Source organism: Hymenobacter sp. (genome assembly GCF_036388155.1).
Taxonomy (GTDB): Bacteria; Bacteroidota; Bacteroidia; order Cytophagales; family Hymenobacteraceae; genus Hymenobacter.
The window spans coordinates 1-43,644 of sequence record NZ_DASVSI010000008.1; the positions used below are offsets into that span (position 1 = coordinate 1).

Below are 43,644 nucleotides of genomic sequence, written 5' to 3' on the forward strand. Positions count from 1 at the left end.
CGCTTATTGGCGGGCTTTTTTTATGATTCAGCTTGGCGACGGCAATGTTGGAACCAGCCTTTATACGGTGCTTCAATATAGAAGCAAAAATTGATGATGTCAGGCAACCGCTGCTCAATCATCTTTGGTCCCTCATTAGTAGATGATGAAGACAGCAGCTTGTGCGTGCCCACTCAATGAGTATGCTCACCGCCGACTGATTAAAACAATACCAACCGACTCGTTTGGCGCGGTATGCACCACTATGCAATAAGTAACTCGACGGCTATTTGCCCCGGTCGCGGCGCAAGAAAACGGGCTGCTCCACTGGTGGAGCAGCCCGTTTTGCAACAAATCAAACGGCGTAAAGCTTACAGCGAATTCACGAAAGCGACCAGCGCGTCGCGGTCCGCTTGCGAGAGGTGCTCCACGTACTGCCGCGAAGCTTCGCCTTCACCGCCGTGCCACATGATGGCTTCCATCACGTTGCGGGCGCGGCCGTCGTGCAGATAATTGGTGTGGTTGCTGGTGGTGGCGCTTAGGCCCGTGCCCCACAGCGGGGGGGTGCGCCATTCGCTGCCGCTAGCCAAAAAGTCAGGGCGGCCATCGGCCAGGCCAGGGCCCATGTCGTGTAGCAGCAAGTCGGTGTAAGGGTGAATGGTCTGGCTAGCCAGGCCGTACGGGGCGTTGCTCACGGTTTTCAACACCGGCGTGTGGCAGGCGGCGCACTTGGCCGACACAAACAGCGCTTGGCCGGCCTTTATCTGCGGGCTGCTGCTGTTGCGGGCAGCCGGCACGCCCAGCGTGCCGGTGTAGAAGGCGGTGGCCAACAACCCTTGGGCGTCAATGTCGGTCCCCGTTGGCGCGTCTTTGCTTTCAAGCATGGCCTTGGCTGCGGATAAGCTCGACAGCCCCGAAGTCGTCATGGCGATGCCAGGGCCCTTTTTGTTGCGGCCACCGCCGGGTTCGTTCGACTCCAGCGGGAAGAACGGACTGGTAATGCCCAGGTCGCCGTTGTAGGCGGCCGCGGCTTGCTGCAGCAAGTTGGGCTGGTTGGCTTTCCAGCCGAAGCGGCCCAGCACCACCCGTTGCAAGGCCACGTCCCACACGCGGTTGGGGCGGCCCGAAATCCCGTCCCGGTTGTCGTCGGTCGGGTCGGCCAGCGCCACAATGTCCTTTTCTTCCACGGCTTCGAGCAAGCCCAGGCCCGCCACTTGCCCGCCAATGCGGGGCGAAATCATCACGTCGGAAGGCAGGCTCGCCGTGGGCGTGTAAGTGGGCGTGCGCAGGCTGTACGACTGCCCGTCGATGAAGGCCTTAAGTTGCTCCACGTAAGTGGTGCTCACGTTGCCTTCCGGGCCCACCACGCGAACCCCGTTGCCTACAATGAAGGGCTGAATCTGGTCGCCGATGCCCGGCACCGGGTTCGGACCCCCGTCTTGGTTGGTTCCGGGAATGCTGACACGGAACAAAAGCTGCGGCGTGGCCCTGAGTGGGCTTCGGCCCCCGTTGACGTGGCAGCCGCTGCACTTCTCGTTGTTCCAGAGGGGCGCCAGTTGTTCCAGTGTCCACACTTCTTCGAAGCGCGTGCGGCCCGTGGCGTGAAATTGGAGCTCCTCGGCGGAGAGCCTTGGCGAAGGTGTGCCAAAGGCCATGGCATCGAACACATTGATGGTGTTGTTGCCAGCAGCGGGCCCAGCAAAGTCGGCCTCCTCGTAGACGCCGGTTCGGTTGTCGTCGTCTCCCTTGCCGTCTTGGCCGACGCTTGCTGCCAGCGGCGCGGCGCTTTCCTGAGGACTTTCACAAGCGCCAATCGCGGCTGTGCATAAAATAGCCAGGACCCCCTGGCGAAGGGTAAATGAATTCGTCATAAAAACGAAAAGGGTAATGTTTTGAAATAGAAAAATGGACTGGAATGAGGCCAAGATACGAGGGTTTCTATTGTCAGTTTCTGGGAGTTACAACTTCCTATACCCCCTTCACCTCAAAAATTATAAATGCTATGTTATTATTTCTGGAAATGGGATTTCACGTAATCTTTTTCTCTGCTACCTCACAGTATTTTATTCATCAATAATGTGGAGCTAACAGGTGAAGCGGTTTGAATAAAATTTTTTACAAAAATTCAAAATTTGCTGACATGAACCCCTTTTTTCTTAGAAGGTAAATCATAGAAATAAATACCATAAATTGGTAATATGTAATAGAGTTATGTAAATAGTGATATGACGGCTTCTCAATGCTGCAGTCTTACCCCGGCTCTTGCAGTTGCTAGCGTCCCAGCATTTGCCACCGACTGGAAGCTGCCCTGCTGAGTTGCTACGTTCGTCCGCGTTGACGCGTGCGGAAAGTGGTAGTGCTGCTCACCCAACCGGGGCTTACAGCACTTTTTCCAGCACGGCCAAGGCCAAAGGCTGCCTGGGGATGCCGTAGCGCGGGTCGGTCGGGAACGGCTCGGTAGCGCCGGTTAGGCGGTAGCCCAGCCGCTCATAGAAAGCAATGAGTTCGGCCCGAACGGAAATAACCGTCATTTTGCTCACGGTGCAGCCGTGCTCAACGCCATATTGCTCCGCGGCCCGAATCAGGAATTTGCCCACGCCTTGCCCTTGGTGCGCGGGCGACACCGCCAACATGCCCAGGTACACTTGGCGGCCGGTGGGGTGGGCATAGAAACTGCCCAGCAATTCGTCGTTTTCGTCCAGGCATAGCAGCATGGCCGCTTCGGGCACGGCCAGCATCTCGCACAGGCCTTCTTCGTCAATGCGTTGCCCGTCGAGCAGATGCGCTTCGGTGGTCCAGCCCTGGCGAGAGGTGTCGCCGCGGTAGGCGCTGTTCACGAGCCGAGCTAGGCGCGGGGTGTCGTCAAGGGTAGCAAAGGCGAGGCGGAACGGCATGGGCATGGCGCGAAAATAGCCACTGGCCGGCCCCTTTGAAACAGCCGCTAACGCACCTCCGTCGCCGCCATCGTAGAGAACAGCAGGCCCCCTCCTGATGCCAACCATTAAGCCAGGCCCCCAATCAAAATGCCAATGGGCGTAGTCGCCTATCAGCATTTTGTCGTTTTTCCAGCTTCCAAAAGGAACCAGCCGGCAACCTTGTGGCTCGTACTTTATCTTCTGGGTGGTCCTGTTGCCGGTGCCTTTGAGCCTGTGCAACAGGGAATCCTACAGCGTTCGGCCACGCTGATGCAACCTCAAAACCCGCTCTAGCGCCGCAGGTATTCGCTCAGGTCTGACACCGAAGCAATGCCCAGCTGTCGCGCTTGTTGCTGCCGCATCAGCAGCGCGTAGGTATTGTTGAAACCCAGCGGCGCCAGCCACTCCAGCTGGTAGCGGCGCCGGAACTCCTGCCGCACGTAGTTGAGCACCGCCGCGGGCCGCCCGCCCAGCGAGTCGACCACGGCGGGCGTGGGCTGCAGCAGCACCAGCAGGCCCGTGCCGGTGTATTCCGGGTACAAATCGATGGCGCCATCCCGGAGCGCATCGAAGCAAATGGTAGTGCCGCCCAGGCCGGTTTTGGTTGCCACGGCCAGGTCGGTATTGCCCCGGATGAGAGCGGCATACATCTCCACCAGGATGTATTGCTCCGCAAAGATTTTGGAGCCCAGGCGCACCACCGGTGCACCCTCCACGGTAGGGCGAGGGGCGCGCCACAGGCCGCGGCGGCGCAGGAAGGATTCGGCAATGGCTTGCGGCGACTGGTGCAGGTAGTCGGCCCGGTAGTTCAGATTGGTCATCGCCGTATCCGAAATCTGCCCGTCTAGTTGGGCCAGCACGGCGGCCAGCTCGGGGTGCTCGCGCAGCAGGGCAGGGCGCACCACGGGCACGGCGTAGTAGGGCGGAAACACGCGGCGGTCGTCGTGCAGCACGCGCAGGTTGTAGGCGCGAATGCGTCCGTCCGTGGAGTAGCCGTCGATAAGGTCAACGTCGGCGTTGCGGGCGGCTTCGTACACCAGGGCGGGGGCCAGCACCACGCTGGGCAGGTGCGTCAGCCCGTAGGTTTTGGTGAGGCTGGGCAAGCCGTCGGCGCGGCCTACAAACTCGGGGCTGAAGCCGGCCAACATCTTGCCGCGAGCGCGTGGCAGTAGGTAGAGCGCGCCCAGCAGTGGCAGCAGCACCAGCAAGGTTTTTCCCACTTGGGCCAGGCGGCGGGCGCTCAGCTTCTGCACCCGGCCCAGCACCGCATCGAAGGCCAGCGCGAGCCCGGCGGCTGGCAGGGCCCCTGCTAAAATCATGGCCGGATTATTTAGCGCGATGCCACCGAAAATGAACTCGCCCAGTCCGCCAGCTGCCACGTAAGCCGCCAGCGTGGCCACCCCTACGTTGATGACCGTGGCCGTGCGAATGCCCGCCATCAGCACGGGCAGCGCCAGCGGCAATTCCACCTGGCGCAGCACTTGCGCATCGGTCAGGCCCAGGCCGCGGGCGGCTTCCACCACGGCCGGCGGCACGCCCTGAATGCCCGCCAGCGTGTTGCGAATAATGGGCAGCAGCGAGTACAAGAACAGCGCGAAAATGGCCGGCTTCGGCCCAATGCCCATCAGCGGAATCAGGAAGCCGAGCAGGGCAATGCTGGGCACTGTTTGGAGCACGCCCGCCAGGCCCAGCACCGCCGGTGCCCAGCGCGGTCTGCGCGACAGCCACAGCCCGGCGGGCACGCCCAGCAACACCCCCAGCAGCAGCGAAGCGGCCGTGAGCCCGATGTGCTGCAAGGTTTGCTCGCCCAACTTGCCGGCCTGCTCGCCCCAGAAAGTGAACAGGGCGCTCAGCGTTTCCATGCGTCCTCCTCGCGTTGCAGGGCCTGGCCAAAAGCAGCCATGAGGTCAGCCACGGTGAAGCGCCCGCCGTTGGGCGGGGGCCCCGCGCCGGTCAGGGCTTCCAAGGCGTCGTGCACGGTGGTAGCACCGGTTAAATCGGGGGTCGGACCCCCGATTTCGGTCCTCTCTTGCTCGAAATTGGGGGTCCGACCCCCAAATTTGGTCTTGTTTTGCTCGAAATCGGGGGTCGGGCGCTCGATTTCGACCTTGTTTTGCTCAAAATCGGGGGTCCGACCCTCGAAATCGGCCTTCGTTGGCCCGAAATCGGTCCTCCGCGGCTCAATTTCGGCCTGTGCTGGTTCGATTTCGGGGCGCGGAGGACCGATTTCGTTCTGTTGACTCCCAAAAGGAGGCTTCGGAGGACCGATTTCGAGGCCGGCGGCTTCGAAATTGGGGAAAACGTCGCCCAGCGTAAGGGTGCGCAGCTGCAACGCCAGCCGCTCCGCCACGAAAAAGCGGCGCACGAAGTCATTGGCGGGCCGGAACAGCAGCTCGCGCGGCGTGCCCAGCTGCTGCACCTGGCCGGCGTCGAGCAGCAGGATGCGGTCGGCCAGCTCGAAGGCTTCGGTCACGTCGTGCGTCACCAGCACCACCGTTTTGCTGCGCAGCTCCTCCAGCTCCCGAAACTCGCGCCGGATGCTGGCCCGGGTCAGCGGGTCGAGGGCGCCGAACGGTTCGTCGAGCAGCACAATGGGCGGGTCGGCGGCCAGGGCGCGGGCCAGGCCCACGCGCTGCTGCTGCCCGCCCGAGAGCTGGTGCGGCAGCTGCCCGGCGTAGCGGTCGGGCGGCAGGTGCAGCCGCGTGAGCAGGGCCGTGGTACGCTCCGCAATGGCGGCCGGCGCGTGGCCCAGCAGCCGCGGCACCACGGCCACGTTTTCGGCCACGGTGTAGTGCGGCAGCAGCCCCACCTGCTGAATAACGTAGCCCATGCCGCGCCGCAGCTCCTCGGGGCGCTGCGATTGCACGTCGCGCCCGTTGATTTCCACCGTGCCGCCGTCGGGCTCAATCAGCCGGTTGAGCATCTTGAGCAAGGTGGTTTTGCCGCAGCCGCTGGGGCCCAGCAGCACAAGGGTTTCACCGCTGGCCAGCTCAAACGACACGTCTTGCACCACGGCGTGGCCACCAAAGCCCTTGCTGAGGTGGGTGGCGCGAATGACGGGTGCGGGAGCGTCGGGCATGGCGAGGCAAGGTAAACCCAACCGATGCGTCGGTGTTCGTCGGCCCACAAAAAGGCCCAACGCGGGCGGCGGTGGGCTCATTAGATGTTGGCAGGAAGTTTACCAGAGGCGAATGTCGGTGATGCCGGCCGGGATGGGCGGCAAGTCGCTAAAGCCCAACACGCACCAGTTGTCTTGCACGCCGAAGGCGCCGCCTTGCAGCACGTAGCTCACCCAGCGGGTGATGGACCGGCCGGTGTACTGCTCGCCTTCGGGCTCGAACTCGCGGAGGATGAGCTGGTCGCCCACCTGGAAGTTGCGGTCGTTTTCGCGGACGTCGAAGGGCTTGTTGCCGGCTTTCACGGCGGCAAAGCAGGAGGGCCAGGTTTTCAGTTCGTGGGTCTGCCGTTGGGCCGACGGCGGTATCTGGAACTGAGGAACAAACTGCTCGGAAAAAATTATATTGCTAGTCATGGTAAGGGTCGGTTAGGGAAGGAGCGCGGGCCAAGGCGAGGGAGCAGGGAAATAAGCTGCGCCGTTTTCGCGGGCTAGGGGCTCAGTTTGATGCACAAACTATTTTCTCAAGGTAGGAAAAAAGCGAGTGATGATTTGGTCCAAGATTCTTTAACGCGAAGCAAATCAGACTAGTTCACCCCAAAAACAAGACCGAAATTCAACGTAGCTCAACGTTTTCAAGCCTGAAAAACAGCCTGCCACAAACGATTTTCCAAGCTGCTGATAGGCTTTCGGCCCCCGCCTAGCGTTGCGTTAACTGGTCCCAAAAACCGCTCGCCCTACTCTGCGAAAAAGATAAATTAATTCAGCCCCACTTTCCCCTTCATCGACTCAAACAGCTTGACGGAGTCGAACCCCACGCCGTTTTTGAACACAATCTCCATCTGCCGCACCTGCTGGATGTCCTTCTCGGGGTCGCCATTAATGAGCACCAGGTCGCCCTGCTTCCCAGCCTCGATGGTCCCGATTTCCTTCTCGCGGCCTAAGTAGGTGGCCCCGTTCAGCGTGCTGACTTTGATGGCCTGCACCGGCGTGAAGCCGGCCTCGACCAGCAGCTCAATCTGGCGGCGGTTGGAGTAGCCGGCAATGGTGCGGCCCGCGCCGGTAGGGTCGGTGCCGGCCACAAGCAGGCCGCCCGCGTCGTAGAACTGCTTTTCCCAGGCCATGTTCTTTTTGAACAGGCGCACGCTGGCGGTGTCGCGTTGCTGGTTCTGCTTCCAGGTGGCGGTTTCGCGTTCTTGCATTTGCGGAATGAGGGCCTCCAGCCCGCCGCCCAGCACCACCTCGCGACCGGTATAGGGCTCAAACACCGTGAGGGTGGAGGTGAGGGCCACCTTCTTGCCCACCAAAAACTTGATGAGACTGGTCATTTCGGGGCTGTTCACGGGCAGGCGCAGCAGGCTTTGGCGCACATTGTTGTCGCACACGTCGGGCGCTTTGTTGGGCACGAAGTCCGAGCTGGCCATGAAGCCGTGCTCCAGGTTGTCGATGCCGATTTCGGCGGCCTCGCGGTAAGTGAGGGCGCAGAGGTGACCCGTTATTTTGAGGTTGCGGGCATGGGCCTCGCGCACCACGGCGGCCAGGTCGGCACGGGTGGCGTGCATGTACATCTTGAAGGACGTGCAGCCTCGGTCGGCCCAGTACTTGGTGGTGGCGGCGGCATCCTCGGGGCCTTTCACGGTGTTCAGGGCCGGGATGTCCATACTGGGTTCTTCGATGTATGGTGCCGTCACGTCCATGTCGGGCCCGATGAGCTTGCCCTCGCCAATCATGCGCTTAATGGCCAAATCGGTTTGCGGCTCGATGCTGCCGGCCGTGCGAATGGTGGTGGCGCCCCCAGCCAGGTAGAGGCGCGGGAAGGAGTAAGGCATCTGCGCAATGTTGAAGTAGCCGCCCACCGGCATGGTGTAATACAGGTGCTCGTGCAGCATTACCAGGCCCGGAATCAGCGTTTTGCCCGCGCAGTTGATGACTTGCGCCCCGGCTGGCACCTTCACCTTCTTTATGGCGCCCACCTGGGTGATGCGGCCATTTTGCAGCAGTACCGTTTGGTGCAGCAGGGCCGGCCGCCCAGTGCCGTCTATCACCTTGGCGTCGGTGAGGGCCACCACGGGCGCGCTCACTTTGATAAACTCCTGCACCTGTGGGGTAAACTGCTGGGCGTAAGCAGCGGCAGTAACGCTTCCTAGCAAACACGTGGTGAGCGTCAGACGGCGGGCAAAATTTTTCATAGGCGGGGATGGATGGCTAGCTGTAAGCGAACAGGCAAAGGGCTGCAAATGAACTCTCGCGGCAGCGACAAACCTTTACAGCTATATGTTTTTACTAAAAATAATTGCCCTGCCTTTAAATATTATCAACGGGAAGCTCACTTTGTTGCCAGGTCTCTAACGTCAGGCTTCTCGCTTACTTTGGGGCCTCGTTCCATTCTCTGGCCTCAATTCCGCCTACCCAATGCTCCAAAAGTACCTGCTGTCGTTGCTGTTGCTCCTGTTGTTGCGTCTGCCGCTGGCAGCGCAGATGTATTCTACCACCGACCCATTTGCCCACACCTTCAGCATTGTGGCGCGCGACCCAGCAACCGGCGAGATGGCCGTGGCCGTGCAAAGCCACTGGTTTTCGGTGGGCACGTCGGTGAGTTGGGGCGAGGCGGGCGTGGGCGTGGTGGCCACGCAGTCGTTCACCAACAAATCCTTTGGCTTGCGCGGGTTGGCATTGCTGAAAAGCGGCAAAACCGCCCAGCAGGCGCTGGATGAATTATTGTCCAACGACGAAGGCCGCGACGTGCGCCAAGTCGCCATTCTCGATAACCAGGGCCGCGTGGCCACGCACACCGGCAAAAAGTGCGTCGAAATGGCCGGGCACCAGCAGGGCAACCAGTTTTCGGTGCAAGCCAACATGATGCTCAACGCTACCGTGTGGCCCGCCATGGCCAAAGCCTACGAGCAAAACGCCAAACTGCCCCTGGCCGAGCGCGTGCTGGCGGCCCTCGACGCGGCCGAAGCCGTGGGTGGCGACATCCGCGGCCGGCAGTCGGCAGCCCTACTCGTGGTGCGCGGCACCACCACCGAAGGCCCCTGGGCCGACCGGCTGGTGGACCTGCGCGTGGATGACCACGCCGCCCCGCTGCCCGAACTGCGCCGCTTGCTCAGCCTGCATCGCGCCTACGAACACATGAACGCCGGCGACCTCGCCGTGGAGAAAAACGACATGCCCACCGCCATTCGCGAGTATGAGGCCGCCGAAAAGATGTTCCCCAAAAACCTGGAGATGAAGTACTGGCACGCCATCACGCTGGCCAACAAGCAGCAGGTGCCCGCCGCCCTAGCCCTGCTCCGTCCCATTTTCAAGCAGGAGCCCAACTGGCGCACCCTCACCCAGCGCCTGCCCAAAGTGGGCCTGCTGACGGTAACGGACGCGGAGCTAAAGCAGATTTTGGCACTGTAATAGCCAGCTGCCGGTGTCATGTCGAGCGCAGCCGAGACATCTCGCGTGTGGTAGTGAATTAATCGTAAGGACGAAGCGAGCGAGATGTCTCGGCTGCGCTCGACATGACGTTCTTTGGGTTCTAATTCCAGTCTTATTATGAAAACTACTTTTCTAAAAACAGCCTTTGCTAGCCTGCTCATCACCAGCACGGCCCACGCCCAGGCGCCCCTCACGGTGACCGCTCCCGTCAAGCAGGTGCTCGACCAGGTGCAGCCCGAAGCCATCAAAGCCCACATTGCTTACCTGGCCGACGACAAGCTGCAAGGCCGCCAAGCCGGTACGCCCGGCTACCAAATGGCCGTCGACTACGTCACTAAGCAACTGAAAACTTTGGGCGTGCAGCCCGCGGGCCAGGGCGGCACCTATGTGCAAAAGGTGATGCTACGCAAAGCCTTCATCAAGCCGGGTGCCACGTTCGCGGCCCGCGACGCGCAGGGCGTGGCCCCGCTCACGGCCGGGCAGGATTACGTCATTTACCCCAGCCCCGAATTGCCGGCCACGGCTGTTACGGATGCGCCGCTGGCCTTTGCGGGCTATGGCATTAGCGCGCCCGACCTGGGCTACGACGACTTCGCTGGTCTTGATGTGAAGGGCAAAGTGGTGATAATTGTGCGCGGGGCGCCCAGCACGTTTGCCTCCACAGTAGCTGCTGCCAGCCAGGATTTGTCGGTCATTCTGCAAAACGCCGTACGCCGCGGCGCCGTGGGCCTGATTGTGGCCTCGCCGCGTGCCCGCACCCTACCCGACGTAAAGCGCGGCACCTACAGTGTGCTCGGCCCCAATGGCAAAGTGGCGTCGTCGCGCTCCTTCGCGGTGGGCAGCAAGCAGCAACTCTACGCCACCATCAACGGCGCCACGCTCCAGCGCTTCATGCAAACCGCGGCTTTGGACACGGCCACCGTATTTGCGTCGCTAAAAAGTGGCAAACCCGCTTCGGCCGTGTTGAAAGCTACGGTTTCGGCTAGCGCGCAATCCACGTATCAGGACATCGAGAGCTACAACGTGGTGGGCAAAGTCACGGGCTCCGATGCCAAGCTGAAGAACGAGTACGTGGTGCATTCGGCTCACCTCGACCACCTGGGCATCACCGCGCCGGTGCAAGGAGACTCCATCAACAACGGCGCTCACGACAATGCCTCGGGCGTGTCCTGCGTGCTGGAAATTGCCAAAATCTACTCCAAACTGAAGGAGAAGCCCAAGCGCAGCATGCTCTTCGTGTTCATGACTAGTGAAGAACTGGGCCTGCTCGGCTCGGCTGCCTTCGCTGCCAATCCCACCGTGCCCAAGTCCAGCATCGTGGCCGACGTGAACATGGACATGCCCACCATCATTGCCCCGCTGCTGTCAGTGGTGGCGCTGGGCGGGCAGCATTCCACCCTCATCGAGCCCGTAAACAAGGCCACGGCCTACATGGGCATCACCTTGGAGCAGGACCCCGAGCCTGAGCAAAACCGCTTCATCCGCAGCGACCAGTACAACTTCGTAACGGCCGGCATCCCCGCCCTGCACATCAAATACGGCAACAAAACCGCCGACGGCAAAAACAACCTCAACGAGACCGTGCAGAAGTGGCGCGCCGTCACCTACCACAAGCCCCAGGACGACATCAACGGCACTTTCGACTTCGAAGCCGGCAAAAAGTATGTCCAACTCTGCTTCCTAATCGGCTACCAAGTAGCGCAAAACCCCACGCGCCCCACTTGGAACAAAGGCGACTTTTTCGGCCAGCGCTACGCCCAGAAGACCGGGCTGTAAGGAGCAAGCCAAGCACGCATAAAAAGCGTCATGCTGAGCGCAGCCGAAGCATCTCTGCCGCGCAACTAATCCACTTAAAAGGATTTACTGCTGCGGTAGAGATGCTTCGGCTGCGCTCAGCATGACTGTTTGGTTTTTGGGCGTCAGGCGGCCTCTGCTTTACTTATTCGTCGTCCTCAAACTTGCCCATTGCGCCGCTCTCAAAGTCAGCAATGGCCTGCATCAGTTCCTTGTTGGTGTTCATCACAAACGGCCCGTAAGTAGCTAGCGGCTCTTCGATGGGCTCGCCGGCTAGCACCAGCACGATGCTGTCCTCGGTGGCGGTGAGGTGCGCTTCCGGCGAATCCCAGCCCAGCACCACGAGCTGTTTGGTGGCGGCGGGGAGGTTGCCGTGAAGCTGCACGTCGCCCTTTACGATGTAAAGGCCCACGTTATAGTCAGCGGGCAAATCCAAGGTCAGTTCGGCGCCTTTGGGGAGGTGCACGTCGAGCATCGTCATGGGCGAGAAGGTGGTGGCGGGGCCGCTCACGCCTTCGTAAGTGCCCGCAATCACGCGGATGGTGCCTTTGCCGTCGGGCGTGGGCAGGGTGTTGATGGCCGAGGAAGGAATGTCCTGATAGTTCGGCGGGGCCATTTTGTCCTTCTTGGGCATGTTCACCCACAGCTGCACCACTTCCAGGGTACCGCCTTGGCGGGTGAACTCCTTCTCGTACAGTTCCTCGTGCATGAGGCCCGCGCCGGCCGTCATCCACTGCACGTCGCCGGGGCCGATGTTGCCGGCGTGGCCCGCGGTGTCGCGGTGAGCCAGTACGCCCTGGTACATGATGGTGACGGTTTCGAAGCCGCGGTGGGGGTGGGGCGGCGAGCCCAGGGGCGTCTCGCTCGGCACCACCGTCATGGGCCCGATGTGGTCGATGAGCAGAAAGGGGCTGAGCTGGCGAATGCGCGGCCCGGGCATGGGGCTGGTTACCAGGAAGCCGTCGCCCACGGCTTTCTTGTTGCCGTCGATGACCTGAAATACTCTGCGGAAAGAAGTAGCGACGGAGGTGTCCATGAATAGCGAGGAAAAGTGGGGGGTGGCGGCCAGGGCCTAGCAGCCGTTTACTAAAAGCAGTTGGGGGCAAAATAGTTATCTATTCCGCCTCCCCTAAACGGGCTTTTACCGAGCAGGTTTTGGCCAACCTATCACAATCGGTTTCGGTAGTTTTGGGTTAAAAAGCATTATCAATCAATCGGTTGCACGGATAATCGGCGCGTCTATATTTACGCGCTGTTTCGAATCAACTTCGTCCTCGCAGAGCGGAAAACCCGCTTTTGCATCCATTGAAAACCGCCTTTATATTCTAAAATTCCCCCATGCGAATTACCCCCACCATGAAACTGACTGCCCCGGTGCTGGCCGCCTCCCTGGCGTTGCTCGGCGCCTGCCAAAGCAACAACTCAACCTCCGAAACCGCCACCAACGTCGCGGTGCCGCAAGCCGATACCACGGGTGCCAAAAAGCCGCTCTCGGAGCCACTGGTGCGCGACATCTACACCGCCGACCCGTCGGCTCACGTGTTCGAAGGCAAGATTTACATCTACCCCTCGCACGACATTGAGGCCGGCATCCCGGAGAACGACAAAGGCGACCATTTCGCCATGAACGACTACCGCATTCTGTCGATGGACAGCATTGGTGGCAAGGTGACCGACCACGGCGTGGGCCTGGCCGTGAAAGACATTCCCTGGGCCGGCCGCCAGCTGTGGGCGCCGGATGCGGCCTTCAAAAACGGCACCTACTACCTCTACTTCCCGGTGAAGGACAAGCAGGACGTCTTCCGCATGGGCGTGGCCACTAGCAAAACCCCCGCCGGGCCGTTCAAAGCCGAGCCCACGCCCATTGCCGGCAGCTTCAGCATCGACCCCGCCGTGTTTACCGACACCGACGGCACTTCCTATATGTACTTCGGTGGCCTCTGGGGCGGCCAGCTCCAGCGTTGGCAGGGAGGCAAGTACAACCCCAACGCTGCTGAAAAAGAACCGAGTGGCAACGTGCCGGCCCTCAACGCCCGCATGGCCAAGATGAGCGCCGACATGAAGCAATTCGACGGACCCGTGAAGGAGTTAGTCATTGTGGACGAAGCCGGCAAACCCCTGTTGGCCAGTGACAACAAGCGCCGTTTCTTCGAAGGTGGCTGGATGCACAAGTACAACGGCAAGTACTACTTCTCGTACTCCACCGGCGACACGCACTTGCTGGTGTACGCCACTAGCGACACGCCCACCGGCCCCTTCACCTACAAAGGCGTGATTATGGAACCCGTGCAGGGCTGGACCACACACCACTCTATCCTGCCCATCAAAAACAAGTGGTACATCTTCTACCACGACACCCAGCTATCTGGCAAAACCTGGCTGCGCAACATCAAAGTCACCGAGCTGAAGCGCAACGCCGACGGCAGCATCCAGACGATTGTGCCGTAAACTTTCTCCCTCTTTAAAGAGAAGACGGAAAATTGTAGCGCGGACTTTTAGTCCGCGAGTGCGCTAATTGTTCACTCGCGGACTAAAAGTCCGCGCTACTTCTGTTCTACCTGTTTCACAAGATAGCAGGCCAGGGGTGAAGCTCTGCGCACCGAAACTTTCCGAAGCCGCTGATGCTTTAGGCATTCGTACTTTTGTGCCGCACGCGGCCCCGCCGCTTTTAACATTACTTACGACAATGGCAGTTTATCCCGAATACATGGTGGCGCCCATCCGCCAAGACCTCACCGAGGTTGGTTTTGAGCAGTTGATGACCCCCGAAGAAGTAGATTCCGCACTCGCTTCGAACGAAGGCACCGTGCTGGTGGCCGTGAACTCGGTGTGCGGTTGCGCCGCCGCCAAGGCCCGCCCCGCCCTGAAAATGGCCCTGGCCAGCGCCGACAAAAAGCCCAGCAAGCTCGTGACCGTGTTTGCCGGCATGGAGACCGAAGCCGTGGCCAAGATGCGCGAGCACCTGCTGCCCTATCCTCCCTCGTCGCCCTGCATCGCCCTGTTCAAAGACGGCGAGCTGGTGCACATGATTGAGCGCTACCACATCGAAGGTTCCGACGCCATGCGCATCGTGAACAACCTGCAAGGCGCGTTCGAAGAGTATTGCTAAGCCTAAACCCGAGCCGTTGGCTTGGCTTTGTGAATGGTCGCTCCGGTTTCGGGGCGACCATTTTCTTTGGGGGCCTCAGCCTTCGCCGAAGGTTTGGCCGTGGCAATCAAAATAGCGCCGCCCGCCATTAGCACCGCGCCGGCCACCACTTGCCAGCTGAGCTTTTCCTTGAGAAAAATGGCAGCCAGCGTCACCGAAAAAACCAGCGCTACGTTGGTGAGCGGCGACACCCGCGAGGCATCGCCAATGGACAACGCCCGGAACGAGAGCAGCGAGGATGCCGCCGTCAAGATGCCCGCAATAATGAGAAATACCCAGCTGCGGCGCTCAATCCGGCTGATATCAGGCAGCAGGTTTTGCCAAAGCACCGTGCCCCACGAAACTATCAGAATCAGCACGGCTTGCACCGCAAAAGCCAGGCTCGGCGGCACGCCCCGGATGCCCGCCTTCGAGAGCGTGACCACCGTGGCAGAGACCAAAGCCGCCATTAACGCAAAAGCTATCCACATATAGGACCTGGGAAATACCTGCTAAGCAGCGGCTAAGCACGTCTGCCAATACGCTGCGCGCGCGGCAGAGTTGGAGCCAGCCGCCTCGAAGCTTGACAACCAACAAAAAGGCCGCTTCATTCAAAGCGGCCTTTTTGCACTATGTAGTTTTTGCGAGTCTCAATGCCTAAGTCATTGAGCTCGATGGAGTAACGTTAGTTGGCTACTTCGCTAATGAACTTGATGCGCACCAACCGCAGCTCTTCTTCGCTGAATTCATCACCGAGTTCCTTCATGGCCACGGCAATGTTGTCGGTGGTAGCCGACATAAAGTAGTCGTAGATTTCCTCCTGGCGCTCTTCTTCCACCATTTCGTTGAGGTAGTAGTCGATGTTGAGGCGGGTGCCGGAGTAGCAGATGTGCTCGATTTCCTCCATCAACTCGGCCATCGAGATGCCTTTCGAGGAGGCCACGTCTTCCAGCATCATCTTCTTATCGATTTGCTGGATGATGTAAATCTTGATTTTCGAGCGGTTGACGGCCGACTTTACTACCACGTCCTCGGCGGTAATGATGTCGTTGTCTTCCACGTACTTCTTGATGGCGGCCACGAACGGCGCACCAAACTTCTGAGCCTTGCCCTGGCCCACGCCCGACACATGCGTAAGGTCGTGCAGCGTGGTGGGGTAGGTAGTAGCCATTTCCTTCAGGCTCGGGTCCTGGAAGAGGACGTAGGGCGGCAGGTTCTTCTGCTTGGCCACCTGCTTGCGCAACTCCTTGAGCTGGCTAAACAGCGCCTCGTCGTGGCCGGCGGCGTGCTGCACTTCTTCCTTCTCCTCGTCCGCCTTCTGCTCGGCGTCGAAGTTGTGGTCCTTGGTGAGCGTGATGGAGTGAGGATTCTCAATGAAATCTATGCCCTTGTCGGTGATGCGCACCAAGCCCAGGCTGTCAATGTCCTTCTCCAAAAAGCCGTTGAGCAAGCACTGGCGCAGCACCGAATGCCAGAACTGCGCGTCGCCCAGCTCCTTGCCCTGGCCGTACACCGGCAGCGCATTATGGGCGTAGCTCTCGATGTGCGGGTTGCTCAAGCCCAGCAGCACTTGGCCGATGTGCGTGAGGTTGAAGCGGGCTTCGGTCTGCACCACGGCGCGCAGGGCCAGGCCCACGGCCTCTTTGCCCTCAAACCGCTCCTTGGGGTGCTTGCAGTTGTCGCAGAAGCCGCAGTCCTGGGTCAGCACCTCGCCGAAGTAATGCAGCAGCTGCCGCCGCCGGCACACCGACGACTCGGCGTAGTTGGTCATCTCAGCCAGCAGCTGGTGGGCGTTGTCGCGCTCGGTCACCGGCTTGTCTTTGCTGAACTTCTCCAGCTTCAGAATGTCGTCGTAGCTGTAGAACATCAGGCAGTTGCCTTCCAGGCCGTCGCGGCCGCCGCGGCCGGTTTCCTGGTAGTAGCCCTCGATGGATTTGGGCGCGTCGTAGTGCACCACAAAGCGCACGTCGGGCTTGTCGATGCCCATGCCGAAGGCAATAGTGGCCACAATCACGTCGCACTCCTCGTTGAGGAAAGCGTCCTGGTTGTCGATGCGCACTTGCTGGTCGAGGCCGGCGTGGTAGGGGCGGGCGCGCACGTCGTTTACGCGCAGCAGCTCGGCTATTTCCTCCACCTTCTTGCGGCTCAGGCAGTAAATGATGCCGGCCTTGCCCTTGTGCTGCTTCACGTACTGAATCAGCTGCTTCTTGGTGTTGTGCTTGGCGCGCACCTCGTAGTAAAGGTTGGTGCGGTTGAAGCTGGTCTTGAAGACACTGGCGTCGTCCATCTGCAGGTTCTTCTGGATATCCAGCTGCACTTTGGGCGTGGCCGTGGCCGTGAGGGCAATAATGGGCACGTTGCCGCCCAGGTTATCAATGATGCCGCGAATCTTGCGGTATTCAGGGCGGAAGTCGTGGCCCCACTCCGAAATGCAGTGAGCCTCGTCGATGGCCACGAAGCTGATGGTGCTTTTCAGCAGGAATTCAATAGTGTCGTCTTTGGTAAGACTTTCCGGGGCCACGTAGAGCAGGCGAACGTCACCGTTCATCACGTCCTTCTTCACCCGGTTCATCTCCGTCTTGGTCAGGGTCGAATTGTACACCTGAGCATTAACTCCGAAAGCCCCAAGTTGGTCTACCTGGTTCTTCATCAGGGCAATAAGCGGCGAGATGACGATGGCCGTGCCCGGCACCACCAAGGCGGGCAGCTGGTAGCACAGGCTTTTGCCCGCGCCCGTGGGCATGATGACGAACGTGTTGTTGCCGGCTAGTACATTCTGAATAACAGCTTCTTGTGTGCCCCGAAACTGGCCGTAGCCGAATACCTCTTTAAGTGTATGTTTCAAATCGGCGACGAGCGCCGAGGATTCTTGCAGGGCAACAGATGGCATAAGACGTAAACTACTAGTGGGAAACGGATAGAAGCACGGTTCTTAACGAAGATAAGCACGCCAATTGCTTTTTATCGTGAAAAATGGTGTTTTTCTTGAATTGTGGAAAACAATTTCTTCACATAAAAAATCCGTCATTCGGGTTGTCTATAAGCAAATGTCAGACCAACAGCGAGTTTAGCTTGACCGGCGCGAAATGGATTTTTGGCGAATTTCGAGCAGAACATTCCGCCCATTTTTCCCGGGAATTTTTGAGTGAGGGTGAAGGCACGGGTGGCTTAGCTTCTTTCAGCGAATTTTGCATTCTCATCACCCCCTTTGCCATGTCCGCTTCCGCCAACTTTGCTGAACCATCTGTGCCCGGCCCGGCGCCGGCAGCCACCGACGTGCTGGCCATTGCCCGCCAAGTACTGCACGCCGAGGCGGCGGCTCTGCACGACGTGGCCGCCGCCATCGCGGCTACGCCCGACTTTGAAAACTGCGTGCAGGCCATCCTGCGCCTCAAAGGCCGGGTGGTGGTGACGGGCATCGGCAAAAGCGCCCACGTTGCCGGCAAAATCGTGGCCACGCTCAACAGCACCGGCACGCCGGCCCTGTTCATGCACGCCGCCGACGCCATTCACGGCGACCTGGGCATGATTCAGCCCGAAGACTTTGTGGTGGCCATCAGCAAGAGCGGCGACACGCCCGAAATCAAAGTGCTGGTGCCGCTGCTGCGCCGCAAAGGCGTGCCGCTGGCTGCCTTAGTCAGCAACGCCGACTCCTACCTGGGCCAGCAGGCCACCTACATTCTCCACGCCCCGGCCAAGAAAGAAGCCTGCCCACACAACCTGGCGCCCACCACCAGCACCACCGCCGCTATGGCCCTGGGCGACGCCTTGGCCGTGTGCTTGCTGGAAAGCCGCCAGTTCACTGCCGCCGATTTTGCCCGCCTGCACCCCGGCGGCACCCTTGGCAAGCGGCTGTATTTAAAAGTAGGTGACCTGAGCCGCCAAAATCAGCGCCCCCACGTAGCCGAAACCGCCCCGCTGCGCGAGGTGCTCCTGGAAATATCGGGCAAGCGCCTGGGTGCCACGGCCGTGCTTAACCCTGCAGGCCAGCTGGCCGGCATCATCACCGACGGCGATTTGCGGCGCATGCTGGGCAGCTTCTCCGACCTGGAAAAATTGCAAGCCCGCGACATTTTGACCCCCCACCCGGCCACCATCGACGTCGAAGATTTTGCGGCTGAGGCCTTGGCTCGGATGCAGCAGCGCAACATCACCCAACTGGTAGTAACGGAAAATGGCGAGTTTGCTGGGTTTATCCATCTGCACGATTTACTACGCGAAGGCTTGGTGTAGCCCGCCTGCCGCGCCACACGGGCCGCGTGCCTAACTTTGCCCCAATGAATTCTACGTACCTCATCGTAATGGCTGGTGGCATCGGCAGCCGCTTTTGGCCCTTTAGCCGCACCAATCACCCCAAGCAGTTCCATGACGTACTGGGCGTTGGCAAGTCCATGCTTCAGCTTACCGTCGACCGGTTTGAAGGCGTTTGCCCGCCGCAAAACGTGTTTGTGGTGACCAACCGCGACTACACCGAGTTGGTGCAGCAACACCTGCCCCACCTGCCGGCCGACCAGATTCTGGGGGAGCCCATTGGTCGCAACACCGCGCCCTGCATTGCCTACGCCAGCTACCGAATTGCTCAGCGCGACCCGCAGGCCACCATCATCGTGACTCCGGCCGACCACGCGGTGTTGCGCGAGGATGAATTCCGCCGCCTCATCAGTACGGCGGTAGCCGCCGCCCGTGCCAACGACGTGCTTATCACGCTTGGCATCCAGCCCTCGCGGCCGGATACCGGTTACGGCTACATCCAGTATATGGACGAGCAGTCGTTGCCCGGCGGCGAGCTGCACAAGGTGAAAACCTTTACCGAGAAGCCCAATCTGGAACTGGCCCGCATGTTTGTGGAGAGCGGCGATTTCCTGTGGAACTCCGGCCTCTTTGTGTGGCGCGCCGACGTGATTCTGTCCGCTTTCCGCCAGTACCTGAGCGACATCTCTGATGTATTTGACGAGGGTGCTGACCAGCTGGGCACACCCCAAGAGGAGGACTTTATCAGCGAAGCTTATTCGCGCTGCCGCAACATCAGCATCGACTACGGGGTGATGGAAAAGGCTGACAACGTGTACGTACTGCCCGCCGACTTTGGCTGGAGCGACGTGGGTACCTGGGACTCGCTGCACCGCATTGGCAAGCACGACGACAACGGCAACATGATAAACGGCGACGTGCTGCTGTACGACACTACCGGCTGCGTCATCAAAACACCATCGGAACGCCTCGTGGTAGTGCAGGGCCTGGAGGACTACATCGTGGCTGAATACGACAACGTACTGCTCATCTGCAAGCGCAGTGAAGAGCAGCGCGTGAAGGAGTTTGTGGCCGACGTGAAAGCCAAGAAGGGCGCGGGGTATAATTAGGTCGACTAAACCTCACCCTCGGCTCCTCTCCAAAAAAGAGCAAAGTCTGACAATAAACCACAATAAAAAAGCCCGCTTGTAAGTGGGCTTTTTTATTGTGGTTTACCAACGAATCCAACGCAAAAACTGGTCAAATTTTTCTATCCCAACATCGGGTAGGTAATGCCTATGAAATTCAGGCTGTTCTTGGCCATAATTACTTACGCTCGAAGCGAAGTATTCGAAATGAAAAAGTTGCTTTTGACGGTCAAAATCAACACAGAGTATCTCAGAATCCTCTAACGGCTCATGGTTGCTTATAATCAGCTTATCCAGTGAAGTGTAAGCGAAAAGACGTTGCGACGCGCCCGATGAAAGAATGTACTGCACTAGTGCCAACATTCTTTCGTGCCCCCAGCCATGATTATTCAGGTCTTGGTAAAAGGCAGCGATGTATTCCCAGCTTTTTGGTTGCGTCTTTATCGCCATTGGACCTATTAAACGCTTACGCGTTGCCGGGCCACTTCAAACAGCATGATGCCGGCGGCTACGCCCACATTGAGCGACTGAATCTGGCCGGTCATGGGCACTTTTAGCTTCACGTCGGCTAGGTTCAGTAGGTCGGGCGAGATGCCGTCTTCCTCCGAGCCCATGAGCACGGCCACCGGGCCGCTGAAATCAACTGCGGCGGAGCCCACGGCTTCATCGGCTTTCTCGGTACAGGCCACTACGGTGATGCCCGATTGCTGAAGGAAGCGGATGGTTTCGTGCAGGCTCACTTCGCGGCACACTGGCAGGATGTTGAGCGCACCGGCCGAGGTTTTCAGCGCGTCCCCGTTAATTTGAGCGGCGCCGCGGCTGGGTACCACAATGGCCTGCACGCCCAGGCACTCAGCCGTGCGGGCAATGGCGCCAAAGTTGCGCACGTCGGTGATGCGGTCGAGCAGCAGCAGGAAGGGCACTTTGCCTTCCTCAAACAGCCCGGATACGATGTTGTCGAGCGGAGCGTAGTCGATGGGCGACACGAAAGCCACCGCACCCTGGTGGTTTTTGCGGGTCAGGTTGTCGAGCTTTTCCACGGGCACCATCTGCACCTGAATGCCGGCAGCGCGAGCGGCCGTCGAGATGTCCGTTACTAGGCTGTTTTTGGTGCCGCGCAGCAGGAAAATTTTCTCCAGCGTGCGGCCCGCGTTCAGAGCTTCTAGGATTGGACGCAGGCCAAATAGCATGTCAATGCTAGACGCCTGAGCAGGACGGTTTTCGTAGCGAGGCCGGTCGTTGCCGCCTTCATTGCGCTCGCGGTAAGGCGGGCGGCTGTCGCTCCGCTCGGGGCGGGGAGCGCGGCCTTCGGTGGCGTCGTCGCGGTTGTCGGAGCCGCCGCGGCCACGGGGGCGGGCGGGGCGGTCATCAAACTCGCTGCCGCCACGGTCGGGGCGAAACTGTTTGGGGGTGACGGGGCGGTTGGCGCCGTCGTAAAAGCGGCGGCCGGCTACCGGTCTTGCGGGTCGGTTCGGACGTTCGGGCCGGTCAGGGCGGTCGGTGGGGTTCTCCATTTTTCAACGGCGGCATACCAGAGCAATTCGTACTCAGGCCGGCGCACCAATTCGTAGTAATCAGGCGCAAAGGTACTCGGCCGCGGGCGGAAGGTGTACGTAATGGGCCCGCCGCCCAAGCTGCCTTCTGGATAAAACCACCGCTCCTCGCCGTTGTAAAGGCGGCGCACGCTGGGCGGGGCACCCATTACCACGTACAGCAAGCCCCGGTCGGTGAGCCAGCCGGCCTTGTGCGCGGCGAAGAGGCGGTTGGCCGCCGTCACGCGGCCATAGTACCGTCGTATCAGGTCTTTACCCAGGTTTTGGTTGCCTTGGGCGATGTCGAGCCAAAACTTATCCACGGCCCGCTTGGGGTCGGGCGCATCGGTGAGGCGCTGGCGTTCCTGGCTAGTGGTGAGGTAGCGTAGGGGCTCGATAAGCTCGGACGCGGTGGTTAGGTCTGGGTAAGAATTGGCCGCTACCATCACGGCCAGCGGTGGGGAAGTATTGCCGGAGCCCACGCGCAGCGCATACAGGCCCGCCTCGGCAAAGCGCAGCCGCTCGCCGGGTTGGGTTTCGGCTGAGTCGAGCACAGGCAGCACGCGGGGGCCAGCCGGCAGCGCCGCGCGGTTGCTCATGGGCGGCAAGGCGGGCACGGGGTTCACGGCGTAGCGTTTCCAGCGCACGGGCTGGAAAATGCCGTAGCTGTCGACACCGAAGGTCTCGCCGGCTTGCACGTAGCGCCGAAATAGCGGCAAGCCCGCCGAGTCCGTGAGCACAAACGGCCGGGCGAGCTGAGCGGCGGTTAGTTGCAGCCAGGCGGTGGTAGCGGGGTCTTGGTAGTTGTCTTTGGCGTCGGGAATGTTCGTTTGTAGCTGAAGCACGGCTCCGGCTGGCACGCGCGCCGCCGCCACGCAAAAGCTGACGTGCACGCTTACTTCAGTACCGGGCCGTGGGCGTTGCTGGCGGCGCGGAATGCTGTCCTGCCACAGCGGCTGCTTGGCTTCGTAGCTGGGCCACGCCACCAACAGCAGCGGGTGGCCCGGGCCCAAGCGGGCCGGGGCGGGCAGGCGCAGGTAGAAGCGCAAGCTGTCGCCTTCGCGGCGCGTGTCCACGTCCAGGTGGGGGGCGTCGCGGTAGAGGCCGGCGTAGTCGGGGCGCGTGGCCAGGGGCGCGAAGGCCATCATGCCCGCCAAGGCAAGCCCAGCTAGTGCCGCATAACTCGCAGTTTGCATCACCTTATCGATAGGAGCCATGGATGATTCGACAAAGGGTGGTAGCGCGTTAACGAAAAAGGCGCCGATTTGTATGACAAACCGGCGCCTTCCCTAAAGTTACTTACTGCGGCTGTTTACCGCGGGTAATACTGGTTCATGAGGCCGATGGCCTTTTCGCTGCGGGCTTTGTCGCCGCTGAGCTCGGCGGCGCGGTACACGCTTTGCAGGCCCAGCAGGTAGCCGCGCTGGTCGTCCTCGAAGAGGCTGGCGTCGGGTTTGGTGGCGTAGTAGGCCAGCATCTGCTCCGAGCGGCGCGTCATGGTGTCCATCAGCTCGTTGGCTCGTTGCTTCTCACCGCCGGCTATCAAGGCGGGCACGAGCTGGGGCGAATAGTAGTCGTAGGGAATGGCCTGGTTAGGCATCAACTCCAGACACTTCATGGCTACTTCCTTGGCCTTGGCCACATTGCCTTCTGACATGTAGGCGTTGGCCAAGCGCGCGAACTTGTCGCGGTAATTGGCCGGGAAGCGCAGGTTGTTCTCGTCGTAGAAGATGTTCGGGTTCTGCAGGCCGCGGTACTGGAAATCCTTCAGCAGGTGCTGGTAGGTGATGTCCTTGGCCACAAAACCCTCTTCGCCGCTGCGGGGGTCGTAGTTTGGGTCTTTCAGCGGGAGCAGGCGGTAGGCCATGCCCTCCATCTGGAAGTAGGGCTGCAGGTTCATGTAGTCGCTCGGGTTTACCGTGCTGCTGAAGTAGATGGGCCGCTTCCAGTTGTTGGTGGCAATCATGTCGAGAATCACCAGGTTTTTCTTCTCGATGGCGCGCTTGCCCATGCTCCAGTCCATGCGGGCCACGAGCTGCTTCTCCCGGTCTTTGGGGATGATGCCCAGTTTCTTCACCGCCGCCGTGTCGACGGGCAGGTAGAAGTTGGGCGTTGGGAACGACATCATGCCAGGGCCGTTCTCCTGGTACTGCACTTGCAGCAGCGGGTTGTTGTCCTGAACCAATTGGATGAACTCCTTCAGGTTTACGCTTTGCACGGCTGGGTTGGCGGCGTAGGGCAGCATGTCGTTGGTGCCTTGGGCGTACCGGTCCTCGCCCATGCTGATGGGGAAGGGTTCCGACAGGTAGGAGCGGCGCTTCATCTGGGCAATGTACCAGTCGGTGTTCAGGTAGCTGAGCACGGCCACGCGCACGTCGGTGCGCACTCCTTCCACCTCCTGAGCGTACCAGAGCGGGAAGGTATCGTTGTCGCCGTTGGTGAACAGAATGGCGTTTTTCTCGCAGCTATTCAGCAGGTTTTTGGCCGAGTCCACCGAGTTGTAGCGGTCGGAGCGGTTGTGGTCGTCCCAGCCCTGAGCCACCATGATGCCCGGAATCAGCAGGCCCGCTGCCAAAGCCAAGCCGGCCCGCAGGCCTTCGGCGCGTACCACTTTGCTTAGCAACTCGGCCACGCCTAGCACGCCGAGGCCTATCCAGATGGAGAAGGCAAATGTGGCGCCGGTGAAGGTGTAGTCGCGTTCGCGCGGTTCGCGCGGCGGCTGGTTGAGGTAGAACACGATGGCCAAGCCGGTCATCAGGAATAACAGGCCGGTCACCCAGGCATCTTTGCTGTCGCGGCGGCTCTGGAAAAACAGGCCGATGAGGCCCAAAATGAGGGGCAGGGCCAGGAAGTTGTTGTGCGCCGGGCTTTCGCCAATGCGCGGCGGCAGGGCCTGGGCGCTGGGGCTAAACGGCGTAACCACGCCCGCCTGCTGAATGTCGGACTCGCGGCCCACGAAGTTCCACATGAAGTAGCGCCAGAACATGTGGCCCATCTGGTAGCGGAACAGGAAGCCCAGGTTCTGGCCCATGGTGGGCTTCACGCCGTCCTGAATGTCCACCCACTTCTTGTAGTTGGCAATTTGGTCGGGCTCGTAGCTGTAGATGCGTGGGATGAGCGACTTGTCCTCATCGCGGTACACGGGCTCCTGCTGGCGGGGCAGAATTTCCTTGTAGGTGTTGGTTTGCGGGTCGCGGGCGTAGCGCGGCGCACCTTCAGCGTAGTCGACGGGCTGGGCCTGGAACTGCGGGCCGTAGAGCAGGGGCCGCGAGCCGTACTGCTCCCGCTTGAGGTAGCTCACGAAGCTGAGCACGTCCTCGGGGTCGTTCTCGTTGATGGTCGGCTTGAACGAGCTGCGGATGGGCACAATCAGGTAAGACGAGTACCCAATCAGAATGAACACGAAGCACAGCATGCCCGTGTTCAGCAGCTGGCTGCGGTACTGCTTCGAGAGGCGGAAGCCGAGGTAAATGAGCCCGGCAAACAGCAGCAGGAAGATAATCAGGCCCGAGTTGAAGGGCAGGCCGATGGTGTTGATGAAGAACACCTCGAAAGCGCCCGCCAGCGTGGGCAGGCCCGGGATGATGCCCACCATGATGGCGCCCACGATAATCATGGTGACGACCAGCACGATGATGCCGCCCCGGGTGGTGGGGTTGGCGGTGCGGCGGTAGTAATAGATGAAGCCCAGCGCCGGCAGCGTGAGCAGGTTGAGCAAGTGAACCCCGATGCTGAGGCCAATGACGTAGGCAATGAGAATGAGCCACTTGTCGGAGTCAGGCTCGTCGGCGTGCGCTTCCCACTTCAGCATTATCCACACCACGGCGGCCGTGCACAGCGCCGACATGGCGTACACCTCGCCCTCCACGGCGTTGAACCAGAACGAGTCAGAGAACGCAAACGCCAGGGCACCCACCACGCCCGCGCTCAGAATGAGCAAACGCTGGTAGCCGTTGGGCTCGATGGCTTCGGCGTTGAGGCTGCTGTTGCCCACGGCTTCGCGCAACACCAGCTTGCGGGCCATGCGGGTGATAATCCAGAACAGAAACAGGACCGTGAAGGCGCTGCTCAGGGCCGAGAGGCCGTTGATGAGCACGGCCACTTTGGTCACGTCGCCGAAGGAGAACAGCGACATCAACCGGCCCAGCAGCAGGAAGGTGGGCGCGCCCGGGGGGTGCGGCACCAGAAGCTTGTACGAGCAGGCAATGAATTCGCCGCAGTCCCAGAACGAAGCCGTAGGCTCCAGCGTGAGGAAGTAGGTGACGGCAGCGACGGCAAAAACGAGCCAGCCGAGGAGGTTATTCAGGCTTTTGAAGGAACGCATAGAAACGAAAGAAGCACACGGAGCCAGCTAGTGCTTGGCAAGAAGCAAGGCCGGAAATAGAAGCGAGGTAATCAGTTAAAGGGCAAAAGTAGGCAATGTGCCGCTGCACTTGCACGCAAGCCAGGCCGAATTGCCCTAGAAACACAAAAAGCAGCACAAGGCTGCTTTTTGGTTTCACACCATGAAAAAAAATACTCAGTTCTGCAAAACCAGGCGCTTTGTGGCCACCACTTTGCCCTCGACCAGCAGGCTGTAGAAATACACGCCTGAACGGAGGTCGTTCAGGTCCACGGGCAAGCCGGCGGCGGTGAGTTCCGGCTTCAGGGCGATGGTGCGGATTTCCTGGCCAATGATGTTGCTCAACCGCAACTTGTAGTCCTGGCCGGGCCTTTGGTTCAACTGCACGATTACCTGGCCGCGGCTGGGGTTGGGGTACACGCTCAGGCTGATGCCCGCCGTGCGTGCATCCAGCGTGGCCGTGGGCGTGGCCGCGGTGACAATTAATGTTCCTGTCATGCCTCCATGTGAAGTGCAGAGGAAGGGGTAGGTGCCTGCCGTAAATCTCCCTGAGGCAAAAGTTTCGGTTGGCCTAGTGGGGCTAATGATGAACGTTATCCATTGAGCGGAGGCCGTTGGGTGGGTGCCCGAACCGACGTTTTGAAAAACCAACTCGTCGTTGACCGTCATGCGAATGGTAGGGGTACCATCTGGGCCACGGTAAAAATTGTCGCCTACTTCCACGGTAATGGTTGCCGCCAGGGCCGGCGCCAACGTTGCGGCCGTTAAAGCAAGAATGGCAACAAGACGAGTAGAGAGTTTCATGAGACGAAGCAGAAAAGTGAAGGTGAAAATAGGTGTCGGGTATAGCCAGTAAAAACAAGCACCGTGCCGAGTTGCAAAGTCTTGACTTAAACAACCCAAGCACAGCGGTTTCGGTTTTATAGACCGCGAAAACAACCGAAAGTTGTACGGCCTGCCAAAAACAACTCGGACAACCACTCAATACGGTTGCCTGACAGATGAGCAGATGGCAGAATTACAAAGGCCTGATGCCAAAAAAGCCCGTGGGGTTGCTACACGTGCCGAATTTCTTGCATGCCGAACCGCCGAAGCTCGTTCCCAATGGCCACAGCCAAACGTCCGTCATCTTCTACCCCGACAATCTGGCCGCTTACCCGCTGGCCCTCGATGAGAAAAGAATGCGTCTCCTGATAGCGGTAAAGCGCCTGCAAATAAGCCCGGCGCAACTGGCCCACCTGCCCGGCCCGTAGCTGCAGGTAGCGCCGCTCCAGGCACTCGAGGAGCCGGGCGGCCAGTGCCTCGCGGGCGTAGGCGCGGCCCGTGAGCAGGCCCAATGAAGTAGCGGTGGGCTGGGCAAAACGCTGCTGATTGACATTCAGTCCGATACCCACCACGCTATATTGAATTTTTGGGCCGCTTAAGGTGTTCTCAATAAGAATTCCGCCCAGTTTTTGGTCGCCGTAGTACAGGTCGTTCGGCCATTTTAGTTTCAATTTGGCATCGGCCCCCAGCAGCGTTGCGGCCCAGTCGTGCACCCCCAAGGCCACGGCTTGGCTGAGCTGAAACTGCTGGGCCGCGGCCAAAAACGTGGGCTGCCACACCACCGAAAGCATGAGGTTTTCGGCGGGAGCGGCTTCCCACTGGTTCCCGCGCTGGCCCCGGCCGGCCGTCTGAAAGTCCGTAATTATGGTGCAGCCTTCGCTGGCCCGGTTTTGGACAATCAAGGCTTGCGCCTCCGTATTGGTGGAGGCGCACTCCGGCAACCATAGCAGTTGCTGGCCCGTGAACAAGGTTTGAGGGGTGACAACCACGGCCTTCTTTCGCGTATCGTTAACTTCGTAGACTTTTGGCTGCAAAGCTCAAACCTAATAACACAATATGAAAAGCACGTTGGTCCGTCAGGATTCAGACACATTGGCAGATTTGGTCGTTCGCGGCATGCAAGACAAGAAAGCGTCTGACATCGTGGTGCTGAATTTGAAGGAATTAAAAAACGCTGTCGCCGATTATTTCATCATCTGCTCGGCCAATTCGGACACGCAGTTGGAGGCGGTAGCGCGCTCGGTTGAAGAAGAAATTGAGAAAGTAACGGGCGAAAGCCCCTGGCAAACGGAAGGCCGCACCAACCGCGAATGGGTGCTGCTCGACTACGTTGACGTGGTAGTGCACGTGTTTCTGCGCGACCGCCGCAAGTTCTACGCCTTGGAAGAGCTGTGGGGCGATGCCGACATCAGCTACATCGAGGCTGAGCCGGCGTAGTTCAGATAAAATAATTTCCCGGTTTGTGCGTCTTGGTACGTGTTCTAACACACCACGCCGAAGCACGGAAGCTGGTAACTGCCAGGTTTCATCGATGCGTCTAAAATGACGGTCGACGAAGCTTCATTTTACCGAACATTTGTTTTCGACGCGGTGTTTTGCCCGTAGTTATCCCTGATTTAACTCGCTATTTACATGTCGGATAAAAATCCCAACAACAATAAAAAGAAGAAGGCCATGGTGCCCGCGCCCAACCCCCGTCCGGGGATGCAGCTGTGGGTGCTGGCAGGCCTGCTTGTGTTCCTGTTTGGGGTGATGTGGGTCAACAACCTCAACTCGCCCGCCAAAATCAATCAGCAACGCTTCGAACAAATCCTGGCTGCCGGTGACGTGCGCGAAATCACCATCATCAGCAACCAAAAAGTAGTTGAAGTGGCGCTCAAGCCCGAAGCCCTGCGCAAGCCGGAGTACCGGCAGGAGCTGACGCGCCGCACGCCATTTGGCGCCACCGGCTCGGGTTCGCAATTCTATTTCCCGGTAGTCGACGCCAAGCTGTTCCAGGAAAACCTGGACAACCTGCAAAAAGACGTACCGGTGGCCCAGCGCCTGCCCCTCAACATCGAGGACCGGCAGAGCCCCGGCGATTACATCGGCACTTACGGCTTCATTATCCTGATGATTGTCGGTTTCTGGTTCCTGATGCGCCGCATGGGCAGCGCCGGTGGTCCCGGCGGCCAGATTTTCAGCATTGGCAAGAGCAAAGCTGCCCTGTTTGAAGGCGGCGACAAGGTGAAAATCACCTTCAAAGACGTAGCTGGCCTCGAAGAAGCCAAAGAGGAAGTACAGGAGATTGTGGAGTTCTTGAAGAACCCCAGCAAATTCACCATCCTCGGCGGTAAGATTCCGAAAGGTGCGCTGCTGGTAGGCCCTCCCGGTACCGGTAAGACCTTGCTGGCGAAAGCCGTAGCTGGCGAAGCCGACGTGCCGTTCTTCTCGCTTTCGGGCTCCGACTTCGTTGAGATGTTCGTGGGCGTGGGTGCGGCCCGCGTGCGTGACTTGTTTAAGCAAGCCAAAGCCAAGGCACCTTGCATCATCTTTATCGACGAGATTGACGCCGTGGGCCGGAGCCGTTCGCGCGGTTCGGTGCCCGGTGGCAACGACGAGCGTGAAAACACTCTAAATTCGCTGCTGGTGGAAATGGACGGCTTCGGCACCGACTCCGGTGTTATCATCCTGGCCGCCACCAACCGCCCCGATACCCTTGACTCTGCGTTGCTGCGCCCCGGTCGTTTCGACCGCCAAATCAGCATCGACAAGCCGGACATCAACGGCCGTACCGAAATCTTCAACGTGCACTTGAAGCCCCTGACGCTGGGCCCCGACGTGGACGCCCGTCGCCTCTCGGCTCAGACCCCGGGCTTTGCCGGTGCTGAAATTGCCAACGTCTGCAACGAGGCCGCCCTCATTGCCGCTCGCCGCGACAAGAAGTTCATCACCGACCAGGACTTCACCGACGCCATCGACCGCGTGATTGGTGGTTTGGAGAAGAAAAACAAAATCATTTCGCCCGGCGAGAAGCGCATTGTGGCTTACCACGAAGCTGGACACGCCATTGCCGGCTGGTTCCTGGAACACGTCGACCCCTTGGTGAAGGTGAGCATCGTGCCTCGCGGCGTGGCCGCGCTGGGCTACGCGCAGTACCTGCCCAAAGAGCAGTTCCTCTACAACACCGAGCAGCTGACCGATGAGATGTGCATGGCCCTGGGTGGCCGCGCCGCCGAAGAGCTGGTGTTTGGTAAAATCTCCACCGGCGCCCTCAGCGACTTGGAGCGCATCACCAAGATGGCCTACTCCATCGTGACGATGTATGGCATGAACGCCAAGCTCGGCAACGTGTCGTTTTACGACTCCAAGGGCCAGAGCGAGTACGGTTTCTCGAAGCCTTACTCGGAAGCCACGTCGCAGATGATTGACGAGGAAGTGCGCAACATCATCGAAAACGCCTACATCCGCACCAAGGATCTGCTCACCGAGCGGCGCCACGAGCTGGAAGTAGTGGCCAAAGAACTCCTCGAAAAAGAGGTGCTTCAGCAAGAGGACCTGACCCGCTTAGTGGGCCCGCGTCCCTTCGAAACCCAGACCAACTACCAGGCCCACATGGCCGGCACCGACCGCAGCGAAACCGCCAGCGAGGTGAAAGGCGAGCAAGCCGCTGGCGGCAACCTCAGCCACGACCTGCCCGACCTGCACCTGCCCGGTCTCGACTCGGGCAGTAACAATAACGAAGCAGCTGCCCCCAGCGGCAGTGCAGTGGCCGGAGCCTAACCGCCCGCGACCTAGATTATCGAAAAGCCAGTCCGTGAGGGCTGGCTTTTTTTGTGGCTCCCAACGGTACTTTTGTCCCATGTCCGATACTTCCCGCGAAGCAGTGCTGGCGCGCATTCGTCAAGGCTTGGCGGCTGGGGCGGCCCCGCTGCCGCCCCGGCCCGACTTCGCCCAACCCGTGCACCCGCCGCTGAGCAACAGCGACGCCGTGGTGGCGTTTGCCGAAAGCTTCCAGCGCGTGGGCGGTGAGTTTTACTACTGCGAGTCGCTGCCCCACCTGGCCCTGCAAATTGCGGGCTTCCAGCAGCGGCAGCAGGTGGGCGCGCCCTACGTGTGGGAGCCCGAGATGCAACACTTGCTGTACCGGGCCGGGGTAGCGTTTCGGGCCGATGAAAGTGAGTTTATCGCCCAAGCCGACCTGAGCTTGACCTCCTGTGAGGCGCTGGTGGCCCGCACAGGCAGCGTGCTAGTGTCGGCGGCCACAGCCAGCGGGCGTCGGCTCAGCATCTATCCCGACCAACACCTCGTGCTGGCTCGCCCCAGCCAAGTGGTGGCCGAAATAGGGGAGGCCTTGCGAGTGCTCCAGGCGCGGTACGGAGCCGCTACGCCCTCCATGGTTTCGCTCACCACCGGCCCCAGCCGCACCGCCGACATCGAGAAAACCCTGGTGCTGGGCGCGCACGGCCCGCGCCGGCTGGCCCTGTTCTTGTTGGAAGACGAGGAATAACTCGTCATTGCGAGCACAGCGAAGCAATCCGTCCTGCTCTCAGCGACCAACTTTCATTTGTGACAAGCTTATTTTGCCGCAAGCGTTTAACCTCATCACGTTTTAGGGTTGAGCGCTGAGAACAGGACGGATTGCTTCGCTGTGCTCGCAATGACAAAACCACTACATGAAGCAACCCCTTACCCTGCCTGACCTGGCCCTGCCGCCCGGCCGCCGGGTGTATTTCGCTTCCGATTTTCATTTGGGAGCGCCTGATGCGGCGGCGTCATTGGCCCGCGAGCGGCGCATTGTGCGCTGGCTCGACGAGGCGGCCAAGGACGCCGCTGCTATTTACCTGTTGGGCGACATCTTCGATTTCTGGTTTGAATACAAGCACGCCATTCCGCGGGGCTTTAGCCGCTTGCAGGGCAAGCTGGCCGAGCTGACTGACGGCGGCCTGCCCATCACCATCTTCACCGGCAACCACGACATGTGGATGTTTGGGTACTTCACCCAGGAAATGGGCATTCCGGTGCTGCGGCGTGAGGTGTCGCAGCGCATCGGCGAGCGGCTGTTTCACATCGGCCACGGCGACGGGTTGGGGCCGAAGGACTACAGCTACAAAGCCCTCAAGCAAGTCTTTACCTCCAGCCTTGCCCAATGGCTGTTTGCGCGGCTGCACCCCAACTTTGGCATTGGCCTGGCCAACAAGTGGAGCCGCCACAGCCGCCTGCAAAACGGCGAGGCCGACGCCAAATACTTCGGCGAAGAAGAGTGGCTGTTGCAGTATTGCCGCGAGGTGGAAGCCCGTGCCCACCACGACTATTACGTGTTTGGGCACCGGCACTTGCCGCTCGACGTGGCCGTGGGCCCGGGCAGCCGCTACGTCAACCTGGGCGAATGGGTCAATTATTGCTCTTACGGTGTGTATGATGGCAATGAACTGGCCCTGCGGCATTTTGAGAAGTAGCGGCGCCAGCGTTGGCGGTTCGCCTGCTGGGGTAGAGACGCAACATCTTGCGTCTCCGGGACCGCGCCGGTGGAATGATGACCAAATGGCGCAGCCCTGGAGACGCAAGATGTTGCGTCTCTACGTCGTTCTGGCTTCTTTATTTCTCGCTGGCACTGCCCATGCCCAGGTCACCGTGCCTTCCGCGGCGTCGTCGGCGCCTGCTTCCACGCAGGTGGTGGCCCCGGTGCAGCCCGCCCCAGCGCCTGAGGCGGCCGCCACCCCGACCGCGCCCTGGAAATTGCTGCGCCTCATCAAACTGCCCAATCCCGGGGTGGCTTCGCTGGACCGCCGCGGCGCGCTCTACGTGGCCGATGCCGACAACAACCTGCGGCAATACGGTCCCGAAGGACTGCCCCTGAACACGTTCGCGCCCACCCAGCCCGGCCACGTGGCCCAGGTGGAAGCCTGGAACGTGACGACCACCTTGGTGTTCAATGACGACCGGCAGCAGTTGGTGCTGCTCGACCGGTTCCTGGCCCCCATCACCGAGGTGCGGCTGGCCGACTACGTCGATGGCACGGTGCGGGCCGCCACCCTGGCCCCCGACAACCGCATCTGGCTGCTCGACGAGAGCAACCTGGTGTTGCGCGAGTTTGACCCCGGCACGCTGCGCCTCACGCGCAATACCCCGCTCGACCTCATCATCGGCCGCTCGCGACCCGACTTCCGCTTCCTGCGCCAGTACCAAAACAACATGTACCTGGTGGACCGCACCACCGGAATATTTGTGTTTGACAACCTCGGCAACTACAAAAAGAAGCTGCCCTTCACTGGCCTTGCCACTGTCGGCTTCCGCGGCGATGAGCTGTATTATGTGGACAATGGAGCCGTTCACTTTTTCCATCTCTACAGCCTCGCCGAGCGCCGCGTGGCCCTGCCAGCAGGGGTAGAAGCGGGCGCGGTGCGGCAGGTGCTGCTGGGCGAGAGGTTCGCGTATATTTTCACCCCAGTGGGAGTGTCAGTCTATCAGTTATAAACCTTGCCGGTACGGCCGAGGCTACAAGGGGCGGAAGTGTTACGCCAGCAACCTGCGTGAAAACGGGACCGTTAGGATAGCAAGTTCTTCCTTTCCACTTCCAACTCCTTTTCATGAAAGCTCTTCGAATTCACGGCATGCGAGATGTCCGCGTCGATAACGTGGACGACCCCGAAATTCAGGACTCCCGCGACGCCATCATCCGCGTCACCAGCACGGCAATTTGCGGGTCGGACTTGCACATCTACAACGGCAGCATCCCGCAACCCCGGCCCATGACCCTGGGCCACGAATTCATGGGCATCGTGGAGGAGGTGGGCCGCGGCGTGAAAAACCTGAAGCGCGGCGACCGCGTGGTGGTGCCCTTTCCCATTGCCTGCGGCCACTGCTTGTTTTGCAACCACGACCTGCCCGGCCACTGCGAGAACTCCAACCCCGAGCACTACGGCCCCGAAGGCGGCCTGATTACCGAAAAAGGTGGCGCCCTGTTTGGTTACACCGACCTCTACGGCGGTTACGACGGCGGCCAGGCCGAATACGCCCGCGTGCCCTACGCCGACTACGGCCCCCGCAAAGTGCCCGACAACCTGACCGACGAACAAGTCCTGTTCCTCACCGACATCTTCCCCACGGGCTACTCCGGCATCGACTGGGCCAACGTGAAGGGCGGCGAAGTGGTGGCCATTTTCGGGGCCGGCCCGGTGGGCATCATGGCCGCCAAGTCGGCGTGGCTGCGCGGCGCCAGCCGGGTCATCATCGTCGACACCCAGCAGTACCGCCTCGACCTGGCGGCCAAAGCCGCCCACGCCGAGGGCGTGCTCTGGGAAGACCACAAGCAAGTAGTGGACGAAATCCGCAGCATGAGCCGCGGCTACGGCGCCGACGTGGTGGTCGAAGCCGTCGGCTTCGAGCCCGACCGCAGCCTGGTGGACCGGGCCAAGGCCGTCGTCAACCTGGAAAAAGGCTCCGACAAAGTGCTGACGGCCTGTATGAGCGCCGTGCGCCGGGGCGGTTTTGTGTCGGTGCTGGGCGTGTACTCTTCGCCCTTCGACAACTTCCCCATCCACCAGTTCTTCGACAAAGGCATCATCATGCAAGGCGGCCAGGCCCCCGCGCACAAGCACATCGACCGCCTGCTGAAACACGTGTCCGACGGCGACGTGCGCCTCGACGACATCATCTCGCACCGCCTGCCCCTGAGCCAAGCCCCGCATGGCTACGATATCTTCCGCAACAAGAAGGACAACTGCACCAAAGTGGTGCTGAAGCCGGGCGCTTAAGCACGCCTGTTTTTCCGGTTAACGTCCAAGAAACCTGCGCTTCGCAGGTTTCTTTTTGCGCGCTCTTTTCGAACCCAAAAACCGCATTACGGCTTATCTTTGAAAGAAGCAGCCTGAACTGTTTATCTACCCCACCCAGTGAAGTGCATGAGGCAAAAAATCTATACACACATCCTCTCGATTGAACGACTAAAGCAGCCCATAAAGTCCTGGAAATGGCTGCTGGTTGTGCTGCTGGCTGTGCCACAGGCGCTGCTGGCCCAAAGCCAGGACAAGCGCGCCGTGCAGGCCAAACTAGCCCCCGCCTTGCAAGTAGCTTCCGCCCGAACCGCTCGAACGGTGCGCGTGAGCGTGGCCGACAAAGAAGCGTTTGAAGCGTGGGCGCGCGAGGCACTGCCCGCCGCGCAAGTGTCGCAGCCCACTGCTTCTACCCACACCCTCACGGTGACCGGGCTCGACGCCGCCGCGCTGGCCAAGCTGGCCGCCAGCCCACTCGTTGATTTTGTGGATGTTCCCGACCGGCGGGCCCGCGAAGAGCGCCGGCTGAGCAACTCCGACTTGTCGGTGAATGCCATTGCGGCGCTGCACGCCCGGTTTCCCCAGTTGGCGGGCCAGGGCCTGACCGTTTCGGTGAAAGAGCAGCCCTTTGACCCGGCCGACATAGATTTTAAGGGACGAGTGGCTACGGTAGGCCCCTTCCCCAGTCCGGCCTCCGACCACGCCACGGCCATGACCACGCTCATCGGCGGGGCCGGCAACTCCGACCCGCTCGGCCGTGGCGTGGCCCGGGAAGTGAAGCTGACCACCTCCGACTTTGCCCGCCTGCTGCCCGACGATGGCACCCAGCTCAGCCAAGCCGGGGTGTCGGTGCAAAACCATTCCTACGGCGTGGCCATTGAAAATTATTACGGCGTGGAAGCCGTGGAGTACGACCGGCAATGCCGGCAGTTTCCCGCGTTGGTGCACGTGTTTTCCTCGGGCAACTCGGGCGCGCTGGCCAGCCCGACCGGCCCGTACCAAGGCATTCCGGCGGTGGCCAACAACACCGGGCAGTTCAAGATGGCGAAGAACACGCTGAGCGTGGGCGCCACCGACCCCAGCGGGCAGGTGAGCCGCCTCAGCTCCCGGGGCCCGGCCTACGACGGCCGCGTCAAGCCCGAGTTGGTGGCATACGGCGAAGGAGGCTCCTCGGAATCGGCGGCGCTGGTTTCAGGAGTTAGCGTGCTGCTGCAGCAAGTGTACCGCGACCAGCACAACGGCGCACTGCCACCCGCGTCGTTGGTAAAAGCCGTGCTGCTGAACAGCGCCGATGACTACGGCCGTCCCGAAGTCGATTTCGTGAGCGGCTTCGGCCAGGTCGATGCGCTGGGCGCCATCAACACCATGCGCAGCGGGCAGTTTTTTACCGGCCCCGCAACGCAGGGAGTTGAGCGGGTTTTTACGATTACGGTGCCGAACGGCCAGCAACAGCTGAAAGCCACCCTGGCCTGGACCGACGCCGAAGCAGCTGCCAACGCCCCTCAAGCCCTCGTCAACGACCTTGACATGGAGTTGGTGTCCATCAGCACCGGCCAGCGGTGGCGTCCCTGGGTGCTCAGTACCTACCCGCGGGCTGACTCGCTGGCGTTGCCGGCCCGCCGCCGCGCCGACCATCTAAATAACGTGGAGCAGATTACGCTGACTGCGCCAGCAGCGGGCACCTATCAGCTGCGGGTGCGTGGCTTTGCCGTGCCCCAAGGCCCCCAGGCCTTTAGCGTGGCCTATGAAGTCAACGCTCTGGGCCTGGAGTGGACCAGCCCGGCCCGCCTGGCCAACGTGCGGCCAGGTGCTGCCACTACGCTGCGCTGGCAGTGGGCCGGCCCGGCTACCAGCGCCCGCCTGGAATACCGTCCCGCCGGCCGCACGCAGTGGCGCGTGGTCAACGCCAGCGTGAGCCTGGCTCAAAACCAGTTTTCCTGGACCGTGCCCGACACGACCACCCTGGCGCAGGTGCGTTTGGTGGCCGGCACCCGTCTTTTTCCGTCCGATACGTTCGCCATTGTGCGGCCGCCTGCCGTGCAGGTCGGCTACACCTGCACCGACGAGACGCTGCTGCAATGGCCGCGCGTGCCGGGCGCGTCGGGCTACCAGATTTACCAGTTGGGCAGTTCTCGCCTCGTGCCGTTGGCGCAAACCACCGACACCACCGCCTTGCTCAACGGCGGCCAGCTGCAAACCCGGTTTTATGCCGTGGCCCCGCTGCTACGCGGCAAAGCGACCGAGCCCGGTGCCACCATCGACTTCGCCACGCAGGGCACCACGTGTTACTTCCGCTCGTTCTTGCCGCAGCAGTTAGTGAGCGACGTCATTCGGTTCGACGTGGTGCTGGGCAGCACGTTCCGCCTCAAGGCGGCCACTTTGGAGCGCGAAGGCCCGGCGGGCTACGACGCCGTGCAGACCATTGCGCCGGTGCGGGAAACCGCCTTCGAGCTTATCGACTTGCCCGCCGCCGATGGCCGCTACGTCTACCGGGTTCGGTTGGAAAACGTGGCCGGACAAGTGTTCTACAGCAAGCCCGAGGAAGCTTTCCTGTTGCGGTTGGGTGCCGCCCAGGCGTACCCCAACCCGGTGCGCGCCGGGGAGCCCTTGTCGCTGGTGGCCAATACCAGCACGCCGGTTTCCATCCGGCTCTACGACATGCTGGGCCGGTTCCAGCGCGCAGTTGAAGTCGAAGGTGTCATCAATCAGCTGGAGACTACGGGCTTGCGGCCGGGCATGTACCTGCTGCGCATTCGCATGGAAGGCCGCGCGGAGCAAACCCTGCGGGTCGTCATCCAATAGCTAAGCTCTGCCTGAAGCCAACAAACAAAAAGCCCCGGCTCGCACGGGCCGGGGCTTTTTCAATAAGTAAAGGACAACCTGGCTACTGCCTAGTAGATGGCGCCCAAGGCAGTTTTGTCGTTGGCATTGAAGGGACGGTTCACGCCGCTGCCGATGCATGCCAGCATCCACGAATTGGGGTCGGCCGCGGCGGGCGTGCCGGGGATGAGGATGGCGCCCATCGTGCTGGCGCCTTCGTTGCTCACCGAGCCGCCGCAGCTGTAGCTCCGGTCCATGTAGTCGGTGTGGCGGAAGCCGATGCAGTGGCCCACCTCGTGCGCCAAAATGGTGGCGATGTAGGTGCTGGCATTGGCCGTGCCAATTGCCCTGGAATTCACGCGCACCGAATTGAAGGGGTTGCCGTTGGAGGGGAAGCCGGCCGAGGCCAGGTACCGGGCGCTTTTCGGCGCCTGAGACAGGGTAATTTCCGCGCCCGAAGTCACGTAGGCGAGTTTCAGCGACAGGTTCTCGGCGTTGTACCGGCGCACCACTTCTTGCGTGGCCGTGACATACGCCGCCGGCAGCTCACTCGAAGCCGTTATCGTGATGGTCCGGCCGGTGCCCGTGTTCACGGTGTTGGTGGTGCGGTACTGCTCTTCGGCGCCCACGCGCATCAACTGAGCGGGCTGGGGGTTGGCCAGGTTTTCGGGCGTGAGGAAAATGTCGCCCTCTACCACGTAGCCGCCGTCAACTTTGGTCGCGCCCTGGGCCGTGAAGCCGAGCTGCTTGATTTGGGCGAGGGCCTCCGGCGACACTTCGTCGGTGGTGGTGACGTTTTCCGTTTCTTTCGAGCACGACGAAAAGGCGAGCATCGAAGCGAGGCATAAGCCGGTTGCGAATAAGCTTTTGGTTTTCATGTGAATGGATTGTGGTGGGAGATGTGAAGACTGTGAAAAACGAGCAAACAAGCAAGGCTATGTACGCCAAGGCTTTAACTCATAGCAATGCAGTTAGCCTCTGTGTTAAATAGAAAAAGACCCCGCTTCACCCAAGCCGGGGTCTTTTTCATTAAGTAGTACCCGAAGGTGTTTCGGCTAGTACACGAAGCGGAGGGCCGTTACGTCGTTGGCGTTGAACGGACGGTTGCCGCCGCTGCCAATGCAGGCCAGCATCCACGAGTTCGGGTCGGGGCCGCTGGGCGTGCCGGGGATGAGAACAGCGCCCACCGTGCTGGCGCCTTCGTTCACGGCTGCACCGCCGCAGCTATACTGGCGGCTCATGTAGTCGGTATGGCGGAAGCCAATGCAGTGGCCCACTTCGTGTGCCAGGATGGTGGCGATGTAAGTGGTGGCGTTGGCCGTGCCAATGGCGCCGGAGTTCACGCGCACCGAATTGAAGGGGTTGCCGTTGGACGGGAAACCGGCCGAAGCCAAGTAAGAAGAGCCGGAAGGAGCGGCGGTCAGCACGATTTCGCCGCCCGAAGTAACGCGGGTGAAGCGAATGAGCAGGCCCTGCGCGTTGTAGCGACGGATGAGCTCGTCGGTCGCCGTCACGTAAGCCGAGGGCAGCGAGGTCGAAACCCGAATGCTAACCGTGCGGCCCGAGCCCACGCTTACGCGGTTGGTGGTGCGGTACTGCTCCTCGTCGCCGACGCGCAGCATCTGGTACTCCGGCTTGCTGGCCAGGTTGGCTTCGGTTACCAAAATGTCGCCTTCGACGAGGTAACCACCGTCAACTTTTTTAATCTCGTCAGTGGTCAGGCCCATTTCCTTAATCTGGGTGAGCACGGCCGGCGAGATGGCTTCGCTGGGAGCGGGGGTATTGGTAGATTCCTGCTCTTTCGAACAGGAGGAAAGTGCTAACACCGAAACGGTGCAAAGCATGGCGGTAGAAAGTACGTTTTTGACTTTCATAAGTTTGTTGTGGGTTAGGTAGTGTGAATAATGGGTGAAGGATGTATGCAATTAGGATAGAATTATTATGAACAACAATAGTGATTTAGCGAAACCTTAAAAATATTTCAAAGTATGCGTGTATAAGCGCGTATGGGCATTTATGATTATGCCGCTGGATTGTGATTGCCAAAATCTTACACAATTATGCAAATAGTTATAAAAGCAAGATTTAATTGAACTTGCGAAAGTCGGGGACTGTTTTCATCGGTTGCGCGCTAGCGGCAAGCACAGTGGAGCGCTGGGCTCCTTGAGGGCCTTTGCGAATTGTGTATCTTTGCTAGCAACCGAATTTTCGTGGAAATCTTAGTTTCCCTCAACTATATATTTTTAGCTAGTGGCTTGTTCCTCATGTTCTTCCGGCGGCGGCTGCGGCACCAAGCCGGGCGGCTGCAAATCCAATGGCGGCTGTAGCACCGGCGGCTGCAACCGCCTCAATGTGTTCGATTGGCTACAGGACGTAGCCGTGCCCGATTCTTTTGCCGGGTTTGATATTGTAGAAGTCCGCTTCAAGGGCGGCCGCAAAGAGTTTATGCGCAACGACCAGCGCCTGCCGCTGGTCACGGGCGACGCCGTGGTGGTGGACGCCGCCGGCAGCGGCTGGCACCTGGGCCACGTGAGCCTGAAAGGGGAGTTGGTGCGCCTGCAAATGCGCAAGAAGAAAGTGCCCACCGACTCCAAGGAAATCCGCAACATTCTGCGGGTGGCCACCCCCGAGGACGTGGAGCGCTGGGAAGCCGTGCGCGACCTCGAAAACGGCACCATGTTCCGGGCCCGGGCCGTGGTGGGCGAACTGCGCCTGCGCATGAAGCTCAGCGACGTGGAATACCAAGCCGACCGCACCCGCGCCCTGTTTTATTACTCGGCCGAAGACCGGGTCGACTTCCGGGAGCTGATTCGGCGCCTCGCCGATGAATTCCGGGTGCGGGTGGAAATGCGCCAAATATCTCTGCGTCAAGAAGCCGGTCGCATTGGCGGCATCGGCGTTTGCGGCCGGGAGCTGTGCTGCTCTACGTGGCTGCAGGACTTCAAGACCGTGAGCACCACGGCCGCGCGCTACCAAAACCTGAGCCTGAACCCGCAGAAATTGGCCGGCCAGTGCGGCCGCCTCAAGTGCTGCCTCAACTACGAACTCGACGCTTACCTCGACGCCCTGAAGGACATTCCGCAGGTGCAGCGGCCTTTGAAAACGTCGAGAGGGGAGGCTTTTCTGCAGAAAACCGACATCTTCCGTCGCCGCATGTGGTTTGCTTTCAAAGGCGACAACAACTGGGTGATGCTGGACACGGCCCGCGTGCGCGAGCTGTTGGACATGAACAAGCGCGGCGAAATTATTGAGAGCTTGCTGCCGCCCCGCGAGGAGGAGCCCGCCCCCGAGGTTTCGGCCATTGTGGAGGGCTCGCTGGACCGCCTCGACGACAAAATCAAGTCGAGCAGCAAGCGCTCCAAGCGTAAGAAATCGCGTCCGGAAGCGAAAGAAGGCGCCGCCCCTGTGCCAGCAGCAGAAGGCCGGACTCTTCGTGAGCCCCGCGAACCACGGGAGCCTCGGCCGCCGCGCGAAGGCCGGGAGACGCGTCCGCCGCGCGACGGGCGCCGCCCGGCCGGCGCCGCTCCTGGCGGCCCCCGCCCCCCCGAGCAAATGACGAGCCCCGGTCCCGGCGACCTGGACAATCCGGTGCCGGCGTTGGGCGATGTGCCCGAGCAGCGCGGCCGGCGTGGTGCCGCCGCCCGTCCCCTCAACCGCCGTGGCGGCCGGGGCCGGAGCGATGCCCCCCGTCCCGAAGGCGAAGCCGGCGAGCCGCGGCCCGAAGGAGGCCGCAACCGCCGCTCAGAACCCAAGGACGGCGCAAGCCAGGGGCCGCGCCGGCCCGAAGCCAACGCCGACGGCACCCCTCGCCCACCCGCTGAAAACGGCGGCGAGCCGCGTCAGCGGCAGGAAGGTGGCGAGCGGCGCGAAGGCCGTGGCGGCCGCAGCGGCCGCCGGGGCGGACGCGGGCCCGCTGCCGAAGGTGGTGCCCCCGCCAACCCCAATCCTACGCCTGCCGGCTCCTAAGCCGGCGTTACTTACTCATCGAAATTAATTTCTATGTATCAGCGCGTTGTGCTTCGCTTGGCTGCGGTTGTTGGGCTGCTGGGCACGCTCACGGCCTGCGACCCCAACCGGGTGTTCGAGGAAAATATTGACTTCCCCAACTACTCCTGGGATGTGCAGCAGAAACCGGCTTTTTCATTCGCCATTGAAGACACCACGGCCCGCTACGACGTGTTTTTTAACGTGCGGCATGCTTCGGCCTATGGGTTTTACAACCTCTACGTGAAGCACACGCTCACGGGCCCCGCTGGCCCAGTGGGCCAGCCAAAGCTGCATCAAATGCTGCTGCTGGACCCCAAAACCGGCGAGCCCAAAGGCAGCGGCACCGGCGACATCTACGACATTCAGCTATTGGCATTGCCCAACCAGCGCTTTGCCAAAGCCGGCACCTACAAGCTGACGCTGGAGCAGTACATGCGCCAGGACCAGCTGCCCGGCCTCATGGCCATGGGAATTCGCGTGGCCAAGCACACGGCGGCGAAATAAGCCCGAGTACCCACAAAAAAGCCGGCTCTGCATTGCGCAGGGTCGGCTTTTTGCTATTGGACAGAGCGTAGTGGTTGGCTATTGCAGGCGGGTTACATCGACTGCATTCGGGCCTTTTTTGCCGGCTTTGATGTTGAACTGCACCCGGTCACCTTCCTGGATTTCGTGGATGAGGCCGGTTTGGTGAACGAAGATTTCTTCTTGGTTATCGTCGGCGATGATGAAGCCGAAGCCTTTGGTGTCGTTGTAAAACTTGACGGTGCCGGTGAGCATGTGTAAGGAGCTAAAATGTTGAAAATGGCCTTGGCAAAACGCACCGGGCCGGGCCGAGGTTGGCTGCTCTGGCCGCACAAAGATAAAATCGTTGCTGCGAACGGCTTGCAGCGTCGTCAGAAAGTGCCGCGCTTTCCCAAACCTGAACAACGAGAGGGAGGGCGCGTATAGACGAGCAGTCCCATCCTTTCACACACTGCTACTCCCTTTGCGCCATGGAAAACGAGGAAGAAACCTTGAATACTGAGTCGAACGACATCGCGGGCAACCGCGTTGACGGGCCCGTGGGCAACACGGCCGCAAAACCCGGTTTGCCCGGCCATGGTACGGGTATTCCCGGCGGCGCTCCCACCACGCCCGCTACGGCGGGAGCCGGCAAAATGGACATTGACACTCCGGCCGCTTCGGCATCGAGCGAGTCGTTGGCCGCCTCCGAAATGAGTGCGGGAAAAGGCGCCGTGGACGCCGACGGTGAGGAGCAGGAAAATAAAGAAGCCAACCCGGCCAACCTCACTCCGAAGGAGACTTACGGCGGCAACTTCGGCAACAGCGTGCAGGGCAGCTACCGCGACGAAGACCGCCGCGAAAACCAAGACAGCGACCCCAACCGCGGAGAATTTGGCGCTCAAGACCTGAGAGGCACCACGCACGGCGGCTTCGGCAACCAAAACCGCATTGTGGACTACGAGCCCAAAGGGTCGGCCGAAGACCAGTACTACGGCGGCGCTGGCCGCCCCGGCGTGCAAGACAATGCCTATCGCAGCTACGATGGCCGCGACGAGCGCCCCGACAACCGCACCGAATACGGCTTCGAGCGAGGCAGCACCGCCGGCCCTACTTCGGGCCAAGCGGCAGATGCTGGCCAGGTCCGTGGCCAAAGCTTTGTGGGACCCAACGGCGACAACCGCAACCAACCTGACCGGACGGATGCCAACAGCGCGTTTCAGGTGGACAACGGTTCGGCGCAAGGCCCCGACAGCGGCTATGCTAGCGACTACGGCCACACCTCGTTGCGGGCCGGTGGACCGGCTGGCCAAGGCCAGGACCTGGCCGGCACTCCCAACCGTAACCAAACCGAAGACTACCTGCCCGTGCAGGGCGGCTCCGACAAGCAAGGCCGCGAAGAAAAGCACCCCGGCTACTCCACCAATACGCCCGAGATGGCCGACCAGCGCGGCGAGCGCCCCGGCAGCAGCCAGGGCTACGGCGACCGGGGCCGCGAAGAGCCCCGTCGTTCGCCTGACTTCAGCACTGGCGGCGAGCGAGACGGGTATGTGCAAGGCGAAAGCGGCGATACTTCGCAAGGCATGGGCTCGCGCGGCGGTTCGTACAACGACGCCTATGACGACAGCAAGCCCGGCAGCAAAGCCGGGTCGCCCCACCAAGGCGAACAACGCCTGGAAGACCGCAGCCAGAACTACGGCCAAGAGGCCCGCGCCGAAAACCGTTCAGGCTCGGGCGATGACAACAACGCCGACCACGGCGCCCCCCGGCGTAACGCTGGCCGCGACGGCGAAGGCGACGAATAGCCTGACCACTCACAAACAAAAAGGCCCGCCAGATTCTGGCGGGCCTTTTTGTTTGTGAGCACATCTTTGGGCACTACTTGGTGCCGCCCAACTGCGCTTCCGGCTTTGGCCCAGTAGTGGCTTGCTTGGCCTGCTGCATGGGGTTGGGCTGAGCGGGGGCCTGCTGCTGGAAGAGCTCGAAGCGGGAGGCGGCGGGCTGGCGGGGGAAGGCGTTGTTGGACAGGTCCGTGTCGGCCGTCTGCTGGTAGGGGTCGAGCACGAAGGAGACCACGGGCTTCTTCGTCACCATCACCTTGCTCACCTGCGCGTTGTTCTTGCGCCAGATTTCGGCCGGGATGGTCTGC

The 43,644-nt window shown here is 60.8% G+C and carries 33 protein-coding genes and 1 pseudogene; 16 read left to right on the plus strand and 18 right to left on the minus strand.

Annotation, left to right across the window (positions count from 1 at the left end):
* Window positions 1-350 precede the first annotated feature (350 nt).
* From VF629_RS01220 to VF629_RS01245, 6 genes are all read right to left on the minus strand, one after another.
* Window positions 351-1,850 (minus strand): di-heme oxidoredictase family protein, encoded by a 1,500-nt coding sequence (locus tag VF629_RS01220; RefSeq protein WP_331056615.1) that lies wholly within the window; start codon window positions 1,848-1,850, stop codon window positions 351-353.
* Window positions 1,851-2,357: 507 nt separating this feature from the next.
* Entirely contained in the window at window positions 2,358-2,873 is a 516-nt protein-coding gene (locus tag VF629_RS01225) for a GNAT family N-acetyltransferase (protein ID WP_331056616.1), read from the minus strand.
* A gap of 311 nt (window positions 2,874-3,184) precedes the next feature.
* Window positions 3,185-4,756 (minus strand): ABC transporter permease/substrate-binding protein, encoded by a 1,572-nt coding sequence (locus tag VF629_RS01230; RefSeq protein WP_331056617.1) that lies wholly within the window; start codon window positions 4,754-4,756, stop codon window positions 3,185-3,187.
* Window positions 4,744-5,973 (minus strand): ABC transporter ATP-binding protein, encoded by a 1,230-nt coding sequence (locus VF629_RS01235; RefSeq protein WP_331056618.1) that lies wholly within the window; start codon window positions 5,971-5,973, stop codon window positions 4,744-4,746. Before VF629_RS01235 ends, VF629_RS01230 begins: the two co-directional genes overlap by 13 nt.
* A gap of 99 nt (window positions 5,974-6,072) precedes the next feature.
* Window positions 6,073-6,426, minus strand: a complete 354-nt coding sequence (locus tag VF629_RS01240; RefSeq protein ID WP_331056619.1) for an ASCH/PUA domain-containing protein — start codon at window positions 6,424-6,426, stop codon at window positions 6,073-6,075.
* 341 nt (window positions 6,427-6,767) lie between these two features.
* A complete protein-coding gene (locus VF629_RS01245) occupies window positions 6,768-8,198 on the minus strand; it encodes an amidohydrolase family protein (protein WP_331056620.1) in 1,431 nt (476 codons plus the stop codon).
* A gap of 223 nt (window positions 8,199-8,421) precedes the next feature.
* Between VF629_RS01245 and VF629_RS01250 the strand changes: the two genes are divergently transcribed.
* The gene (locus tag VF629_RS01250) at window positions 8,422-9,414 is read left to right on the plus strand and encodes a DUF1028 domain-containing protein (protein WP_331056621.1); all 993 of its coding nucleotides are present in this window, start codon (window positions 8,422-8,424) and stop codon (window positions 9,412-9,414) included.
* Between the two features lie 138 nt (window positions 9,415-9,552).
* Window positions 9,553-11,211 carry a M28 family peptidase gene (locus tag VF629_RS01255; RefSeq protein ID WP_331056622.1) on the plus strand — a complete coding sequence of 553 codons (1,659 nt, stop codon included), beginning with the start codon at window positions 9,553-9,555 and terminating at the stop codon, window positions 11,209-11,211.
* A gap of 163 nt (window positions 11,212-11,374) precedes the next feature.
* Here VF629_RS01255 and VF629_RS01260 read toward each other — a convergent pair whose 3' ends face one another.
* Window positions 11,375-12,265, minus strand: a complete 891-nt coding sequence (locus VF629_RS01260) for a pirin family protein (RefSeq protein ID WP_331056623.1) — start codon at window positions 12,263-12,265, stop codon at window positions 11,375-11,377.
* 320 nt (window positions 12,266-12,585) lie between these two features.
* Between VF629_RS01260 and VF629_RS01265 the strand changes: the two genes are divergently transcribed.
* Both VF629_RS01265 and VF629_RS01270 read left to right on the plus strand, forming a co-directional pair.
* Complete coding sequence (locus VF629_RS01265) at window positions 12,586-13,677, plus strand: glycoside hydrolase family 43 protein (protein WP_331056624.1); 1,092 nt, start codon at window positions 12,586-12,588, stop codon at window positions 13,675-13,677.
* 238 nt (window positions 13,678-13,915) lie between these two features.
* Window positions 13,916-14,338, plus strand: coding sequence for a BrxA/BrxB family bacilliredoxin (locus VF629_RS01270; protein ID WP_331056625.1), 423 nt, complete (start codon window positions 13,916-13,918; stop codon window positions 14,336-14,338).
* A 2-nt stretch (window positions 14,339-14,340) separates the two neighbouring features.
* Here the strand turns inward: VF629_RS01270 and VF629_RS01275 are convergent, their stop codons facing one another.
* Both VF629_RS01275 and recQ read right to left on the minus strand, forming a co-directional pair.
* Window positions 14,341-14,847, minus strand: coding sequence for an EamA family transporter (locus tag VF629_RS01275; protein WP_331056626.1), 507 nt, complete (start codon window positions 14,845-14,847; stop codon window positions 14,341-14,343).
* Window positions 14,848-15,041: 194 nt separating this feature from the next.
* Window positions 15,042-17,246, minus strand: a complete 2,205-nt coding sequence (recQ, locus tag VF629_RS01280) for a DNA helicase RecQ (RefSeq protein ID WP_331056627.1) — start codon at window positions 17,244-17,246, stop codon at window positions 15,042-15,044.
* 323 nt (window positions 17,247-17,569) lie between these two features.
* On the opposite strand from recQ, the gene VF629_RS01285 reads away from it, so the two are divergent.
* Together VF629_RS01285 and VF629_RS01290 are read left to right on the plus strand one after the other, a co-directional pair.
* Window positions 17,570-18,589: a KpsF/GutQ family sugar-phosphate isomerase gene (locus VF629_RS01285; RefSeq protein WP_331056628.1), complete on the plus strand. Its 1,020-nt coding sequence runs from the start codon at window positions 17,570-17,572 to the stop codon at window positions 18,587-18,589.
* 44 nt (window positions 18,590-18,633) lie between these two features.
* Entirely contained in the window at window positions 18,634-19,716 is a 1,083-nt protein-coding gene (locus VF629_RS01290; protein ID WP_331056629.1) for a mannose-1-phosphate guanylyltransferase, read from the plus strand.
* A gap of 476 nt (window positions 19,717-20,192) precedes the next feature.
* On the opposite strand, the gene rlmB is transcribed toward VF629_RS01290, so the two are convergent.
* The 5 genes from rlmB to VF629_RS01315 form a co-directional block, all read right to left on the minus strand.
* Window positions 20,193-21,248, minus strand: a complete 1,056-nt coding sequence (gene rlmB, locus VF629_RS01295; RefSeq protein WP_331056630.1) for a 23S rRNA (guanosine(2251)-2'-O)-methyltransferase RlmB — start codon at window positions 21,246-21,248, stop codon at window positions 20,193-20,195.
* Window positions 21,185-22,483: a GWxTD domain-containing protein gene (locus tag VF629_RS01300; RefSeq protein WP_331056631.1), complete on the minus strand. Its 1,299-nt coding sequence runs from the start codon at window positions 22,481-22,483 to the stop codon at window positions 21,185-21,187. Before VF629_RS01300 ends, rlmB begins: the two co-directional genes overlap by 64 nt.
* Before the next feature lie 95 nt (window positions 22,484-22,578).
* The gene (locus tag VF629_RS01305; RefSeq protein WP_331056632.1) at window positions 22,579-25,590 is read right to left on the minus strand and encodes a DUF2723 domain-containing protein; all 3,012 of its coding nucleotides are present in this window, start codon (window positions 25,588-25,590) and stop codon (window positions 22,579-22,581) included.
* Between the two features lie 195 nt (window positions 25,591-25,785).
* Entirely contained in the window at window positions 25,786-26,412 is a 627-nt protein-coding gene (locus VF629_RS01310) for a T9SS type A sorting domain-containing protein (protein ID WP_331056633.1), read from the minus strand.
* 251 nt (window positions 26,413-26,663) lie between these two features.
* Window positions 26,664-27,422, minus strand: coding sequence for a biotin--[acetyl-CoA-carboxylase] ligase (locus VF629_RS01315; RefSeq protein WP_331056634.1), 759 nt, complete (start codon window positions 27,420-27,422; stop codon window positions 26,664-26,666).
* Between the two features lie 67 nt (window positions 27,423-27,489).
* Here VF629_RS01315 and rsfS point away from each other — a divergent pair, with 67 nt between their 5' ends.
* From rsfS to VF629_RS01350, 7 genes are all read left to right on the plus strand, one after another.
* Window positions 27,490-27,870: a ribosome silencing factor gene (rsfS, locus tag VF629_RS01320; protein WP_331056635.1), complete on the plus strand. Its 381-nt coding sequence runs from the start codon at window positions 27,490-27,492 to the stop codon at window positions 27,868-27,870.
* A 195-nt stretch (window positions 27,871-28,065) separates the two neighbouring features.
* On the plus strand, window positions 28,066-30,195 hold the full coding sequence (ftsH, locus tag VF629_RS01325; protein ID WP_331056636.1) for an ATP-dependent zinc metalloprotease FtsH: 2,130 nt from the start codon (window positions 28,066-28,068) through the stop codon (window positions 30,193-30,195).
* A gap of 79 nt (window positions 30,196-30,274) precedes the next feature.
* Window positions 30,275-30,922 carry a LutC/YkgG family protein gene (locus VF629_RS01330; RefSeq protein ID WP_331056637.1) on the plus strand — a complete coding sequence of 216 codons (648 nt, stop codon included), beginning with the start codon at window positions 30,275-30,277 and terminating at the stop codon, window positions 30,920-30,922.
* A 166-nt stretch (window positions 30,923-31,088) separates the two neighbouring features.
* Window positions 31,089-31,871, plus strand: a complete 783-nt coding sequence (locus tag VF629_RS01335) for a UDP-2,3-diacylglucosamine diphosphatase (protein WP_331056638.1) — start codon at window positions 31,089-31,091, stop codon at window positions 31,869-31,871.
* Between the two features lie 109 nt (window positions 31,872-31,980).
* Window positions 31,981-32,889, plus strand: coding sequence for a hypothetical protein (locus VF629_RS01340; protein WP_331056639.1), 909 nt, complete (start codon window positions 31,981-31,983; stop codon window positions 32,887-32,889).
* 113 nt (window positions 32,890-33,002) lie between these two features.
* Window positions 33,003-34,169 carry a zinc-dependent alcohol dehydrogenase gene (locus tag VF629_RS01345; protein ID WP_331056640.1) on the plus strand — a complete coding sequence of 389 codons (1,167 nt, stop codon included), beginning with the start codon at window positions 33,003-33,005 and terminating at the stop codon, window positions 34,167-34,169.
* A 147-nt stretch (window positions 34,170-34,316) separates the two neighbouring features.
* A complete protein-coding gene (locus VF629_RS01350) occupies window positions 34,317-36,989 on the plus strand; it encodes a S8 family serine peptidase (protein WP_331056641.1) in 2,673 nt (890 codons plus the stop codon).
* Window positions 36,990-37,078: 89 nt separating this feature from the next.
* On the opposite strand, the gene VF629_RS01355 is transcribed toward VF629_RS01350, so the two are convergent.
* The gene (locus tag VF629_RS01355; RefSeq protein ID WP_331056642.1) at window positions 37,079-37,885 is read right to left on the minus strand and encodes a M57 family metalloprotease; all 807 of its coding nucleotides are present in this window, start codon (window positions 37,883-37,885) and stop codon (window positions 37,079-37,081) included.
* A 177-nt stretch (window positions 37,886-38,062) separates the two neighbouring features.
* On the minus strand, window positions 38,063-38,851 hold the full coding sequence (locus tag VF629_RS01360; RefSeq protein ID WP_331056643.1) for a M57 family metalloprotease: 789 nt from the start codon (window positions 38,849-38,851) through the stop codon (window positions 38,063-38,065).
* A gap of 406 nt (window positions 38,852-39,257) precedes the next feature.
* Between VF629_RS01360 and ricT the strand changes: the two genes are divergently transcribed.
* Both ricT and VF629_RS01370 read left to right on the plus strand, forming a co-directional pair.
* Window positions 39,258-40,973, plus strand: coding sequence for a regulatory iron-sulfur-containing complex subunit RicT (gene ricT, locus VF629_RS01365; protein ID WP_331056644.1), 1,716 nt, complete (start codon window positions 39,258-39,260; stop codon window positions 40,971-40,973).
* A 33-nt stretch (window positions 40,974-41,006) separates the two neighbouring features.
* A complete protein-coding gene (locus VF629_RS01370; protein WP_331056645.1) occupies window positions 41,007-41,498 on the plus strand; it encodes a gliding motility lipoprotein GldH in 492 nt (163 codons plus the stop codon).
* A gap of 78 nt (window positions 41,499-41,576) precedes the next feature.
* Here the strand turns inward: VF629_RS01370 and VF629_RS01375 are convergent, their stop codons facing one another.
* A complete protein-coding gene (locus VF629_RS01375; RefSeq protein WP_331056646.1) occupies window positions 41,577-41,771 on the minus strand; it encodes a cold shock domain-containing protein in 195 nt (64 codons plus the stop codon).
* A gap of 215 nt (window positions 41,772-41,986) precedes the next feature.
* Here VF629_RS01375 and VF629_RS01380 point away from each other — a divergent pair, with 215 nt between their 5' ends.
* The gene (locus VF629_RS01380; RefSeq protein WP_331056647.1) at window positions 41,987-43,300 is read left to right on the plus strand and encodes a hypothetical protein; all 1,314 of its coding nucleotides are present in this window, start codon (window positions 41,987-41,989) and stop codon (window positions 43,298-43,300) included.
* A gap of 73 nt (window positions 43,301-43,373) precedes the next feature.
* On the opposite strand, the pseudogene VF629_RS01385 reads toward VF629_RS01380, so the two are convergent.
* A pseudogene (locus VF629_RS01385) lies at window positions 43,374-43,644 on the minus strand (M1 family peptidase); the annotation flags it as partial.

Bases quoted from the DNA above. Each gene is read 5' to 3' on its own strand.
- VF629_RS01355 (WP_331056642.1), bottom strand. From the start codon at position 37,885: ATGAAAACCAAAAGCTTATTCGCAACCGGCTTATGCCTCGCTTCGATG.
- VF629_RS01260 (WP_331056623.1), bottom strand. From the start codon at position 12,265: ATGGACACCTCCGTCGCTACTTCTTTCCGCAGAGTATTTCAGGTCATC.
- ftsH (WP_331056636.1), top strand. From the start codon at position 28,066: ATGTCGGATAAAAATCCCAACAACAATAAAAAGAAGAAGGCCATGGTG.
- VF629_RS01345 (WP_331056640.1), top strand. From the start codon at position 33,003: ATGAAAGCTCTTCGAATTCACGGCATGCGAGATGTCCGCGTCGATAAC.
- VF629_RS01270 (WP_331056625.1), top strand. From the start codon at position 13,916: ATGGCAGTTTATCCCGAATACATGGTGGCGCCCATCCGCCAAGACCTC.
- VF629_RS01255 (WP_331056622.1), top strand. From the start codon at position 9,553: ATGAAAACTACTTTTCTAAAAACAGCCTTTGCTAGCCTGCTCATCACC.
- VF629_RS01305 (WP_331056632.1), bottom strand. From the start codon at position 25,590: ATGCGTTCCTTCAAAAGCCTGAATAACCTCCTCGGCTGGCTCGTTTTT.
- VF629_RS01375 (WP_331056646.1), bottom strand. From the start codon at position 41,771: ATGCTCACCGGCACCGTCAAGTTTTACAACGACACCAAAGGCTTCGGC.
- VF629_RS01245 (WP_331056620.1), bottom strand. From the start codon at position 8,198: ATGAAAAATTTTGCCCGCCGTCTGACGCTCACCACGTGTTTGCTAGGA.
- VF629_RS01220 (WP_331056615.1), bottom strand. From the start codon at position 1,850: ATGACGAATTCATTTACCCTTCGCCAGGGGGTCCTGGCTATTTTATGC.
- rlmB (WP_331056630.1), bottom strand. From the start codon at position 21,248: ATGGAGAACCCCACCGACCGCCCTGACCGGCCCGAACGTCCGAACCGA.
- VF629_RS01335 (WP_331056638.1), top strand. From the start codon at position 31,089: ATGAAGCAACCCCTTACCCTGCCTGACCTGGCCCTGCCGCCCGGCCGC.
- VF629_RS01380 (WP_331056647.1), top strand. From the start codon at position 41,987: ATGGAAAACGAGGAAGAAACCTTGAATACTGAGTCGAACGACATCGCG.
- VF629_RS01240 (WP_331056619.1), bottom strand. From the start codon at position 6,426: ATGACTAGCAATATAATTTTTTCCGAGCAGTTTGTTCCTCAGTTCCAG.
- VF629_RS01340 (WP_331056639.1), top strand. From the start codon at position 31,981: ATGTTGCGTCTCTACGTCGTTCTGGCTTCTTTATTTCTCGCTGGCACT.
- VF629_RS01250 (WP_331056621.1), top strand. From the start codon at position 8,422: ATGCTCCAAAAGTACCTGCTGTCGTTGCTGTTGCTCCTGTTGTTGCGT.
- VF629_RS01285 (WP_331056628.1), top strand. From the start codon at position 17,570: ATGTCCGCTTCCGCCAACTTTGCTGAACCATCTGTGCCCGGCCCGGCG.
- VF629_RS01370 (WP_331056645.1), top strand. From the start codon at position 41,007: ATGTATCAGCGCGTTGTGCTTCGCTTGGCTGCGGTTGTTGGGCTGCTG.
- VF629_RS01300 (WP_331056631.1), bottom strand. From the start codon at position 22,483: ATGGCTCCTATCGATAAGGTGATGCAAACTGCGAGTTATGCGGCACTA.
- VF629_RS01275 (WP_331056626.1), bottom strand. From the start codon at position 14,847: ATGTGGATAGCTTTTGCGTTAATGGCGGCTTTGGTCTCTGCCACGGTG.
- VF629_RS01350 (WP_331056641.1), top strand. From the start codon at position 34,317: ATGAGGCAAAAAATCTATACACACATCCTCTCGATTGAACGACTAAAG.
- VF629_RS01330 (WP_331056637.1), top strand. From the start codon at position 30,275: ATGTCCGATACTTCCCGCGAAGCAGTGCTGGCGCGCATTCGTCAAGGC.
- VF629_RS01235 (WP_331056618.1), bottom strand. From the start codon at position 5,973: ATGCCCGACGCTCCCGCACCCGTCATTCGCGCCACCCACCTCAGCAAG.
- recQ (WP_331056627.1), bottom strand. From the start codon at position 17,246: ATGCCATCTGTTGCCCTGCAAGAATCCTCGGCGCTCGTCGCCGATTTG.
- VF629_RS01265 (WP_331056624.1), top strand. From the start codon at position 12,586: ATGAAACTGACTGCCCCGGTGCTGGCCGCCTCCCTGGCGTTGCTCGGC.
- VF629_RS01290 (WP_331056629.1), top strand. From the start codon at position 18,634: ATGAATTCTACGTACCTCATCGTAATGGCTGGTGGCATCGGCAGCCGC.
- VF629_RS01225 (WP_331056616.1), bottom strand. From the start codon at position 2,873: ATGCCGTTCCGCCTCGCCTTTGCTACCCTTGACGACACCCCGCGCCTA.
- VF629_RS01230 (WP_331056617.1), bottom strand. From the start codon at position 4,756: ATGGAAACGCTGAGCGCCCTGTTCACTTTCTGGGGCGAGCAGGCCGGC.
- VF629_RS01310 (WP_331056633.1), bottom strand. From the start codon at position 26,412: ATGAAACTCTCTACTCGTCTTGTTGCCATTCTTGCTTTAACGGCCGCA.
- rsfS (WP_331056635.1), top strand. From the start codon at position 27,490: ATGAAAAGCACGTTGGTCCGTCAGGATTCAGACACATTGGCAGATTTG.
- VF629_RS01360 (WP_331056643.1), bottom strand. From the start codon at position 38,851: ATGCTTTGCACCGTTTCGGTGTTAGCACTTTCCTCCTGTTCGAAAGAG.